50 protein-coding genes and 1 tRNA gene are annotated in these 51,651 nt (G+C 70.9%); 33 read left to right on the top strand and 18 right to left on the bottom strand.

The features are described 5' to 3' along the window. Positions 1-255: 255 nt before the first annotated feature. Together otsB and Vse01_RS26165 are read right to left on the bottom strand one after the other, a co-directional pair. Positions 256-2,817: a trehalose-phosphatase gene (gene otsB, locus Vse01_RS26170; RefSeq protein WP_093411309.1), complete on the bottom strand. Its 2,562-nt coding sequence runs from the start codon at positions 2,815-2,817 to the stop codon at positions 256-258. 41 nt (positions 2,818-2,858) lie between these two features. Further along, positions 2,859-4,259, bottom strand: coding sequence for an alpha,alpha-trehalose-phosphate synthase (UDP-forming) (locus Vse01_RS26165; protein WP_093411226.1), 1,401 nt, complete (start codon positions 4,257-4,259; stop codon positions 2,859-2,861). A gap of 342 nt (positions 4,260-4,601) precedes the next feature. On the opposite strand from Vse01_RS26165, the gene ettA reads away from it, so the two are divergent. From ettA to Vse01_RS26145, 4 genes are all read left to right on the top strand, one after another. Then, positions 4,602-6,278, top strand: coding sequence for an energy-dependent translational throttle protein EttA (gene ettA / locus Vse01_RS26160; RefSeq protein ID WP_093411228.1), 1,677 nt, complete (start codon positions 4,602-4,604; stop codon positions 6,276-6,278). A 14-nt stretch (positions 6,279-6,292) separates the two neighbouring features. After that, a complete protein-coding gene (locus Vse01_RS26155; RefSeq protein WP_093411230.1) occupies positions 6,293-6,736 on the top strand; it encodes an acyl-CoA thioesterase in 444 nt (147 codons plus the stop codon). Then, entirely contained in the window at positions 6,733-7,413 is a 681-nt protein-coding gene (locus tag Vse01_RS26150; protein WP_093411233.1) for a DUF8185 domain-containing protein, read from the top strand. Before Vse01_RS26155 ends, Vse01_RS26150 begins: the two co-directional genes overlap by 4 nt. A gap of 130 nt (positions 7,414-7,543) precedes the next feature. After that, positions 7,544-8,128 (top strand): type III secretion system chaperone family protein, encoded by a 585-nt coding sequence (locus tag Vse01_RS26145; protein ID WP_093411235.1) that lies wholly within the window; start codon positions 7,544-7,546, stop codon positions 8,126-8,128. A 42-nt stretch (positions 8,129-8,170) separates the two neighbouring features. Here Vse01_RS26145 and Vse01_RS26140 read toward each other — a convergent pair whose 3' ends face one another. The 3 genes from Vse01_RS26140 to Vse01_RS26130 form a co-directional block, all read right to left on the bottom strand. Next, entirely contained in the window at positions 8,171-8,599 is a 429-nt protein-coding gene (locus tag Vse01_RS26140; RefSeq protein WP_093411237.1) for a globin, read from the bottom strand. A 63-nt stretch (positions 8,600-8,662) separates the two neighbouring features. After that, positions 8,663-10,042, bottom strand: a complete 1,380-nt coding sequence (locus Vse01_RS26135) for an MFS transporter (RefSeq protein ID WP_093411311.1) — start codon at positions 10,040-10,042, stop codon at positions 8,663-8,665. Positions 10,043-10,265: 223 nt separating this feature from the next. Beyond that, positions 10,266-11,318: a mechanosensitive ion channel family protein gene (locus Vse01_RS26130; RefSeq protein ID WP_232511482.1), complete on the bottom strand. Its 1,053-nt coding sequence runs from the start codon at positions 11,316-11,318 to the stop codon at positions 10,266-10,268. A gap of 249 nt (positions 11,319-11,567) precedes the next feature. Here Vse01_RS26130 and Vse01_RS26125 point away from each other — a divergent pair, with 249 nt between their 5' ends. Then, positions 11,568-12,101, top strand: coding sequence for an HNH endonuclease (locus Vse01_RS26125; RefSeq protein WP_093411314.1), 534 nt, complete (start codon positions 11,568-11,570; stop codon positions 12,099-12,101). A 188-nt stretch (positions 12,102-12,289) separates the two neighbouring features. On the opposite strand, the gene Vse01_RS26120 is transcribed toward Vse01_RS26125, so the two are convergent. The 3 genes from Vse01_RS26120 to Vse01_RS26110 form a co-directional block, all read right to left on the bottom strand. Then, complete coding sequence (locus tag Vse01_RS26120) at positions 12,290-13,129, bottom strand: class F sortase (protein WP_093411241.1); 840 nt, start codon at positions 13,127-13,129, stop codon at positions 12,290-12,292. A 12-nt stretch (positions 13,130-13,141) separates the two neighbouring features. Continuing rightward, on the bottom strand, positions 13,142-13,630 hold the full coding sequence (locus Vse01_RS26115) for a hypothetical protein (RefSeq protein ID WP_093411317.1): 489 nt from the start codon (positions 13,628-13,630) through the stop codon (positions 13,142-13,144). A 131-nt stretch (positions 13,631-13,761) separates the two neighbouring features. Then, entirely contained in the window at positions 13,762-14,241 is a 480-nt protein-coding gene (locus tag Vse01_RS26110; RefSeq protein ID WP_093411243.1) for an Lrp/AsnC family transcriptional regulator, read from the bottom strand. 148 nt (positions 14,242-14,389) lie between these two features. On the opposite strand from Vse01_RS26110, the gene Vse01_RS26105 reads away from it, so the two are divergent. The 16 genes from Vse01_RS26105 to Vse01_RS26030 all read left to right on the top strand — a co-directional run bounded on the left by Vse01_RS26105 (position 14,390) and on the right by Vse01_RS26030 (position 28,124). Then, the gene (locus tag Vse01_RS26105; protein WP_093411245.1) at positions 14,390-15,283 is read left to right on the top strand and encodes a tryptophan 2,3-dioxygenase; all 894 of its coding nucleotides are present in this window, start codon (positions 14,390-14,392) and stop codon (positions 15,281-15,283) included. 16 nt (positions 15,284-15,299) lie between these two features. Further along, positions 15,300-16,583, top strand: a complete 1,284-nt coding sequence (kynU, locus tag Vse01_RS26100) for a kynureninase (protein ID WP_093411247.1) — start codon at positions 15,300-15,302, stop codon at positions 16,581-16,583. Further along, complete coding sequence (locus tag Vse01_RS26095) at positions 16,580-17,911, top strand: FAD-dependent oxidoreductase (RefSeq protein ID WP_093411249.1); 1,332 nt, start codon at positions 16,580-16,582, stop codon at positions 17,909-17,911. The genes kynU and Vse01_RS26095 overlap by 4 nt, the downstream gene beginning before the upstream one ends. A 20-nt stretch (positions 17,912-17,931) precedes the next feature. Further along, entirely contained in the window at positions 17,932-19,413 is a 1,482-nt protein-coding gene (locus Vse01_RS26090; RefSeq protein ID WP_093411319.1) for a 2-hydroxymuconic semialdehyde dehydrogenase, read from the top strand. A 76-nt stretch (positions 19,414-19,489) separates the two neighbouring features. Then, positions 19,490-20,287 carry a 2-keto-4-pentenoate hydratase gene (locus Vse01_RS26085; protein WP_093411251.1) on the top strand — a complete coding sequence of 266 codons (798 nt, stop codon included), beginning with the start codon at positions 19,490-19,492 and terminating at the stop codon, positions 20,285-20,287. After that, positions 20,284-21,213, top strand: coding sequence for an acetaldehyde dehydrogenase (acetylating) (locus tag Vse01_RS26080; RefSeq protein WP_093411253.1), 930 nt, complete (start codon positions 20,284-20,286; stop codon positions 21,211-21,213). The genes Vse01_RS26085 and Vse01_RS26080 overlap by 4 nt, the downstream gene beginning before the upstream one ends. Next, on the top strand, positions 21,210-22,265 hold the full coding sequence (dmpG, locus tag Vse01_RS26075; protein ID WP_093411255.1) for a 4-hydroxy-2-oxovalerate aldolase: 1,056 nt from the start codon (positions 21,210-21,212) through the stop codon (positions 22,263-22,265). The genes Vse01_RS26080 and dmpG overlap by 4 nt, the downstream gene beginning before the upstream one ends. Next, positions 22,262-23,035: a 2-keto-4-pentenoate hydratase gene (locus tag Vse01_RS26070; RefSeq protein ID WP_093411257.1), complete on the top strand. Its 774-nt coding sequence runs from the start codon at positions 22,262-22,264 to the stop codon at positions 23,033-23,035. The genes dmpG and Vse01_RS26070 overlap by 4 nt, the downstream gene beginning before the upstream one ends. 180 nt (positions 23,036-23,215) lie before the next feature. After that, on the top strand, positions 23,216-23,644 hold the full coding sequence (locus Vse01_RS26065; RefSeq protein ID WP_093411259.1) for a RidA family protein: 429 nt from the start codon (positions 23,216-23,218) through the stop codon (positions 23,642-23,644). After that, positions 23,641-24,165 (top strand): 3-hydroxyanthranilate 3,4-dioxygenase, encoded by a 525-nt coding sequence (locus Vse01_RS26060; protein WP_093411261.1) that lies wholly within the window; start codon positions 23,641-23,643, stop codon positions 24,163-24,165. Before Vse01_RS26065 ends, Vse01_RS26060 begins: the two co-directional genes overlap by 4 nt. After that, the gene (locus tag Vse01_RS26055) at positions 24,165-25,175 is read left to right on the top strand and encodes an amidohydrolase family protein (RefSeq protein WP_093411264.1); all 1,011 of its coding nucleotides are present in this window, start codon (positions 24,165-24,167) and stop codon (positions 25,173-25,175) included. The genes Vse01_RS26060 and Vse01_RS26055 overlap by 1 nt, the downstream gene beginning before the upstream one ends. Positions 25,176-25,203: 28 nt before the next feature. After that, positions 25,204-25,422 carry a type II toxin-antitoxin system VapB family antitoxin gene (locus tag Vse01_RS26050; RefSeq protein WP_093411321.1) on the top strand — a complete coding sequence of 73 codons (219 nt, stop codon included), beginning with the start codon at positions 25,204-25,206 and terminating at the stop codon, positions 25,420-25,422. Further along, a complete protein-coding gene (locus Vse01_RS26045) occupies positions 25,419-25,847 on the top strand; it encodes a PIN domain-containing protein (protein ID WP_093411265.1) in 429 nt (142 codons plus the stop codon). Before Vse01_RS26050 ends, Vse01_RS26045 begins: the two co-directional genes overlap by 4 nt. Positions 25,848-25,905: 58 nt before the next feature. Continuing rightward, a complete protein-coding gene (locus Vse01_RS26040) occupies positions 25,906-27,369 on the top strand; it encodes an amidase (protein WP_093411267.1) in 1,464 nt (487 codons plus the stop codon). A 52-nt stretch (positions 27,370-27,421) separates the two neighbouring features. Further along, entirely contained in the window at positions 27,422-27,724 is a 303-nt protein-coding gene (ctaJ, locus tag Vse01_RS26035; protein ID WP_444980324.1) for an aa3-type cytochrome oxidase subunit CtaJ, read from the top strand. After that, complete coding sequence (locus tag Vse01_RS26030; RefSeq protein WP_093411273.1) at positions 27,711-28,124, top strand: DUF5130 family protein; 414 nt, start codon at positions 27,711-27,713, stop codon at positions 28,122-28,124. The genes ctaJ and Vse01_RS26030 overlap by 14 nt, the downstream gene beginning before the upstream one ends. A 73-nt stretch (positions 28,125-28,197) precedes the next feature. Here Vse01_RS26030 and Vse01_RS26025 read toward each other — a convergent pair whose 3' ends face one another. Both Vse01_RS26025 and pepN read right to left on the bottom strand, forming a co-directional pair. After that, positions 28,198-28,761, bottom strand: coding sequence for a Uma2 family endonuclease (locus Vse01_RS26025; RefSeq protein ID WP_093411323.1), 564 nt, complete (start codon positions 28,759-28,761; stop codon positions 28,198-28,200). Between the two features lie 80 nt (positions 28,762-28,841). After that, positions 28,842-31,391, bottom strand: a complete 2,550-nt coding sequence (pepN, locus tag Vse01_RS26020) for an aminopeptidase N (protein ID WP_093411276.1) — start codon at positions 31,389-31,391, stop codon at positions 28,842-28,844. Between the two features lie 216 nt (positions 31,392-31,607). Between pepN and Vse01_RS26015 the strand changes: the two genes are divergently transcribed. The 4 genes from Vse01_RS26015 to Vse01_RS26000 all read left to right on the top strand — a co-directional run bounded on the left by Vse01_RS26015 (position 31,608) and on the right by Vse01_RS26000 (position 34,518). Continuing rightward, positions 31,608-32,231 (top strand): mycothiol-dependent nitroreductase Rv2466c family protein, encoded by a 624-nt coding sequence (locus Vse01_RS26015; protein WP_093411278.1) that lies wholly within the window; start codon positions 31,608-31,610, stop codon positions 32,229-32,231. Positions 32,232-32,378: 147 nt separating this feature from the next. After that, positions 32,379-32,702 (top strand): hypothetical protein, encoded by a 324-nt coding sequence (locus tag Vse01_RS26010; RefSeq protein ID WP_093411281.1) that lies wholly within the window; start codon positions 32,379-32,381, stop codon positions 32,700-32,702. Between the two features lie 82 nt (positions 32,703-32,784). Continuing rightward, entirely contained in the window at positions 32,785-33,981 is a 1,197-nt protein-coding gene (locus Vse01_RS26005; protein ID WP_093411283.1) for a DUF1015 family protein, read from the top strand. A gap of 69 nt (positions 33,982-34,050) precedes the next feature. Continuing rightward, the gene (locus Vse01_RS26000; protein WP_093411285.1) at positions 34,051-34,518 is read left to right on the top strand and encodes a ribose-5-phosphate isomerase; all 468 of its coding nucleotides are present in this window, start codon (positions 34,051-34,053) and stop codon (positions 34,516-34,518) included. A 69-nt stretch (positions 34,519-34,587) separates the two neighbouring features. Here Vse01_RS26000 and Vse01_RS25995 read toward each other — a convergent pair whose 3' ends face one another. Both Vse01_RS25995 and Vse01_RS25990 read right to left on the bottom strand, forming a co-directional pair. After that, on the bottom strand, positions 34,588-34,917 hold the full coding sequence (locus Vse01_RS25995) for a hypothetical protein (RefSeq protein ID WP_093411286.1): 330 nt from the start codon (positions 34,915-34,917) through the stop codon (positions 34,588-34,590). A 52-nt stretch (positions 34,918-34,969) separates the two neighbouring features. Next, on the bottom strand, positions 34,970-36,202 hold the full coding sequence (locus Vse01_RS25990; protein WP_093411288.1) for a GNAT family N-acetyltransferase: 1,233 nt from the start codon (positions 36,200-36,202) through the stop codon (positions 34,970-34,972). A gap of 112 nt (positions 36,203-36,314) precedes the next feature. Here Vse01_RS25990 and Vse01_RS25985 point away from each other — a divergent pair, with 112 nt between their 5' ends. After that, positions 36,315-36,854: a hypothetical protein gene (locus Vse01_RS25985; RefSeq protein ID WP_093411290.1), complete on the top strand. Its 540-nt coding sequence runs from the start codon at positions 36,315-36,317 to the stop codon at positions 36,852-36,854. 156 nt (positions 36,855-37,010) lie between these two features. On the opposite strand, the gene Vse01_RS25980 is transcribed toward Vse01_RS25985, so the two are convergent. Both Vse01_RS25980 and Vse01_RS25975 read right to left on the bottom strand, forming a co-directional pair. Continuing rightward, positions 37,011-37,322, bottom strand: a complete 312-nt coding sequence (locus tag Vse01_RS25980; RefSeq protein WP_093411292.1) for a DUF2610 domain-containing protein — start codon at positions 37,320-37,322, stop codon at positions 37,011-37,013. Further along, entirely contained in the window at positions 37,319-37,711 is a 393-nt protein-coding gene (locus tag Vse01_RS25975; RefSeq protein WP_093411294.1) for a hypothetical protein, read from the bottom strand. Before Vse01_RS25975 ends, Vse01_RS25980 begins: the two co-directional genes overlap by 4 nt. Positions 37,712-37,838: 127 nt before the next feature. Between Vse01_RS25975 and Vse01_RS25970 the strand changes: the two genes are divergently transcribed. Beyond that, positions 37,839-45,020 carry an NACHT domain-containing protein gene (locus Vse01_RS25970; RefSeq protein ID WP_139233257.1) on the top strand — a complete coding sequence of 2,394 codons (7,182 nt, stop codon included), beginning with the start codon at positions 37,839-37,841 and terminating at the stop codon, positions 45,018-45,020. Positions 45,021-45,046: 26 nt separating this feature from the next. On the opposite strand, the gene Vse01_RS25965 is transcribed toward Vse01_RS25970, so the two are convergent. After that, positions 45,047-45,682 (bottom strand): LuxR C-terminal-related transcriptional regulator, encoded by a 636-nt coding sequence (locus Vse01_RS25965; protein WP_093411297.1) that lies wholly within the window; start codon positions 45,680-45,682, stop codon positions 45,047-45,049. Further along, positions 45,634-46,941 (bottom strand): sensor histidine kinase, encoded by a 1,308-nt coding sequence (locus Vse01_RS25960; protein ID WP_232511485.1) that lies wholly within the window; start codon positions 46,939-46,941, stop codon positions 45,634-45,636. The genes Vse01_RS25965 and Vse01_RS25960 overlap by 49 nt, the downstream gene beginning before the upstream one ends. Positions 46,942-47,050: 109 nt before the next feature. Here Vse01_RS25960 and Vse01_RS25955 point away from each other — a divergent pair, with 109 nt between their 5' ends. After that, positions 47,051-48,064 (top strand): fatty acid desaturase family protein, encoded by a 1,014-nt coding sequence (locus Vse01_RS25955; protein WP_093411298.1) that lies wholly within the window; start codon positions 47,051-47,053, stop codon positions 48,062-48,064. Between the two features lie 73 nt (positions 48,065-48,137). Here the strand turns inward: Vse01_RS25955 and Vse01_RS25950 are convergent, their stop codons facing one another. After that, the gene (locus Vse01_RS25950) at positions 48,138-48,710 is read right to left on the bottom strand and encodes a hypothetical protein (protein WP_232511486.1); all 573 of its coding nucleotides are present in this window, start codon (positions 48,708-48,710) and stop codon (positions 48,138-48,140) included. A 254-nt stretch (positions 48,711-48,964) separates the two neighbouring features. Here Vse01_RS25950 and Vse01_RS25945 point away from each other — a divergent pair, with 254 nt between their 5' ends. The 5 genes from Vse01_RS25945 to Vse01_RS25925 all read left to right on the top strand — a co-directional run bounded on the left by Vse01_RS25945 (position 48,965) and on the right by Vse01_RS25925 (position 51,234). Then, on the top strand, positions 48,965-49,114 hold the full coding sequence (locus Vse01_RS25945; protein ID WP_170863644.1) for a hypothetical protein: 150 nt from the start codon (positions 48,965-48,967) through the stop codon (positions 49,112-49,114). A gap of 568 nt (positions 49,115-49,682) precedes the next feature. Continuing rightward, entirely contained in the window at positions 49,683-49,880 is a 198-nt protein-coding gene (locus tag Vse01_RS25940; RefSeq protein WP_093411300.1) for a hypothetical protein, read from the top strand. Next, on the top strand, positions 49,877-50,281 hold the full coding sequence (locus Vse01_RS25935; RefSeq protein WP_093411303.1) for a type II toxin-antitoxin system VapC family toxin: 405 nt from the start codon (positions 49,877-49,879) through the stop codon (positions 50,279-50,281). The genes Vse01_RS25940 and Vse01_RS25935 overlap by 4 nt, the downstream gene beginning before the upstream one ends. A 233-nt stretch (positions 50,282-50,514) precedes the next feature. Next, positions 50,515-50,718 carry a hypothetical protein gene (locus Vse01_RS25930; RefSeq protein WP_139233258.1) on the top strand — a complete coding sequence of 68 codons (204 nt, stop codon included), beginning with the start codon at positions 50,515-50,517 and terminating at the stop codon, positions 50,716-50,718. Between the two features lie 33 nt (positions 50,719-50,751). Beyond that, positions 50,752-51,234 (top strand): tyrosine-type recombinase/integrase, encoded by a 483-nt coding sequence (locus Vse01_RS25925; protein WP_093411307.1) that lies wholly within the window; start codon positions 50,752-50,754, stop codon positions 51,232-51,234. A 53-nt stretch (positions 51,235-51,287) separates the two neighbouring features. Here the strand turns inward: Vse01_RS25925 and Vse01_RS25920 are convergent. Further along, positions 51,288-51,361 (bottom strand) — tRNA-Gly (locus tag Vse01_RS25920). Between the last annotated feature and the right edge of the window lie 290 nt (positions 51,362-51,651).

Here is a 51,651-nt window from a genome sequence, read left to right as displayed (position 1 = left end):
AACAGGAACGGGCGAAACCGGACACACCCGGCACATTCGGACGGGGTCGCCCACGGGCGGGGTGTGGCCCGCCGTGTTCGGCGCAGGGATCAAGCCTGACCGCCCGGAGCCGGGCACGGCGGGCCACACCCCCAACCGCACGCACAGCGCAGCGCGACAGGCCACACCCCAACGACGCCTACAACGCGGACCCACGCCCAAAGCGGAACCGGCCGGAGATCAGATGATCTCCGGCCGCTCCGATCTGACCATTCGTTACTGCTTGAGCATGTTGTCCAGCAGCAGCGCGCAGCGGATCACCCCGAGGTGGCTGTACGCCTGCGGGTGGTTGCCCAGGCCGCGCTCGGCCAGCGGATCGTACTGCTCGGGCAACAAGCCGGTCGGACCCGCCGTGTCGATCATTTGCAGGAACAGTTCCTCGGCGTCGGTTCGCCGGCCGGTGCGCAGGTACGCCTCGATCAGCCATGCCGTGCAGATGTGGAAGCCGCCCTCGCGGCCGGGCAGGCCGTCGTCCCAGTGGTAGCGGTAGACGACCGGCCCGCTGCGCAGATCCGCCTCGATCTTCAACACGGTGGAGAGGAAGCGGGGGTCGTCGCCGGCCAGCAGCCCGGAGATCCCGATCCAGAGCGACGAGGCGTCCATGTCCTCGTCGCCGTAGGCGACGCTGTACGCCTCGGCGTGCTCGTGCCAGCCGTACTCCAGCACGTTGGCGCCGATCCGGTCGCGCAGCTCCACCCATTCCGGCCGATCCTCGCCGCCGTGCTGGCGTACCACGTGCAGCGCCCGGTCGACTGTCATCCAGCACATCACTTTGGAGAAGACGTGGTGCCGGGGTGGCAGGCGGGCCTCCCAGATGCCGTGATCCGGCTCGTGCCACCGGCGGCGGACCGCCTCGACCATGTTCTCCAGCACCCGCCACTCCTCGGCGCGTACCGAGCCGCGTACGTCGGCGGTGGCGGCGATCAGGTCGGCGATCGGGCCGAAGACGTCCAGTTGGAGCTGGTGGTTGGCGAGGTTGCCGACGCGTACCGGTCGGGATCCGGCGTAGCCGGGCAGGGTGTCGATGACCGCCTCGGCGCCCAGTTCGTAGCCGTCGACCGTGTAGAGGGGGTGCAGCCGCTCGGGGTGCCCGCCGGTGCGTTCCACGCAGCCGTCCACCCAGCGCAGGAATGCCTCGGCCTCGGTTATCGAGCCCAGGTCGACCAGGGCCCGGGCGGTCATCGCGGCATCACGCAGCCAGCAGTAGCGGTAGTCCCAGTTGCGGACTCCGCCCAGTTCCTCCGGCAGCGAGGTGGTGGCCGCCGCCAGGATCGAGCCGCTGGCCTCGTGGCAGAGGCCGCGCAGGGTCAGTGCGCTGCGGGCGACCAGGTCCCGGGCGGTGGTCGGCAGTCGCAGCGAGGCCACCCAGTCCTTCCAGGGTCGTTCGGCTGCGGCCTGCCGTTCGTGGATGGGCAGCCGGTGGTGTTCCAGGCTGTGCGTACCGAAACGCAGCTCCAGCACCACCTGACCACCGAGCGCGGCGAGGTCCACCACCGCCTTGGCGGTCTCGTACCCGCCGTCGTTGCCGACCTCCCACTGCACCCCGGGGGAGTAGAGCGCGACAGGTTCGTTGGAGCCGAGCACCAGCAGGCCGTCACCGAGCGGCTGAAGCTGCACGGCGACCTGGGCGAACTCCGGCCGGGGCGCGAACTCAAGGCGAACCCGACCGGTGCCGGTGAGTACCCGGACCAGGGTCGAGTCACCGGAGATGATGGCCGGGCCGTCCGGCGTGGCCTTGGGGTCCGGCTTGTCCAGCCAGTCGGTGACGGTGAGACCGGACCAGCGGGTCTCCACGGTCATCGTGCCGGAGCGGTAGCGCTGGCCCAGCGGAATGCCGCCGCGTTCGGGTGCGACGCTGAAGTGCCCGGCCGGGCTGCCGCCGACCAGGTCCGCGAAGATCGCCGCCGAGTCGGGCTTCGGGTTGCACAGCCAGCTCACCTTGGCGTCCGGCGTGAGCAGCGCGACCGTACGACCGTTGGCCAGCATCGAGTGCCGCTCGATCGGTACCGCCCGTTCACCGAACAGCCAGTGCCGTCGGGTCTCCAGCAGCAGCCCGAGTGCCCGGGCGGCCTCGATCGGCTCGGCCACCCGGTAACCGGCCTTGGTCTCGCCGGGGCCGATCTTGATGCCGACATCCGGACCGTGCAGGTTGCCGAAGGCGTTTTCGTCGGTCACGTCGTCGCCGATGAAGAGCACCGCACTGGCCGAGAGCTGGGTGCGCAGCTGGTCGACGGCGGTGCCCTTGTGGGTGGCCACGACGGAGAGCTCGATGACTTCCTTGCCCTGGGTGACGGTGACGTCCGGCCAGGTCGCGGGACCGCTGCGAACCGCGTCGATGGTGGCGGCGGCGATCTGGGGATCCACCCCACGGGTGTGCACGGCGACACTTGCCGGCTTGCGTTCCAGTCGGACGCCGGGGTGGGCCGCGGCGATGTCGCGCAGGGCGTCCCGCAGCCGGGTGCGTACGGCGATCAGCTCGGGGGAGAGCCGCTCGACGAAGCCGATGTCGAATTCGGAACCGTGGCTACCGACCAGGTGGACCTCGCTCGGCAGCCGGGAGAGGGCGGCCAGGTCGCGCAGCGCGCGGCCGGAGACGACCGCCACGGTGGTCTGTGGCAGCGCCGCCAGGGCCCGCACCGCGGCCACCGACTCCGGCAGCGGTACGGCCTTGCTGGGGTCCTCCACGATCGGTGCGAGCGTGCCGTCGTAGTCGCAGGCGACCAGGAGTTGGGGTACCCGGGCGATCCGCCCGATGGCGGCGCGTAGTTCCGGGTCCATCGGGCCCGCGACGGGCGTGACGTTCTCGGTGGACGCCGCGTTCACGCTGCCTCCATGTCGGGCACACCGAGTTCGGTGAGGAAGGACTTCGCCCAGTGCCCCACATCGTGGGTGCGCAGATGGCGTTGCATTGTCCGCATACGGCGACGAGCCTCCGGCTTCTCCACATGCACGGCCCGTAGCAGAGCGTCCTTGACCGCGTCGGGGTCGTGCGGGTTGCACAGGAACGCCTGACGCAGCTCGGTGGCGGCGCCGGCGAACTCACTGAGTACGAGTGCGCCCCCGTGGTCCGCCCTTGATGCGACGTACTCCTTGGCCACCAGGTTCATTCCGTCTCGGAGCGGAGTAACCATCATCACGTCGGCGGCGGCGTACATCGCAGCCAGTTCGGTCCGACTGTACGACTGATGCAGATAATGCACCGCCGGCACGCCAACCCGGCCGAATTCGCCATTAATCCGACCAACCTCGCGCTCAACCTTGACGCGAAGTGCCTGGTAGTGCTCCACCCGCTCGCGACTCGGTGTGGCGACCTGCACCATAACCGCGTCGGGGACTGTCAACTTTCCGTCAGCAAGCAACTCGCGGAAGGCCTTGAGGCGCAGTTCGATGCCCTTGGTGTAGTCGAGCCGGTCGACGCCGAGGATGATCGTCCGGGGGTTGCCCAGCTCCTCGCGGATCTCCTTGGCCCGCGCCTGGATCGCCGGGTCGGCGGCCAACCGCTCCATCTCCTGCGTGTCGATCGAGATGGGGAACGCGCCGGCCTTGACCTGACGGCCGTCCACCTGGATCATCTGGCCCTCGTACCGCAGCCCCAGCAGGTGCCGGGCGAGCCGGACGAAGTTCTGCGCGGCGAGCCGCTGCTGGAACCCGACCAGGTCGGCGCCGAGCAGGCCACGCAGGATCTCGGCGCGGAACGGCATCTGCATGAACAGCTCGATCGGCGGGAACGGGATGTGCAGGAAGAAGCCGATCCGCAGGTCGGGGCGCAGCTCCCGGAGCATCGCCGGTACCAGCTGTAGCTGGTAGTCCTGGACCCAGACCGTCGCCCCCTCGGCGGCGACCTCCGCAGCGGCCTCCGCGAACCGGGCGTTGACCAAGCGGTACGCCTCACGCCAGCGGCGCTTGTAGGCGGGCGTCTCGACGGCGTCGTGGTAGAGCGGCCAGATCGTCGCGTTCGACTGTCCCTCGTAGTAGCGCTCCAGTTCCTCCGCGCTCAGCGGCACCGGATGCAGCCGGATGCCCTCCAGGTCGAACGGTTCGGGGGCCGCGCCGGTGCCGCCTGCCCAGCCGACCCAGGTGCCCTGGTGTTCGGCGAGAACGGGATGCAGTGCGGTGACCAGCCCGCCAGGGCTGCGTCGCCACTGCCGTCCCTCGGGTGTGCTCACCTCGTCGACCGGCAGTCGGTTCGCCACTACGACAAAGGAGCTACGGACGGTCACGATCGGCCACCTCCGGGTGCTGACGGGTCCACCGCGATGAGCGTACTGAGCGTAGCTGCGGCGTCTGTTCCCCTGTGCCGGACTCACCTACCCGCCCCGAACTCGGCGAACCCTGGACGTGATCATGTTGACAGGTGAGCCGCCCCGACCGGCCCCCGGGGCGGTGACGGGCCCCGGTGGACCTGGTCTGGCGGGGCGATGTGGGCGCAGCCCGGCGTACCTGTCAGGATTGACAACGGCGTGCGCGCGGCCGGCTCCCGGCCGACGGCGACGGACGGCGGCCCTGGCCCGCGTCCGTGGCACGCGAAATCGGCGATCGAAAGCGACGGAGGAGCCCGCACCGTGGCCCAGTTCATCTACGTCCTGGACAAGGCGCGCAAGGCGCACGGCGACAAGGTCGTGCTCGACAACGTGACGCTGAACTTCCTGCCAGGCGCCAAGATCGGGGTGGTGGGTCCGAACGGCGCCGGCAAGTCCAGCCTGCTCAAGATCATGGCGGGTTGGGATCAGCCGAGCAACGGTGAGGCCCGTCTGATGCCCGGCTTCACCGTGGGAATGCTCGCGCAGGAGCCGCCACTCAACGACGCCAAGACCGTGCTCGGCAACGTCGAGGAGGCGGTCGCGGAGACGAAGGTCAAGCTGGAGCGGTTCAACAAGATCGCCGAGCAGATGGCCACCGACTACTCCGACGAGCTGATGGAGGAGATGGGCCGGCTCCAGGAGGAGCTGGACCACGCCGACGCGTGGGACATCGACTCCAAGCTCGAACTGGCCATGGACGCGCTGCGGTGCCCGCCGCCGGACGCCGACGTCACCCAGCTTTCCGGTGGTGAGCGCCGCCGGGTCGCGCTGTGCAAACTGCTGCTGGAGGCCCCCGACCTGCTGCTGCTCGACGAGCCCACGAACCACCTGGACGCCGAGAGCGTGCAGTGGCTGGAGCAGCACCTGGCCAAGTACGCCGGCACCGTCGTCGCCATCACCCACGACCGCTACTTCCTGGACAACGTGGCCAACTGGATCCTGGAGCTGGACCGCGGTCGCGCCTACCCGTACGAGGGCAACTACTCCACCTACCTGGAGAAGAAGGCGGCCCGGCTGGCGGTCGAGGGGCGCCGCGACGCGAAGATGAAGAAGCGCCTGGCCGACGAACTGGACTGGGTGCGCTCCAACGCCAAGGCTCGGCAGACCAAGTCCAAGGCTCGCCTCGACCGGTACGACGAGATGGCCGCCGAGGCGGAGAAGACCCGCAAGCTGGATTTCGAGGAGATCCAGATCCCGCCGGGTCCGCGTCTGGGCAACACCGTCATCGAGGCGAACAGCCTGACCAAGGGCTTCGGCGAGCGGGTGCTGATCGACAACCTCTCCTTCTCGCTGCCGCGCAACGGCATCGTCGGCATCATCGGCCCGAACGGCGTCGGCAAGACCACCCTGTTCAAGACCATCGTGGGGCTGGAGGAGCCGACCGGTGGCTCGGTCCGGGTCGGCGAGACCGTCTCGCTGTCCTACGTCGACCAGAACCGGCAGGGCCTCGACGGCGACAAGACCGTCTGGGAGGTCGTCTCCGACGGACTGGACCACCTCATGGTGGGCAAGGTCGAGATGCCCTCGCGGGCGTACATCGCGGCGTTCGGCTTCAAGGGCCCCGATCAGCAGAAGCCGACCAAGGTGCTCTCCGGCGGCGAGCGCAACCGGCTCAACCTGGCGCTGACGCTGAAGATCGGCGGAAACGTCATCCTGCTCGACGAGCCGACCAACGACCTGGACGTGGAAACCCTCTCCAGCCTGGAGAACGCGTTGCTGGAGTTCCCCGGCTGTGCGGTGGTGATCTCCCACGACCGGATGTTCCTGGACCGGGTCGCCACGCACATCCTGGCCTGGGAGGGCGACGACGAGGACCCGGCGAAGTGGTTCTGGTTCGAGGGCAACTTCGAGGCGTACGAGAAGAACAAGGTCGATCGCCTCGGCGCCGAGGCGGCCCGCCCGCACCGGGTGACGTACCGCAAGCTGACCCGCGACTGACCGGGCGGTCTGTCGTGGCTGACCGGTTCGTCTACCACTGCACCCTGCGCTGGTCGGACCTGGACGCGTACGGCCACGTCAACAACGCCCGCTTCCTCACCCTCTACGAGGAAGCCCGGGTGGCGTTGATGTTCGTCGGCGCCCGGGCGAACGGGGTGGGCTCGTTCGCCGAGGGCGTGGTGATCCGTCGGCACGAGGTCGACTACCTGCGCCCGGTGGACTACGCCCTCGATCGGGCCACCGTCGAGACCGCACCCACGGTGCGGATCGAGCTGTGGGTGGAACAGTTGCGCGCCGCGTCCTTCACCATCGGATACGAGATGTACGACGGCGAACTGCTCATCAGCCGGGCGCGTTCGGTGCTGGTGCCGTTCGACCTGGCCCGGCAGGTGCCCCGGCGGCTCAGCGAGCCGGAGCGGACGTTCCTGCTCGGCTACGCCCCGGGAGGTGCGTCGTGAGCGTCGGACACGGCATCGTCGACGTCGCCGACGCGGGGGCGTTCCTGGCCCGGCTCGTCCGGTTGGAGCGCGCCGCCCTGGTCCGACTGAGGCCGGCCGCTGTCGGCGCGCGTACCGCCCTCTGGGCGCGGCTGCCGTGGGAAGTGCTGGCCGTGCGTACGGTGGCCGGCGCGGGTCCTGGTGATGTGACGGTCGCCGCCGGGCAGTTGCTCGCCGAATTCGCGGCCGGCCGTGCGGACCTGCCGGCCCGCCGCGACGCGCAGTGGCGGTGGGCCTTGCCGCCGGCGGTGAGCCGGCGGGTAGAGACGATGCCGGGCGGGGAACTGCGCCGGCTGGCCGAGGCGGCGGCCGGTACCCTGCGCGAGGCGGCCGAGCACGGCGTCGGCGGCCGGGCGGTGGGGCAGCGGGTGCTCCGCGACGCCCTGCTGGACCACGTGGCGGTGGTGGTCACCCCCGACGACGAGCCTGACCGTCCGGTGGAGGTGACCCAGCGGATGGTGCAGGGTCTGGTTCGAATGGGTTTCCTCGGTGCCTCCGAGGATTCGGCAGCTGGTGACGGCGTGCAGGTACGTGCGGCTGGCCGATGGGTCGGATTGGTGGGACCGTACGGAGCCATCTGGTCGCAGAAGGCCACCGATCTTGTCGTGCGGCCATCCGTGACTCATCCGAACGGCTGACCGCTACCCATCCTTCCGGTTTGGTGCTGGCGTTGGGGGGGTGCTTCGTTCCGGCTGTCCGGGTACCGTCCATCCTCGGATCCACCCACTGTAGGCGACCGGATCCGCTGGGGAGTGAGGTGCGCGAGCGATGCCGTGGTGGTCATGGCGTCCAGGTCCCGCCAGTGGCGGTGACCCGGAAACTCGAAGCAGGATCATGGTGGAAGGTACGGTCCGGGTCGGCCCGCCGGCGCCCCGCCAACCGGGCGACGACTGCCCGGCTGCGGAGCGTCCGTTGATCGCCGACATGCCAGCCACCGTCGAACAGGTCACCCTGCGTCGGATCTGCGACGCGCTCGACCTGCTCGACGTGCGTTACCTGGCCGACGGCGACGGCAACCTGCTGGCCATGTGGGAGCGACACGCGGTGCTGGTCACCCTGGAGGGGCCGGAGGACGAGATCCTCGTTTTGCGTGTCCGGCCACACGCGACGGTGCCGCCGGACTGGGCGGACCGGGCCTACCGGGTGGTCAACGAGTGGAACCACACCCGACGTTTCTGCAAGGCGTACGTGGGTGATCCCACCGAGCGTGGCCAGTTGCCGATCTACGCCGAGTTGCAGGTCCCGCTGGCGGCCGGTGCCCACGACGCGCTCCTGGTCGAGCTGCTCGACTGTGGTGCCGCCGTGGCCACCAGCTTCGTCGACTGGCTGCACGACGAGGGCGCCCTGCTCTGAGCGGCGGCAGGCCGCCCCGCCGTGGTGGCGGGGCGGTGGAGGTCAGCCGTGGGCGGCCGGGTCCGCCATGTCGTTCACCATGAAGTACGCCGCCCGTTCGAGGTAGTTCCACAGCTCCGTGGCCAGGGCCGGAGGCAGGTCGAGGCTGTCGACCGCCCGGCGCATGTGTCGCAGCCAGGCGTCGCGTTCGGCCGCGCCGATCCGGAACGGGGCGTGGCGCATCCGCAGTCGGGGATGGCCCCGCTGCGCCGAGTAGGTGTTCGGGCCGCCCCAGTACTGCATGAGGAAGAGCTGCATCCGGTCGGCGGCCGGGCCCAGATCCTCCTCCGGATACATCGGGCGCAGCAGCGGATCGGCGGCGATGCCGGCGTAGAACTCCTCGACCAGCCTGCGGAACGTGGGCTCACCGCCGACGGCGTCGAAGAACGTGACCGCTTCGCCGTGGCCTTCGGACTCACCTGCGGGATTCACCGTTCCATCCTGCCAGGCCCGCCGGGGCGCTCGCCCGGTCGGCACCGGGTTAACGAGGGTGGCTCAGGTCACCGCGTGCCGAGGCCGGCCCGGACCCACGTGTCCGGGCCCGGGATCCTCGGCAGAGGTGTCCCCGGACGATCCGGCAGGGGCGGTGGCCTCGGCACTCGCGACGGAGGCGGCTCGGGCGGCGTCGACGGAGGCGGCCACGGTCTGCTGGTCGGGCCAGCGCAGGGCGACGATCGACATCAACAGCACCCCGGCGACGCTCCACACCCCCACCACGAGTGGAATGGGGAAGCGCTCGGCGAGCAGCCCGGTCACCAGCACGGCCGCACCCTGGATGACCTGCATGCCGGTCGCCATGACACCGAACGCCCGGGCCCGGAAGCCGTCCGGGAGGGCCTGGACGAAGAGCCCGTTGGCCGTCGGAATCAGCCCGGCGACGGCGAATCCGCAGATGGCGGCGAGCAGCGCCACCACCACCGGCGGCGGATCCAACAATGCGGGCACCAGCGCCAGCGGGGCGCCCACGGCCAACGGCCGTAACAGGCGCAGTCGGCGGGCGGGTGCGACGGTACGGCCGATGATCAGCCCGCCGAGGATGAAGCCGGCCGGGGTGGCTGCCATGATCACGGCCTGGGCCAGCCCGGGGTCCATGCTCTGGCCGGCGTGCTCGTTGGCCCAGGCGGCGGCCAGCCCCTCCGGCACGATGGAGAAGAGCATGGCGCTGAAGACCAGGACGGCGATAGCACGCAGCACCGGCGTCCTGAAGACGATCTGAAAGCCCGCGGCGGTCTCCCGCAGCAGGTGACTGCGGTGGGCGTTGGTCATCGCCGGTGGTCGGTCGTGCACCCCGAGCCGGACGATCACGGCGGACAGCGCGAAGGCGACCGCGTTCATCAACAGCGCGGCGGTGGGGTTGACAGTCGCGATGGCGGCGCCGAGCAGGTAACCGACCACCTGGGCGGCCTGCCCCACGCTGGCGTTGACGGACAGCCCGACGACGAGTCGGTCCCCGGGCAGGATCAGTGGCAGCAAGGCCGACCGGGCGGCCTGACTCGGTGGGTTCGCCAGCGTGGTGGCGAACAGCAGCACCAGGATCAACGGCACCGGCATCCCGGGGATGGCGACCAGCAGCATCAGCGACATCCGGATGAGGTCGCAGACCATCATCACCTGTCGGTACGAGTGCCGTTCGGCGATCGTGGCCAGCAACGGGCCGCCGACGAGCCACGGCAGATAGCTGACCGCGAAGGCGGCCGCCGACAGCGCCACGGACTCGGTTTCCCGGTAGACCAGGAGGGTGACGGCTGCCCTGGCGACGTAGTCACCGACCCAGGTCAGAGTGCTGGCCGCGAAGACGGCGCGGTACTCACGCTGGGCGAAAACCTCCCGGAAGGTGGCCGGCCCCTCCGGAGAAGGTCGCTCGTCGGACACCATCGCCTCCATCGTCCCGGTGTCTGGCCACTCGTGATGGCGGCCCGGGACCATCGTCAGGTCTGCGGATCAGCGAGGACGTGACACCGCTCGGTAAGCGCGTGCACCGGATTCTGCCCGATCGTCTGACAACTGGCTAGGGCGAACGGTTGGTTGGTCGCATCTCCGACTGAACGAACGGACGATACCCGAGGGGGCCGCTCAGTCGCGACCCCCGCCGGTCGGTTCAGGTGGCGCCGCCTTGACCGGTCTCGGAGTCCGGTCGAGTAGGTATGCCGGGGTAGAGGCGGCCCGCCGCGATCCTCGCCGTGATACCCGAGTTCTCCAGCGCCTCGGCCAGTCGGCGACGCAGCTCCCGGGCGACGGTGAACTGACCGTCGGCGGTCGTCTTCACCACCGTGCGCATCACCGTGCCCTCCACCGTGACCTGCTCGACGCCGAGGACCTCCGGCGGCTCGACGATCGAACTGGCCAGCTCCGGGTCCACCGCGATCGACGCGGCGGCGGTACGCAGCACGGCCGTCGCCTCCTCGGTGCCGGCGAAACCGATGGGCAGGTCAACCACCACCAGCGCCCACCCCTGGCTCTTGTTGCCTACCCGGATGATCTCGCCGTTGCGGATGTACCAGAGCACGCCCCGGGCGTCCCGGACGGTGGTGACCCGGAGCCCGACCGCCTCGACCACGCCGGTCGCCTCGCCGAGATCGACGTTGTCGCCCACCCCGTACTGATCCTCGATCAGCATGAACAGCCCCGCGATCAGGTCCTTGACCAGGCTCTGCGCGCCGAAGCCGAGGGCCACGCCGGCGATGCCCGCGCTGGCCAGCAGCGGTGCCAGGTCGAAGCTGAACTCCTTGAGCACCATCAGCAGGGCGATGCCGAAGATGAACGCGGTGCTCAGACTCCGTAGCACCGAACCGATGGCCTCGGCACGCTGCCGGCGACGCTCCGGAACGAACTCGCCAGGCTCGGTGGCGGCGGTCGGGATGCGCTCGCGCAGCGGGCGGAGCATGGTCGGCACACCGGCGTCGCTGGTGCTGCGGACGAGCCGACGGATCGTGCGGTGCACCAGCCATCGGGCAGCCAACGCCAGCAGCAGGATCAGGATGATCCGCAGTGGCTTGACGAGGATCCAGAAGCTGCCCTCGGCGAACCACACCGAGTCGGTCCAGTTCCAGACGATCTTGCACAGCGCCTCGTCCAGGCACTCCGGGCTCGGCGTTTCGGTCGGCTCCGGACTGGCCGGGGCGGGGGTGGGGCTGAGGCTGCTGACGGTCACCCTGTGTTCGTACCTCAACCGGTCGGCGGGTCCGCCGTCGACCCACCGGCCGGTGCCGCCCGGCCGGCCGAGCGCGGCCGGGGGAAGGCGCGGGCTACCCAGGATTAGTACGTGCATTCCCGGTTCCGATCAGGGACTATTGGCGCAGCGGACGTCGGTGATCCGGCCGGCGTCGACGTGGTGTGGGGCTGTGCCCGGCGCCGGTCGGCGGTGGCGAGTGGTAAGCCGCTTGACCGGGAGGGTGACGCGATGCCTGACATACGACCCACGGTGGGCTCCGGCGCGCTGGTCCTCAACGCCACCTACGAGCCGCTGTGTGTCGTGTCGGTACGTCGTGCCGCGATTCTCGTACTCTCCGCCAAAGCGGTATGTGTCGCCGACGGTGAGGGCATCCTGCACAGCGCGCGCAGCGCGCTGCCGGTGCCCTCGGTCGTCCGGCTCACCCGTTTCGTCCGGGTGCCGTACCGCACCCACGTGGGTCTGTCCCGCCGGGCGATCTTCGCCCGGGACGGCTGGCGGTGTGCCTACTGCCGGGGCCCGGCGGAGACCATCGACCACGTTTTCCCCCGCAGCCGGGGCGGCCGGCACGCCTGGGAGAACGTGGTCGCCGCCTGCGCCAGGTGCAACCACACCAAGGGCGACAAGACCCCGGCCGAGCTGGGTTGGCGGCTGCACGCGTTGCCCACCGCCCCGAAGGGGATCGCCTGGCGGGTGCTCGGCCACCGTGCCCCCGACCCGCGCTGGGCCGACTGGCTGGACCTCCGCGAACCCGAAGCCGCCTGACCTGTCAACGGCTCGCTTGTCCGCCCAGCTCAACCCCGCAAGATGCCCACCCGCGCTCGCGGACGACCCCGCGCCTCCCGCGCGGCGAGTACGCCGAACAGGTTTTCGGGGGAGCCCGACCCGCGCAGGGATCAAGCCTGACCGCCCGGAGCGGGTCGGGCTCCCCCGAAAACCCCCAACAGCAACACCTAACGAGCCTCGACCAGAGAAGCGAAGACCACCACGTTGTCCGCGTACCCGGTCTCCCCGCCGACCCAGCGCCCGCCGCAGGTGATCAGCCGCAGTTGGGGACGGCTGAAGTCACCGAAGACGTCGTCCGTCGGCAGTTGTTCCTTGTCGAACCGGTCGACCCGGTCGACCTCGAAGACCGCCACCGAGCCGTCCGAACGGGCAACCTCGACCCGGTCACCGGCCCGCAGCTGGGGCAGTTGATGGAAGACGGCCGGGCCCGTGGTGGTGTCGACGTGCCCCACGATGACGGCCGGTCCGTACTGACCGGGAGTGGGCCCCTGGTCGTACCAGCCGGCCTCCTGGGCCCGCTCGGCCGGCGGTGCGGCAATGCTGCCGTCGGGGGCGATGCCCACGTTGTGCACCGGTGCCGCCAGGTCGATCTTGTTGATCTCGATGCCGACCGGCTCACTCGCCGCCAGCAGCGGAAACTTCTTGGGTGGTTGCGCCAGCCCGGCGATGAAGCGGTCCGGTAGCAGGCTCAGCCCGGTCAGCCGTTCGACGCCGAGCATCGCGATGATCAGCAGCATCAGCGAACCGATCACCAGTACCGGTAGCCCCGGCCCGGAGCGACGACCGTGGTGTCCGGTCGCCACCGCCCAGGCCCGTGGCCGCCGGGGCGGTAGCGGCGCCGCCGCCGGATCGGGCGTGGCGACGCTTGCCGAACCCATCTGCGCCGCGACCCGGACCAGCCGGCCAGCCGCCGCGACCACCCTCCGCCGGACCCGCTGGCTCCGACGGGTGGTGGTTCGCCGTGGACCGGGGCCCGGTTCCGGCGCGGGTACGCGGAAGCCGGCCATGGCGACGGTGGGTCAGGAACCGGCTCGACGCCGGCTGCTCAGCAGTCCGAAGACCACCGCCGCGGCCACTGTGGCGACGCCGCCCAGCAGCAGCATCGAGCCGGTGCCCCGGTCGGCCGTACCGCCGCCACCGGTCGCCGGCCCCTTGGTGGGCTGTTCCATGTTCAGCACGGTCAGCGTGGTGCTGGCGGTCCGGTCGTTGTCACAGCGCAGGTGCACCGGATAGTCGCCGGCCGCCTTGTTGCCGGGCACGGTGACCGAACCGGTGAGGAAGCCGTTGTCCGGCCGGAGGAAGACCCGGTTGAAGGCGTCCGAGGTCACCTCGGCCTGGCGGTCGTTGGCGTTGTCGCAGCTGGCCCGGATGTGCACCCGGGAACCGGCCTGGACGCTGTTCGGCGTCACCTCGACGAAGGTGTTCTCATTCGCGCTGGCAGGTGCGGCACCGGGCAGGACCAGCCCGGCCAGAGCGAACGCCGCGATCAGGACGAACGCCCCGAACAGTCGGGCGATGGTCGACGGGGCGTGGTGGACGCCTCCGTACGGTTGCAGAGCTCGCATGATCCCCTCCCTCCCGGCACCGGCGTACCGGGCCTGTTGGGGCGACCCGGGTGGCTTTCCCCCTGCTCCGGCAGCTAACCCGCCTCCCGGCGACGGGGACGGCTGTCCGGAGGGGAACCTTCCCTCGGGGTGACGGGCTGCCAGGCGAGCGGGGTGGAGAGGACCATCGTGCTCGACGGCTGACCGTAGGGGGCCAGGCGGTCGATGACCGCCTCGAAATCGCCTATCGAACCGGCCGCGACCTTCAGCACGCTGCACGCGTCGCCGGTGATCCGGTGTATCTCCAGAATTTCCGGCCATCGCGCGACGTCGGGGTCGTGCAGGATGCAGCGGGCGCCGTAACAGGACATCCGGATCAGCGCGACCACGTTGCGGCCGGCCCGGGCCAGGTCGACGTGGGCGTGGTACCCACTGATCACGCCGGTTTCCTCCAGCCGGCGCACCCGCTCGGCGACCGCGGGTGGGGACAGGTGCACCCGCCGGGACAACTCGCTGAAGGACAACCGTGCGTCGGCCTGCAACTCGCGGAGCAGGGCCCAGTCCATCTCGTCCATGCCCGTGACCTTACGTCCGACAGGTCGAACCCGACGAGCGGCTTCCGTTTCATAGGTCGACCACGGAAAGCGCCGTTGAACAGGCATTCCGTCCGGCCAACCTCGCAGGAGATCATGACTGGACGGGCGAGCCGGAAGGAGCGGACGCATGGAGCAGACGGATCTGCGCCCCCGAACGGAGGTGCGTCCGGTCACCGCACGGCAGCGGGTGGCGCGCGCCGCCCGCAACGGCGGCGAGCCCACCCTGGAATTCGCCGAGCGGGTGCCGTACGACGCGTACGTGCAGGCCAGTACGCTGCATCGCCTGCAACAGCCGCTCAGCGCCGACCCGGGCGAGATGTCGTTCCTGATGGTCAGCCAGATCATGGAGTTGTACTTCGGCCTGACCTGTCACGAACTGCGGGAGACGTCCCGGCTGCTGCGCGCCGACCGGGTGTGGGAGGCGTTGGCCCCGCTGCGCCGCGCCGCGCTGCACCTGGAAGGGCTCAACGCGGCCTGGCGGGGACTGCGCTGGATGACCCCGGCCGACTTCAACCGCTTCCGCAACCTGCTCGGCGAGGGGTCGGGCTTCCAGTCGGCGATGTACCGCCACCTGGAGTTCCTGCTCGGGCTTCGCGACCCGGCACTGATCCGCCCGTTCCGGCGGCAGACCGAGGTGTACGCCGAGCTCACCGACGCTCTGGCCACCCCGAGCGTCTGGGACGAGGTGGTCGCCCTGCTCGCCCGGCACGGTCACGACCTGCCTGCTGACCTGCTGGAGCGGGACGTGGCCACCGAGCACGAGGCGCACCCCGCCGTCGAGGCGGCCTGGGTACGGATCTACGCCGACTCCGGCCCGGACAACCACCTGCGGCTGCTCGGCGAGGCGCTGACCGAGGTGGCCGAGCAGTTCGGTGACTGGCGGCACCACCACATCAAGGCGGTTCAGCGAACCATGGGCGCCAAGGTGGGCAGCGGCGGCTCCGCCGGGCTGGCGTGGCTGCAACGCAGCATGGCCCGGGTGGTCTTCCCGGAGCTGTGGTCGGCCCGGACGGCGATGTGAGGCGGTTGTGACGACGATGAGCAACGACACCGAGGCCGAGGCGCTCCGCCTCGACGCGGCCGAACCGGGGCATCGGCACCTGTTCCACGTGCCGCCGGCCGACGGTGGTCGCTATCCGGAGGCCGCCTACCTGGCGGGCAACTCGCTCGGCCTGCAACCGAGGGCCACCCGGGACGAACTCCTGGCCGATCTGGACGCCTGGAGCCGGCTCGGCGTGGAGGGGCATCTGGCGGCGGAACGGCCCTGGCTGCCGTACCACGAGCTGTTGACGGCGCCGGCCGCCCGACTGGTCGGCGCCCTGCCCACGGAGACCGTGGTGATGAACTCGCTGACGGTCAACCTGCACCTGCTGATGGTCAGTTTCTACCGACCGGCGGGCGAGCGGACCCGAATCGTCATCGAGGACGCCGCCTTCCCGTCGGACAGTTACGCGGTGCGCAGCCAGGCACGGTTCCACGGCCTCGACCCCGACAGCACGGTCGTCCGGCTCGCGCCGCGTCCCGGTGAGGACACCCTGCGCACCGAGGACATCACCGGCTACCTGGCGGCCGAGGGCCACACCGTGGCGCTGGTGCTGCTCGGCGGCGTCAACTACCTCACCGGCGAGCTGCTGGACATCCCGGCGATCACCGCGGCCGGCCGGGCCGCCGGCGCGGTCGTCGGGTGGGACCTGGCGCACGCGGCGGGCAACGTGCCGTTGTCGCTGCACGACTGGGACGTCGACTTCGCCGCCTGGTGCTCGTACAAGTACCTCAACTCGGGGCCCGGCGCGCTGGCCGGGGTCTTCGTGCACGAACGGCACCACGGCGACGACAGCCTGCCCCGCTTCGAGGGGTGGTGGAGCACGGCGGCGCAGACCCGGTTCGAGATGGCTCCGGTAAGCCGGCCACCGGCCACCGTCGAGGCGTGGCAGATCTCCAACCCACCGATCTTCGCGATGGGGCCGGTCCGCACCTCGCTGGAACTGTTCGACTCGGTTGGCATGCCGGCGCTGCGGGCGCGCAGCCTCCGGCTCACCGGCTACCTGGAGCGGCTGCTGGACGAGGTCACCGCCGGCCGGCCGCTCACCGTGATCACTCCGCGTGAGCCGCGCCGACGCGGTTGCCAGCTGTCGGTACGCATCGGCGCGGGCAGCGCCAACGAGCTGACCAAGCGACTGCGCCACGAGCACGGGGTGATCGCCGACGCCCGGGAACCGGATGTGGTCAGGTTCGCCCCGGTGCCGCTCTACTCGACGTTCCATGACTGCTGGCGAGTCGCGGACGCGCTGGCCGCGACGGTTTCGGAGGCGGCCCGGTGACCGGGGAACGCGACGAGATCGCGGTGGTCGGCGCCGGGCTGGCCGGTTGCCTGCTGGCCTGCTTCCTGGCGCGCCGGGGTCATCAGGTGGCGCTCTACGAGCGGCGCCCGGATCCGCGCAGCGGCACCCCCGAGCGGGGCCGGTCGATCAACCTGGCGCTCTCCGAGCGGGGGCTCGACGCGCTGCGTCGTATCGGGCTGGCCGAACAGGTGATGGCGGACGCGTTGCCGATGCGGGGCCGGATGATCCATCCGGTGGCCGGGGCACCGGGATTCCAGTCGTACAGCGTCTCCGGCGACCGGGCGATCAACTCGATCAGCCGGGGCGCGTTGAACAACGCCCTGCTGGAGGCCGCCGCCAAGCTGCCGGGGGTGCGCATCGCCTTCGAGCACCGGCTGGTCGGGCTCGACCCGGCCACCGCGACGATGACTTTCGAGACGCCGGGGGGCACGGTCACCGCGGGCGCGCGGGTGGTGCTCGGCACCGATGGCGCCGGTTCGGCGGTACGCGGGCAACTGCTCGCCCACGACCTGGTCACCGAGAGCGTCGACTTCCTCGACTACGGCTACAAGGAACTGACCATCCCGCCGCTGGGCGGCGACTTCGCCCTGGACCCGGGTGCGCTGCACATCTGGCCGCGTGGCACCTCGATGATGATCGCGTTGCCCAACCCGGACCGCTCCTTCACCTGCACCCTGTTCTGGCCCACCCACGGCACTGCCAGCTTCGCCTCGCTGGGCAGCGCGGCGGCGATCGAGCGGCATTTCGCGCAGCACTATCCGGACCTGCCGCCGATCGCTCCGAACCTGGTCGACGACTACCAGCACAACCCGGTCGGGGTGCTCGGCACGGTGCGGTGCGATCCGTGGCAGGTCGACGGGCGCGTCGCCCTGCTCGGCGACGCGGCGCACGCCATCGTGCCGTTCTACGGCCAGGGCGCGAACTGCGCCTTCGAGGACGTGGTGGAGCTGGACCGCTGCCTCGACGAGTGTGCCGGGGACTGGTCGGCGGCGCTGCCGCTGTTCCAGCGGCGCCGACAGGACAATGCCGAGGCGATCGCCCGGATGGCGCTTGCCAACTTCGTGGAGATGCGCGACAAGGTCGGTTCCCCGGTCTTCCGGACCCGGAAGCGCGTCGAGCACGCGTTGGAGCGTGCCCTGCCCGGCCGGTACGTCTCCCAGTACGAACTGGTGTCGTTCTCCACCGTTCCGTACGCGCAGGTGCGGCGTCGGGTCCGCCAGCAGTACCAGGTGGTCGGCCTGGCCGCGGCCGGCCTGGCGGCGGTGGTCGGCGCGGCGGTGGCGCTCGGGCTCAGGAGACGCGGATGACGCTCTGGGATCCCCGGCTGATGGCCGGACGGGCACCTGACGGTCCCGGTCTGCTGCGGAACTTCGTGGGCGGCGAGTTTGTCGCTGCCGGAACCCGGTTCACCAAGCGCAGCCCGGTGACCGGCGAGCCGGTGTTCGAGGTGGCCGAGGCTGACCGGTCCACGGTGGACGACGCGGTGACGGCGGCCCGGGCGGCATTGCGGGGCCCGTGGGGCCGGGCGGGGGAGCGGGAACGCGCCGAGGTGCTGCGCCGCGTCGCCGACGAGCTGGAGCGTCGCTTCGACGACCTGGTGGCCGCCGAGGTCGCCGACACCGGCAAGTCCATCTCGCAGGCCCGAACCCTGGACATCCCGCGGGGCGCGGCGAACTTCCGGGCCTTCGCGGAGATCGTGGCGACCGCGCCGACCGAGTCGTTCACCACTGTCACACCGACCGGTGGTCGGGCGCTCAACTACGCGGTGCGCAAGCCGGTCGGCGTGGTCGCGGTGATCGTGCCGTGGAACCTGCCGCTGCTGCTGCTCACCTGGAAGGTCGCCCCCGCTCTGGCCTGCGGCAACGCGGTGGTGGTCAAGCCGAGCGAGGAGACGCCCGCGTCGGCCACGCTGCTCGCCGAGGTGATGGCGGCGGCCGGGGTGCCGGACGGCGTGTTCAACCTGGTGCACGGCTTCGGGCCCGGATCGGCCGGCGAGTTCCTCACCCGCCACCCGGGCGTCGACGCGATCACCTTCACCGGTGAGTCGGCCACCGGCGGTGCCATCATGCGAGCCGCCGCCGACGGGGTGAAGGCGGTCAGCTTCGAGCTTGGCGGCAAGAACGCCGGGCTGGTATTCGCCGACGCAGACCTGGACGCGGCGGTGGCCGGCTCGGTCCGGTCGAGCTTCACCAACGGCGGTCAGGTGTGCCTCTGCACCGAACGGATCTACGTGCAGCGGCAGGTGTTCGAGGAGTTCACCGCGCGGCTGGCCGAGCGCGCCGGCGAGCTGGCGTACGGCTGGCCGGCCGACGAGGCGACGGTGAACATGCCGCTGATCTCCCACGGCCACCGGGACAAGGTGCTCGGGCACTACGACCTGGCGCGGGCCGAGGGCGCGCGGGTGCTCGCCGGCGGCGGCGTGCCCCGGTTCGACGACGCCCGCGACGGTGGCGCGTACGTGCAGCCGACGGTGCTGACCGGGCTCGGCCCGGACGCGCGGACCAACCGCGAGGAGATCTTCGGCCCGGTGGTGCACGTGGCGCCGTTCGACGACGAGGACGAGGCGTACGCCCTGGCCAATTCCACCGAGTACGGCCTGGCGGCGACGGTCTGGACCCGTGACGTGGGCCGGGCGCACCGGGCCGGTGCCTGGTTGGACGCCGGCATCGTCTGGGTCAACACCTGGTTCCTACGCGACCTGCGGACCCCGTTCGGCGGGGTGAAGGCCTCCGGCATCGGTCGCGAGGGTGGCGTGCACTCGCTGGATTTCTACTCCGAGCTGACGAACGTCTGCGTGGACCTGTCATGAGCGAACGGAGTGAGCGAATCATCGGGTTCAGCGCGGTGGTGCCTCATGACGGCACGCAGCGAAGCGGAGTGGCGTCATGAGCGATCTTGAATTGGCGGCCAGGGAACTGGCCGAGGCCCGCGACACGGGCAAGCCCTGCCCGCCGCTGCGCGGGCGACTTCTTCCACAGGGCGACGTCGGTGCCGCGTACCGGGTGCAGCAGCGCCAGGTGGGCGAGTGGCTGGCGTCCGGCCAGCGGCGGGTCGGCGCGAAGATCGGGCTGACCTCCCGGGCGGTCCAGGAGAGCCTCGGGGTGTACGAGCCGGACTTCGGGGTGCTCACCGACGCGATGGCGGTGCCCGACGGCATGGAGGTGACGATCGGCCGCCTGCTGCAACCCCGGGTGGAGGCGGAGGTCGCCTTCGTGCTCGGCGCTGACCTGCCCGACGACCGGGTCACCACCGCCGACCTGCTGCGCGCCGTCGACCATCTGCTCCCGGCCATCGAGATCGTCGACTCGCGGGTCGCCGGCTGGGACATCTCCATCGTGGACACGGTGGCCGACAACGCCTCCAGCGGCCTGTTCGTGCTCGGCACCACGCCCCGCCGGCCGGCCGAGGTCGACCTGCGGCTGTGCGGGATGGTCCTGGAACATGCCGGCGAGCCGGTGTCGGTGGGGGCCGGAGCGGCCTGCCTGGGCAATCCGTTGCACGCGCTGGCCTGGCTGGCCGGCACGATGGCCCGCGCCGGTGATCCGCTGCGCGCCGGTGACGTGGTGCTGTCCGGCGCGCTCGGCCCGATGGTGCCGGTGACGCCGGGTGCCGCGTACGAGGCCCGGATCTCCGGTCTCGGCTCGGTCCGGACCTGCTTCTCCTCCAGGGAGGTTGACGGATGACGGGTGTGGCGGTGATCGGGTCGGGCAACATCGGCACCGACCTGATGATCAAAGTTTTGCGGTTGTCGGAATCGCTGCGGATGGTGGCGATGGCGGGTATCGACCCGGCTTCCGACGGGCTGGCCCGGGCCCGCCGGCTCGGCGTGGCCACCACCGCGCAGGGTGTCGAGGGTCTGGTCGCGATGCCCGAGTTCGCCGACGTGGACCTGGTCTTCGACGCCACCTCGGCCGGTGCGCACCGGCACAACGACGCGGTGCTGCGCGCGCACGGGCGGACCGTGATCGACCTGACCCCGGCGGCGATCGGCCCGTACGTCGTACCGCCGGTGAACCTGGAGGAGCACCTGGGCGAAACCAACCTCAACATGGTCACCTGCGGTGGGCAGGCGACCGTGCCGATCGTCGCCGCGGTACGGCGGGTAACCCCGGTCGCGTACGGGGAGATCGTCGCGTCGATCGCCTCGCGGTCGGCCGGCCCGGGCACCCGGGCCAACATCGACGAGTTCACCGAGACCACGGCCCGGGCGATCGAGGTGGTCGGCGGCGCCGACCGAGGCAAGGCGATCATCGTGCTCAATCCCGCCGACCCGCCGCTGCTGATGCGCGACACCGTCTACTGCCTCTGCCCGGACCCCGACGCCGACCGCGCCGCCATCGCCGCCTCCGTCGGCGACATGGTGGCCACCGTGCAGGAGTACGTGCCCGGGTACCGACTCAAGCAGGACGTGCAGTTCGACCGCGTCGACAGCTACGTACCGTCGCTGGGACGGCAGCTCACCGGGTGGCAGGTATCGGTCTTCCTGGAGGTTTCCGGCGCCGGGCACTATCTGCCCGCGTACGCCGGGAACCTGGACATCATGACCTCGGCCGCGCTGCGCACCGCGCAGCGGCTGGTCGCCCTGCGGGCGGAGGTGCTGGCCAAGTGACAGAGTTGTACATTCAGGACGTCACGTTGCGCGACGGCATGCACGCCATCGCCCACCGTTACACCGTCGACCAGGTCCGCACCATCGCCGCCGCACTGGACGCCGCCGGGGTGGCCGCGATCGAGGTGGCCCACGGTGACGGTCTGGCCGGGTCCAGCGTCAACTACGGCCACGGCGCGGCAAGCGACGCCGACTGGATCGCGGCGGCGGCCGAGGTGATGACGAGGGCGAAGCTGACCACCCTGCTGCTACCTGGCATCGGCACCATCGCCGACCTGAAGGCCGCCCGCGCGCTCGGGGTGACGAGCGTCCGGATCGCCACCCACTGCACCGAGGCGGACATCTCCGCCCAGCACATCTCCTGGGCCCGGGAGAACGGCATGGACGTGGCCGGTTTCCTGATGATGTCGCACATGAACGACCCGGCCGGGCTGGCCGCCCAGGCGAAGCTGATGGAGTCGTACGGTGCGCACTGCGTCTACGTCACCGACTCCGGCGGCCGGCTGCTGATGTCCGACGTGGCGCAGCGCGTCGACGCGTACCGGCAGGTGCTTGAGCCGACCACGCAGATCGGCATCCACGCGCACCACAACCTTTCCCTCGGGGTGGCCAACAGCGTGATCGCCGTCGAACACGGCCGGATCGCCGGCGACGGCCCGTCCGGGTCGCCGGCCGGCCGGACGGTCCGGGTGGACGCCTCCCTCGCCGGCATGGGTGCCGGCGCCGGCAACGCACCGCTGGAGGTCTTCGTCGCGGTCGCCGAGCTGTACGGCTGGCAGCATGGCTGCGACGTCTTCGCATTGATGGACGCCGCCGACGACATCGTCCGCCCGTTGCAGGACCGGCCCGTCCAGGTCGATCGGGAAACCCTCTCCCTGGGGTACGCGGGGGTCTACTCCAGCTTCCTGCGCCATGCCGAACGGGCCTCGGCGCGCTACGGCGTGGACGTCCGATCGATTCTGGTGGAACTGGGCCGACGCCGGATGGTCGGCGGGCAGGAAGACATGATCGTCGACGTGGCGCTGGACCTGGCCGGCAAGGAGAAATCATGATCGGGCCGGACATCGCGGGGATAGCCGAGACGCTCGGTACGGCTGCCGACACGGCCACCGCCACCGCTCAACTCGCCGTCGAGACCGGGCTGGACGTCGACGCGGCGTACGCGGTGCAGACCGCCCTGGTGCAGCGCCGACTGGACCGGGGAGAACGGCTCGTCGGGTTGAAGATGGGGCTGACCAGCAAGGCGAAGATGGCCCAGGTCGGCGTGGACGAGGTGATCTGGGGCCGGCTCACCGATGCGATGCGGGTCCCCGACGGCGGCACTGTCGACGTGGCCGAGTTCATCCATCCCCGGGTCGAGCCGGAGGTGGCGTTCCTGCTGGACCGGCTTCCCGAGCCCGGTGAACCAATCGGTGACTTCACCGACGCGGTGCGGGCGGTCGCTCCGGCGATCGAGTTGATCGACTCCCGGTACGCGAACTTCACCTTCTCCCTGCCGGACGTCATCGCCGACAACACGTCGGCCGGCGCGTTCGTGATCGGCCCCTGGTCGCCGGTGCCGGACGGGCTGGACAACCTGGGCGTGTTGCTGGAGATCGATGGGCGGGTGGCACAGGTCGGCTCGACGGCGGCCATCCTCGGTGACCCGCGTCGGGCGCTCGACGAGGGCATCCGACTGGCGGGCCGACACGGCGTACGGCTGCGCTCGGGCTGGGTCTTTCTGGCCGGCGCGGCGACTGCTGCGGTGCCGTTGCGTGCTGGTGCTCATGTCCGGGCTGTTGTCGAGAAGCTCGGTACGGCTTCGTTGCGGGCCTCGTTGTGATCGCTGTGGGGGTTCCGGGCAGCCCGACCGGCTCCGGGCGGTCAGGCTTGATCCCTGCGCCGGTCGGGCTGCCCGGAAACCCGACGTGGTCGGGCTTCGCGCGCCGGTGCCAGGTGGGTGGTGGTCTGAGGTGGTCGGCGCCGGTGCTGGCTGTCCGTCCGGTCGTCGGGGGAGTCTGTCGTGAGTGGTGATGCTCGGGTTGTCGTGGGCAAGGCGGTTCCTCGGGGGGCGTTTCCGCATGTGAAGGTGGCGGGCGGGTTCGTTTTCGTGTCGGGGACGTCGTCCCGGCGGCCGGACAACACGTTCGCGGGTGTGTCGGTGGACGAGTTCGGCACGACCGACCTGGACATCCGGGCACAGACCCGGGCGGTGATCGAGAACATCGCGGACCTGCTGCGGTCGGTCGGTGCCGAGCTGACCGACCTGGTCCAGGTGACCAGCTATCTGGTCAACATGAATGACTTCGGGGGATACAACGAGGTGTGGGCGGAGTTCTTCGACGCGACCGGGCCGACCCGGACGACTGTCGCCGTGCACCAGTTGCCGCATCCGCACCTGCTGATCGAGATGCAGGCCGTCGCCCTGCTCCCAGAAGGAGGCCAGCCATGAGTGAGATCGCCGAGCCGTTCAGCTTCCCCGGCTGGATCGCCGAGAACCAGCACCTGCTGAAGCCGCCGGTGGGCAACAAGGAAATGCTGCCCGGCTCCGAGGACTTCATCGTGATGGTGGTCGGCGGCCCCAACCAGCGCACCGACTTTCACGTCGACCCGTACGAGGAGTTCTTCTACCAGGTCAAGGGCAACATGCACATCAACCTCATGCTGCCCGAGGGCCCGCGTACGGTGCACGTGCGCGAGGGCCAGATGTGGATGCTGCCCCGGAACACGCCGCACTCGCCGCAGCGACCGGAGGCCGGCTCGATCGGGATGGTGATCGAGCGGGTACGCGAGGAGGGGACGCTGGAGAAGTTCCAGTGGTACTGCCCCGAGTGCTCGCACAAGGTGCACGAGGTCGAATTGCAGGTGCGGGACATCGCCGCCGACCTGCCACCGGTCTTCGCCGCGTTCTACGGCGACGAGTCGGCGCGTACCTGCGACAACTGCGGCGCCCTGCACCCGGGCAAGGGCTGATGGTGTCTCCGGTGGTGGACGTGCACACGCACGTCGTACCGAAGGGCTGGCCGGACCTGGCCGCCGCGTGCGGCGGGTCCGGCTGGCCCTGGCTGCGGGTCGACTCGGAGCGCGCCGCCATGATCATGGTCGGCGAGACGCCGTTCCGCCCGGTCGGCGCGGAGTGCTGGGACGCCGACACCCGGCTGGCCGACATGAGCACCGACGGGGTCGACGTGCAGGTGGTCTCGCCCACCCCGGTCTTCTTCTGCTACGACCGGCCGGCCGACCAGGCGGTGAAGGTGGCCCGCATCTTCAACGACCTGACCCTGGAGGTCACCGCCGCGGGCGGGGATCGGCTGCTGCCGTTCTGCCAGGTGCCCTTGCAGGACCCGGACGCGGCCTGCGCCGAGGTGGACCGCTGCCTGGCGGCCGGCCACGTCGGCGTGGAGATCGGCAACCACGTCGGCGACCGGGACCTGGACGACGCCGGCATCGTGACCTTCCTGACCCACTGCGCCGAGGTCGGTGCGCCGGTCTTCGTCCACCCGTGGGACATGGCCGGCAGTCCCCGGCTGGACCGCTGGATGGCCCGGTGGCTCACCGGCATGCCCGCCGAGACCCACCTGTCGGTGCTGGCGATGATCCTCGGCGGGGTGTTCGACCGGGTGCCGGACACGTTGCGGATCTGCTTCGCCCACGGTGGCGGCAGTTTCCCGTTCTGGCTGGGGCGCGCCGACAACGCCTGGCATCGCCGCGGTGACCTGGTACGCGGCGCGTCCGCAGCGCCGCCCAGCTCCTACGTCGACAGGTTCTACGTCGACTCGGTGGTCTTCTCGACTCCCGCCCTGCGGCTCCTCGTGGACACCATGGGCGCGGAGCGGGTGCTGGTGGGCAGCGACTACCCGTACCCCCTGGGTGAACGCCCGGCCGGCGCGGTGGTCCGCCAGGCCGACTTCCTCACCGACGCCCAGCGCGTCGACCTGCTCTCCACAAACGCCCTCTGCTTCCTCGGGCGAGGCGATATATAAGGGTGGAATGCTCGTATATACTGGGACCATGAAGACTGTTATTGATCTTGATGATGAGCTGCTCGAACGGGCCCGTCGTGAGCTGGGCACCAAGAGCAAGAAGGACACCATTCACGCCGCGCTCCGGATGGTCGCCGAGCGCAGCGAGCGGATGGATGGGATCCGGGAGTTGCTCTCCATTGATCGGGACTGGACCGGCTTGCTGGAGGATGACAAGACACCCGGCGGCAGGCGGGACGCAGCGTGACCCCTCCGCCCGGCCTATACCTGATCGACACCTCGGCCTGGGGCCGCCTCCGCCAGCCGATCGTCGGAAAGCGGATCCTGGCGCTGCTCGAGGAGAGGCTGGCCGCGACCTGCCTACCGTTGGACCTGGAGGACGGGCGTAGCGCCCGCGACTTCAGGAATGCGATGACGATCCGCGCCCGGCGCGCCGAGCTGATGATCGACCTTCCGATCACCCCGGCCGTGGCGACGAGAGCGCGGGACCTGCAACTCGCGTTGACCGCCCGGGGACACCACCGGGCCGCGAGTCCGGTGGATCTCATGGTCGCCGCCTCTGCCGCCGAGTACGCGGCCACCGTTCTCCACTACGACCGGGATTTCGACCTGTTGGCGGAAGTCGGTGGACCACGGTCCGAGTGGGTGTCGCCACCCGGCACCCTTGCCTGACGGCCGTGACGCTCGTGTCGAGGCGGCAACGAGTGGCCTGAGCGGGCAGGATGGCGGCATGGCCGAGCCGCACGACCTGACCGCGCTGGAACAGGCCGCCGCGCTCGCCCGTGGCGAACTGTCCAGCCTGGACCTCGTCGAGCATCATCTGCGGCGGGTCGACGCGCTCGGCGACACGGTGGGCGCCTTCGTCACCGTCACCCCCGAGCTGGCACGCGAAGCCGCCCGCACCGCCGACGCGACGCCGGCCGCTCGGCGTGGGCCACTGCACGGGGTGCCGACCGCGATAAAGGATCTGACCCTGACGGCGGGCGTCCGCACCACGTTCGGTTCGGCCGCCTTCGCGGACTTCGTACCGCCCGTCGACGCCGACGTGGTGCGCTTCATGCAGGCTGCGGGCCTGGTCAGTCTCGGCAAGACCACCACCTCCGAGCTGGGCTGCTCGCTGTACTCCGAGACCCTGGTGGCGCCGCCGGCCCGCAATCCGTGGGCGTTGGCGTACACCGCCGGCGGCTCCAGCGGTGGCGCGGCGGCGGCCGTGGCGGCGGGCCTGGTGCCGGTGGCGCAGGGCTCCGACGGTGGAGGCTCCCTGCGGATTCCCGCCTCGCTGTGCGGGCTGATCGGCTACAAGCCCAGCCGCGGCGTGGTCTCCGGCGGTCCGCTCGGATTCGGCGCCTTCGGCCTGCCGACCAGCGGTCCGCTGGGCCGGACCGTCACCGACGTGGCCGCGCTGCTGGACGTGCTGGCCGAGCCGGTGCCCGGCGAGCCGTACCTGCCGCCGCCACCGCCGCCGGGCGGCTATCTCGCCGCGGCCCGGGCCGCCGAGCCCGGCCCGCTACGGGTCGGTCGGTTCACCGCCCCGATGCTCGCCGACGAGCCGGTCCACCCGGACTGCGTCGCCGCGGTGGACCGGGCCGCGGAGTTGCTCGTCGCCGCCGGGCACGAGGTCGTCGAGGTGCCGGCACCGCTCGGCCCGCAGGTCTGGCCGCTGTTCGAGATCGTCTGGTACGTCCTCGCGCTCGCCCCGGTGCCGCCCCAGCGGGAGTCCGAGCTGCTGCCGCTTACCCGTTTCCTGCGGACCCAGGCCGCCGGGATCTCCGCCGGCACGCTCACCGCGACCCTCGGCGAGATCCAGGCGCAGGTACGCCTCGGCGTCCGTCGTACCGCCGGCTGTGACCTGCTGCTCTGTCCCACCCTGGCGGCCCCGCAGGCGCCGGTTGGCTGGTTCACCCAGGGGCGTACCCCGGCGGAGGATTTCGACCGCCAACGCCGCTTCTCCCCGTACTGCGCGGTCTTCAACGTCACCGGTCAACCGTCGGTTTCGCTGCCGGTCGGCGTGACCGCCGAGGGGCTGCCGGTCGGCGTGCTGCTCACCGGCCGCTACGGCGACGACGCGAGGCTGATCGCGACCGCTGCGCAACTGGAAGCCTCCAGTGGCGGATGGGATCGGCACCCCGCAGTCTGGCGGAGCGTCGGCTCCGCTAACGTGAATGACAGCGGAGTCGGGAGGTCACCGCGGTGATCCGCCACCCGACCCGATCGAAGATCTCTCTTTCCGCCTGGGGGCGTTGGGATTGTCTGTAACCGACACGTTGCTGGTCTTCGTCGGCATCCCGGCAGTCATCGTGCTGGTGATCGCCGGCCTCGTCTACGCGGGCAGCCAGGGCGGTGGTGGCGGTGCCAAGCGTTACCGGCCGGGCCGGCCGTTCACCTTCACGCCGGTGTGGTTCCTCGGCCGCCCCGAGGAACTGGCCGACTCCGCGGGTACCGCGCTGTCGGTGGGGGCACAGGCGCCCGCGCTGACCAGCCGCACGCAGGAACAGGCCGGCGTCGAGGCGCCGACCGGTGGAACCGGAGGCGCAAGTGACCGTTGGTGAGAAGCAGCACGCGGCCGGGACGGAGAACCCGCCGGACGTGCTCGACGGGCCGTTCTCGACTCGCCAGCTGCTGCGCATCGACGAGGCGCTGCGGGTCGCCGACCGGACGACCGGCCTGGTCTTCTCCGTCTTCGTCGGCGGCCTCGACGAGCCGATCCGGGAGCACGCCGAGCGGTTGCACCGGCAGCTGGCCGAGCCCGACCGGTCGGTGCTGATCGCGATCTCACCCAACCAGCGTCAGCTGGAGATCGTCACCGGCCGGTACGCCCGCAAGCGCGTCCCGGACACGTACGCCAAGATCGCCGCGTTGTCGATGGTGGCCTCGTTCGGTGGCGGTGATCTCGCCGGCGGCATCATCCAGGGCCTCGACCAGCTCTCCCGCTACGCCGGCAAGGGCTGAGCCCGACCGGTACGACAAAAGCCCGGCCCGCGTCGCGCGCGGCCGGGCTTTTGCATGGCCAGGATTCCCAGCTTCACCTGGGCCAGGCGGACGGATCCAGCCGCATCGGCCACGGCTCGGTCACCTCGACCGGATCGTCGGGCCCGACCGTGCCGAGCAGGTTGTAGTGGACCTCTTTGACCAACTCGTAGCGGTACACCACCGGGCCGAAATCACCGCGCTCGACCCGCCAGTAGAACGGGATGCCGGCCTCGGCGTAGAGCGCGGGCTTGGCGAACCGGTCGTGTCGGCGGCTGTTGGGCGACTCGACCTCGACGACGAGCGCGACGTACGCCGGTTCCGCCCACATCCGGTCCTGCGGGGCTCCAACCTTGAGCACCGTGATATCTGGAATCAGGTTGCCGGCCGGCACCTGCACCCCGATCTCCCGGATAACCCGCCACCCCTCCGGGGCCGCCTGCCGCATCGCCATCCGAATGTCATCGGCCAACTCGTGATGATATGGACCGGCGGGTGGGGTCACGTGGAGGCTCCCGTCGATGATCTCGTAGCGGCTTCCATCCTCTGGCAGGTCGGAGAGATCCTGCTCCCGCCAGCTTCGCTCGGGTGGGCGCCGCTCGTGAATCGGCTGTGCCATCACGTCCACCTCCTTCCATCACCATAACCGGCGAAGCCGGCGCGGGCGCACACCCACGCCGGCTCCAGGCTCCCGCCTTGTCAGGCCGTCCGGGCGTCCCGGGCCTGCGCGGCGAGCGCGCGAACCACGCCGTCGCGGCCCTCGGCGACCAGCCGCCGCAACGGCCCGGGGTGGCCCTCCTGCGCCAGCCAGGCGTCGGTGGCCTCGACGGTGTCGTCCTGCACCAGGTACGCCGGGTACAGGAGCATGGCGAACTCCTGCGCCGGCTCGCTGTCCCGGGTCGCCCAGACCTGCCCGACCGCGGCGAAGAACCGGTCCCGGTACGGCGTGATCAGCTCCACCTGGGTGGGGTGGCTGAAGCCCTGCAACAGCGCCCGGTGCCGCCAGTTCGGCAGCGCCTCGGGGCCGGTCAACTGCGCCCAGACGGCGGCCTTGTTCGCCTCGGTCGGCACCAGCGCGTGCGCGTACGCGGCCTCCCGCTCACCGCTTGAGGTCTTGTCCCGGGCCAGCTCCGTCTCGATCTCCGACGCCCCGGCCACGCCGTTGGCCACCAGCGCCTGCAACACGCTCCACCGCAGCTCGGTGTCGATGGTCAACCCCGGGGTCACCTGGGTGCCCTCCAACCAGCCGCGCAGCACGGCCAGGTCCTCGCCGGAGCGGGCTGCGGAGACGTACGCCCGGGCCCAGGCCAGCTGGAAGCCGCTGCCCGGCTCGGCAGCGGCGAGCGCGGTCTTCGCGGTACGGGCCAGGTCGGCCCAGCCGGTCGGCGCCCAGGCCGGGTCGGCGTAGAAGGTGAGCGCGCTGCTGACCTGGCGCAGCGTCGCGGTGACCAGGTTGATGTCCGTCTCCGCCGGCAGCCCGGCCAGCACCAGGGCGACGTAGTCGCGGGTGGCCAACTCGGCATCGCGGGTCATGTCCCAGGCGGCGGTCCAGCACAGCGCCCGGGCCAGCGACGACTCGAGGCCGGCGATGTGCTGGACCACCGTCGCCATGGACCGCTCGTCCAGCCGCAGCTTGGTGTAGCTGAGGTCGTCGTCGTTGAGCAGCAGCACGTCGGCCGCGGGCACGCCGGTGAGTGCGCCGAGCTCGGTCAGCTCGCCGTCGACGTCGACCTCGTACCGCTCGCGGCGGACCAGCCGGCCGTCGGCCAGGTCGTAGAGCCCCACCCCGATCCGGTGGGTACGCAGGGTGGGGTAACCCTCCGGCGCCTCCTGACGGACCGCCACCCGCTGGTAGGTGCCGTCCGCGCCGATGGTCAGCTCCGGGCGCAGCGTGTTGACCTGGGCGGTTTCCAGCCACTGTGAGGCGAAGGTGGTCAACTTGCGACCGGAGGCGGTCTCCAACTCGGACAGCAGGTCGTCGAAGGTGGCGTTGCCCCAGGCATGCCGAGCGAAGTAGGCGCGCAGGCCGGCCAGGAACGGCCCCTCGCCCACGTAGGCGACCAACTGCTTGAGCACGCTGGCGCCCTTGGCGTACGTGATGCCGTCGAAGTTGACCTCGACGGCCTCCAGGTCGGGCATCTCGCAGTAGACCGGGTGGGTGGAGGAGAGCTGGTCCTGCCGGTAGCCCCAGTTCTTCCGGATGGACAGGAAGGTCGTCCACGCCTCGGTGAACCGGGTGGCGTGCGTGTTGCACCAGTGGCTGGCCCACTCGGCGAACGACTCGTTCAGCCACAGGTCGTTCCACCAGCGCATGGTGACCAGGTTGCCGAACCACATGTGCGCCAGCTCGTGCAGGACGGTGTTGGCCCGCTGCTCGTACTCGAAGTCGGTGACCTGCGAGCGGAACAGGTAGTGCGACTCGGCGTGGGTCACACAACCGAAGTTCTCCATCGCGCCGGCGTTGAAGTCCGGCACCCACAGCTGGTCGTACTTGGGCAGCGGGTACCGCACCCCGAACTGCTGGTGGAAGAAGTCGAAGCCCTGCGTGGTGACCAGGTTCAGCTCGTCGGAGTCCAGATACTGCGCCATGCTCGCCCGGCAGAAGTAGCCCAGGTCGATGCCGTCGTGGGTGTACCGGACCTCGTGGTACGGCCCGGCACACAGCGCGGTGATGTAGGTGCTCATCCGGGCGGAGGTGGCGAAGTGGACGGTCTTGTGGCCCTCGCCGGCCGCCTCCTCCCGCTCCACCGGCATGTTGGAGACCACCTTCCAGTGCTCCGGAACGGTGGCGTGCCAGGTGTAGACGCTCTTCAGGTCGGGCTGGTCGAAGCAGGCGAAGACCCGCTGCGCGTCGGCCGTCTCGAACTGGCTGTAGAGGTAGGTCTCACCGTCGACCGGGTCCACGCTGCGATGCAGCCCCTGACCGGAGTTGGAGAACGCGAAGTCCGCGTCGACGACCAACGTGTTCTCGCTGGCCAGCCCGGTCAGCGTGAGCCCTTTCTCGGCCGAGAAGTCGGCCAGGTCCACCGGGGCGCCGTTGAGCGTCGCCGAGCGTACCGAGTCGGCCGCCACCTCGATGAACGTGCTCGCCCCCGGTTCGGCGCAGCCGAACCGCACCTCGGTGGTCGACCGGAAGGTACGACCGTCAGCGGCGTGAACAGCACTGGACAGGTCCAGACTGATGTCGTACCCGGTCACGTCGAGCAGGCGGGCCCGCTCGGTCGCCTCGACCTGTGTCAGGTTGCGCACTCCCGGCACTGTTCGTCTCCATCCCACTCTCGCCGTCGTCACGGTCGCACGTTCCGTCGACCGCTCGTGACGGCCGGTCCGGGCCTGAGTCTTCCATGTACGGGTAGGCGGTGGTGGGCGAGGTCACGGCTCGATCCTCGGGCAGGTGGCAGGGGGCGGAGCAAAGATCGGAGGTACGCCGGTGCGCCGGCGAAATCATTGCGAAAGGAACTCGTCGTGAACGAGCGCGTCACCGTTGACATGTGGTTCGACCCTATTTGTCCCTGGGCGTGGCTCACGTCCAGATGGTTGCTGGAGGTGGAGCGGGTTCGTCCGGTCGACGTCCGCTTCCAGGTGATGAGCCTGTCGGTGCTCAACGAGGGTAGGGAGCTGTCCGACGACTACCGGGAGCTGATGCGGAACGGGTGGGGGCCGGTGCGGGTTTGCGTCGCCGTGCAGCAGCGGCACGGCGCTGACGCTGTGCGGGCGCTCTACACGGCCCTGGGTACGCGGATCCACCTCGGCAAGGAGCCACTCGGTCCGGAGCTGTACGTCGCCGCCCTGACCGAGGCCGGACTGGACCCGGCGCTGGCCGAGGCGGCCGGGGACAGCGACCTCGACGCGCCGCTGCGGGCCAGTCACGAGGCTGGTATGCGGCCGGTCGGCACCGACGTCGGCACCCCGGTCATCCACGCTCCCGGCCCCGGCGGCCGGCAGGTCGCCTTCTTCGGGCCGGTGGTCACTCCGGCGCCCAAGGGCGAGGCCGCGGGTCGTCTCTGGGACGGCGTCCTGCTGGTCGCCGGCACCCCCGGCTTCTTCGAACTCAAGCGCAGCCGCGACCTCGACCCCATCTTCGACTGAGGTGCGAGCAAGGCACCTTGGCGACGCTTGGTGACCCGCCGGCCCCGACGCCCGGCAGCGCCGCTGCCGTTGGGGCCCGGCGTCACCGGTGCGGTCACGGACTCGTTTGTCCCGATGTCCGCAGCCCACCGCTCGTGGAGGTGCCTGGTGGCCAAGCATCGTGCCCCGGTCGACGATCGCTGGAGTCGGGAGGAGGGCGTCGGCGGGGGAGTGCCACGGCCGGCGCCGATCCCGGGGAACGGTCGGGCGGGCGCCTGGTCCGCGCCCCGGCAGGATCGCAGCCCGAACGCGGCCGGCCGGTTCGGGCGCAACGGCGCGGTGGGCATCGCCTCGGTCCCCGCCACCTCGCGGTTGACCCCTCCCGGCCGCGAGATCCGGAACCAGGGGCCCCGGCCGGCGCTGCCGCGCCGTCCCATCGTGGTGCCAGCGCTCGCCGGCCGGCATCGACGGGCGGCCGAGGCGGAGCGTTGAGCTGGTGCCCCGGCTTTCATCTGGTGGGCTCGGGGCGGGTCCGGCGGCGGCACCCGACGCGTCGCCGGTAGCGTCAACTGTCATGACGGTCGTGCACCCGATCACCCGCGCCTGGATCACCACTGGTGGTACCGGTGCCCAGAACTACGACGAGTTCGCCGACGACGCGGAGATCACCGCGATCATCGAGGCGAATCCGCACAGCGCCCTCGGCATCGAGATGCCGCACAAGGCCCCGGAGAGCCTCGGCCGGTCGTTCGCCGACGCACTGCCGGACGCGGTGAGCCGGCTCGCGGAGGCGAAGGCCGACGGCAGCTACACACCGGCAGAACAGGTGGTGGTGCTGTACCGGATCAGCGCGCCGGGCGAGGAGCCGGCCTATGGGCTGTTCGCCATGGTCGACACCGACCAGATCTCCACCCGGGCCGACGAACCCGGCCTGGTCATCCGCAACGAGGACGTCTTCATCGCGAAGGTGCGCGAACGGGTCGCGTTGGCCGAGGCGTTGGGGCACCTGCTCTCACCCGTACTGCTGCTGCAGACCGGGCGCGGCGACGAGCTGCATGTGGCGCTCGCGGCGGCCACCGACGCGGCCGGGGTGCCCGCCGCCACCGACACCGACCAGGCCGGACGTACCCACGCCATTTGGCTGGTCGGCCCCGGCCCGCAGCAGGACGAGCTGACCGCCCTGGCCGGCGGGGGTGAGTTGGTCGTCGCCGATGGCAACCACCGCAGCCTGGCCGCGCAGACCGGCGGGATGTCCCGGTTCCTGGCGGTCGTCACCACTCCGGCCTCGGTGGCCATTCAGCCGTACAACCGCCTGGTGAGCGAGCTGACCACCACCCCCGGGGAGCTGCTGGAGCGGCTGGCCGCCGCCGGGGCGCGGATCGCCGAGCTGGATGGCCCGGCCGAGGTCCCGGCGACCGGCGGCAGCGTCGTGCTCCAGCTTCCCGATCAGGCGTACGCGGTGACGCTGCCGCACACCGGCGCGGGTCGCCTGGAGAATCTCGACCACGCCCTGGTCGAGCGGCTGCTGTTGCGCGACGCCCTCGGCCTGGATCCGGGTGACAAGCGGATCACCTACGTGGGCGGTGACTACCCGTCCACCTGGCTCACCGGCGAGGTCCGGGCCGGTCGGGCCGAGTTGGCCGTCCTCATCGCGCCGGTGACCGTCGACGATTTCGTCGCGGTGAACCTGGCCCGGGAGAAGATGCCCCGCAAGAGCACCTGGTTCACCCCGAAGGCACGCGGCGGCCTGGTGGTCGCCGAACTGCCCTGATCCGTTGCCCGTCCCACCGGGCGCCGCCCCGGCGGTGCCCGGTGGGACGGGCCTGACAGACTGCGCGTTATGCGCGTCTACCTGGGATCCGATCACGCCGGTTTCGAGTTGAAGGTGCACCTGGCCAACCACCTCGCCAAGCAGGGGTACGAGGTGGTCGACATCGGTCCGCACGCCTACGACCCGGAGGACGACTACCCGGCCTTCTGCCTGCACGCCGGCACCCGCGTGGTGGCCGACCCGGGCAGCCTGGGTGTGGTCATCGGTGGCTCCGGCAACGGCGAGCAGATCGCCTCGAACAAGGTGGCGGGGGTGCGGGCGGCGCTGGCGTGGAACGTCGAGACCGCCCAACTGGGCCGACAGCACAACGATGCAAACGTGGTCGCCGTCGGCGCCCGTCAGCACACTCTCGACGAGGCCACCGCCATCGTCGAGGCGTTCCTGACCACCTCGTTCTCGGGCAGTGACCGGCACGCTCGTCGGATCGCCCAGGTCGCCGAGTACGAGCGCACCCGGCAGCTGCCCGACCTGCCCTGATCCGCGACTCTGGGACGATCACGCCTGATCCGGGGTGGGGCAGACCACTCGACCCCGGATCAGGACGGGTCAGCGGCGGGGCAGTTCGTCGCGAGGGGTCCAGTTACGGCGGACGATGACGACCCGCTCCGCCGCCGCGGCGAGATCCTCGTCGGTGGGTCGGGCGGCGTCCCGCGCCCGCATCGCGGCGGTCACACTGACCTGCGACGACCCGGACCCGACCAGCCCGCGTAGCCCCCGTTCGCCTTCTTCGGGGGCACCGTTGCGTCGCCCGCGCGGGGCCTCACCGCCGTCGTGCACCCCGGCCGTGGTGGCCGCCGCCGCACCACCGTCGATCCCGCCTCCCGGGGCGCCGTGGTGCCGATGCCGTCGTCGTCGCCGTTCCCCGCCATCCGCCACCCCCCGACCGTACCCCCACCGCCGTCACCCGACCGCCTCGCTGATCAGGCCGTCAGAAGATCTCCATGGCGGAGGGGGCTCGGTGCCAGGTGAAGGCGGGGCCGGTGGCGGTGAGCGCGCCGGGGCGTAGCTCGCGCAGCCGGCCGGTCTCCGCCAGTGCGGCCGGGGTCACGCCGCCGAGGAACAGCTCGCCGAGGCAGCGTACGTCGCAGGCCAGGTCGGCCGGCCCGCTCGCCGGTGTGCAGGTGGCCTCGGTCGGACCGCCCCGCAGCCGCCACCGGCCGGTGTTCTCCGGCAGCAGGTGGTCGGTCACCTCGATGACCACGTCGATGTCGGTGGCGTAGCGCCGGGCGGCGAGCGCGGCCGGCACGTCCACCACCCGTACCCACAGCGCGTCGACCAGCCGGCAGTTGAGCCGGCGCGGTTCGTCGAGCAGCCGCAGCAGCGGCTCGTCCACCGCCGCCCGCATCCACGCCAGCCGTCGGGTCAGGTCGAGTGAGAGCAGCATCCGCCAGATCGCCAGATACCCCGCCGGGGTGCTCGCCACCACCTCGTCGACCGTGGTGAGACTGTTCGGGCCGCCGTCGTCCCACTCGGCCTTGGTGCGGAACAGCCCGTAGCCGTCGACACCGTCCGGTCCCTCGTGCAGCACCACCCGCCGCTCGGTGGCGCCACCACGGTGCGCCTGCGGGTCGACGAGCACGTACCGCCACCACCTGTCGTCGCGCGCCGACCAGCCGGGGCGATCGGCGCGTACGCGCTCGTACACCCGGGCCAGGTCGGCCTGTCGGTCGGTCGGGCGGTCCAGGCGCAGCCGGCCCTCGCCCGGCGTCGGTGCCGGTAGCCGCAGTTCGGTGGTCTCGCCGGAGACGTGGTACCGCTGGGAGGCCAGGCCGTAGCCGAAGCGCGGATAGATCCGGCCCTCGCTGGCCCAGAGCACCGCGACCGGCTCCCGGCGACTGTCGTAGATCTGACGCAGTTGGTGGTGCATCATCGCGGTGAGCAGGCCCCGCCGACGGTGGGTGGGCGCGACCCCGACCATGCTGACGTGTGCGGCGGCCAGGTCACCACCGGGCACGCCGAGCGTCCGGGTGAACGCGATGGCGGTGGCGACCAGGTCGGACCCGTCGCGGATCTGCAGGGCGCGTTCCGGTTCGAAGATCGGACGTTCGACTTCCTGGGCTTCGGTATCGAGCGTCTGATGGAACAGGGAACCGAGGAACCCGTTCATCTCGTCGAAGTCGTCGGCGGTGGCGGTCTCGATCGCCAGGGCGGAGGTGGTCACCGCTCGTGTCTAGCCGATCGGTGTGGGTGGGGCGACCGATTTGCGGGCTGGCTACCCTCGAAGTCTCCAGCAGCGTCCGGGGGCGCCGCCGGTGAAAGGGGGAGGGAACGACATGGCCGAGCAGACGCAGCCGTGGGCGGAGCGGACCGTCGAGGTGCCGCCGCAGCCCGATGGCGGGGTGCCGCCGCAGCGCGACCCGTACCGTCGGGGTGTGGCCCAGGTCGGTGCCCGGGCGCCGCGTACCGAGCCGTTCCCGACGGTGGAGCACGAGCAGACCGGCACCGGCTGGCCCGGCGAACCGGTGCCGCGTCAGCCGTTGAGTTGGCACGTGGCCCGGCTGAAGCGCGGCGGCGAGTGGAGCTTCGCGGGAGCGCTGTTCGCCTTCGTCTGCTGGGGGATCTGGGCGATCTCCGGCGGCGGCGACCTCGTCGGACCGGTGGTGATCTTCGTGCTGAGCCTGCTGGTCGCGGCCGGGTTGTTCACTCTGGCCCGGCTGCTCGGCCGAGTGGTGCTGGAACGGCAGTTGGGCCGGGTCCGGCGCACCGCCCGGGGAGCGCACCTGGTGACGGCGGTGTTCCTGACCGGCCTCGGTGTCGCGTTCCTGCAACAGACGCAGTGGATCATGGACGCCTGGACCTGGCTGACGACCTGAGTGGCCGTCACCGGGCGGGCCGGCTCGGCGGCCGACCCGCCCGGTTCGTGGTCGCGTCGCACCGCGACCGAGGTCGTCACTCCACCAGGACGGCCGCCTGCTTACCCCGCCCGACGCGATTCATCCCCGCCCGCCAGGCGGTGCGGGCGACACGCCCTAGGAATCCTCGGGCCGGTTGTCTGCCGCGGCCGGGTGGCCGTCGTCTCCGTCCGGCGTCGCCTCGTTGCTCGCCGCCTGCTCCATCGCGTACGCGCACAGTTCCTCGAAGGAGACGTTGTTCTCGAGCGCGATCGCGAACAGCTTCTCGAACGAGTCCATCACCTCCACCGGGACCGAGCCGCCGCGCACCCGGTGCAACCAGGCGGACTGCTGTTCCAGCGGGTGGGTGCCGACCGCCGGTTCACCGACGTACAGGGGAAACGGCACGCGCGCCGTGCCGAACCGGCACGGGATCATGAAGTACCTCACCGGACCGTCCCTCCATCGGCACGGATGTCCACCGCACCGATGCTGCCGGTATTGGCGATGTTGATGCCGCCGAGATTGTGTTGTTCGACCGCGCCGGTGCGCGGCGCCGGCTCGTGGCGCGGATGATCGTCGCCGTCGTTCACCTCGGCCGCGGGCGGTGTACCCCGCTCGGTGGACAGAGACGCAGCATCTGCCCGGGTCTGCCGTCGGGTACGGCTGGCGGCGACCACGGCGCTGACCACGGTGACCAGGAAAGCGCCCAGCCCGGCCCACCAGCTCGCGCGTTCGAGACCCTCGCTGGCCAGGAAGATCACGCCGATGACCAGCAACATGGCGCCGGCCAGCGCGTAGACCACGACCCAGCTGACGGCCCGCCAGTTACCCCACATGTCTCCATCGTGGCCCTTCACTTCCCGTGCCCCGTGGGCCGTTCGGTCAGTAATGGCCGCGCCACGTATGGTTGTGCGTCTTACCTGCGCCGGGTTTTCTGGTTCGGTGACACCGCCGCAGGATGACGTGCCATCCGTCAGTCGACCGCCACAGTCACCCGCTGATGCGCTTGCCGGGTTGCTCCGTGACCTGCCCGGCGGTGCGACCGGCGCCGCCGGGCAGGCCAACACGGGCGGTACGAACATCGCCAACAGCGGCGTCATCGAACGCCTCACGGTGGCGTTGTCGGCCGCACATCCACAACCATCGACCACCGCCTTCGTCAGCTACCCGGAGAGCGACCGGGACTGGGTGGAACAGTCGCTGCTGGCGGCCCTCGATCCGCTGCCCATGCAGCTCTTCTACTCCGGTGGCCAGCTGCACCAACCCGACGACTGGGAAATGGTGTACGCCGTCATGGACAAGGCGTCACTGCTCATCGTGGTGGGTCGGGACAGCTCGGTGGTGCGTGATCGGCGGGTCCGTGACCAGGTGGCCTATTGGCTCGACAACCATCCGGACCGCAGTGGTGTGGTGCTGGTCGGCCAGCCGGACAGCCGGCCCGAGGCGATCGATCGACGGCTCGCCGGCCTGCCCATGGTCGCGGTACCGGGCGGCGACGTGGCTGCGGTGGCCCGGGCCGCCGCGAACGACCGGCTGGTCCGGGTCATCCGCTTGACGCCGCGCGCCGAACCGGTCGCGACCCGGGACCGGGCGGCCGACGAGGACGCGCTCGCCCCGGTACGCGAGGCGTACCTGCGCTGGGTGTACCGGACGCACAGCGGTATCGACAGCGTGATCGCCGGGGTGTCGGTGACGATGCCGCTGGCCGAGTGCCCGCCACCGGGGCCGCTGGTTCGCGACGGTTCGACCGGCCGAGCGCGGACCACCGAACTCGATCATCTGCGTAGCCGGGCCCGTCAGGCGGCCGGGGGCGGCACAGTGCCGGCCAGCGAGGCCGAGTTTGCGGTGCTCGCCGATCGGCCGCTGCCGACGTACCTGTCTCCGGCACGATCGATCGACCGGCTCGACCTTTCCGGGTTGCCGAACCTGTCCCCCGGCCGACTGGCCGGCACCGTCTGGCGGGCGATCGTGCTCGGCGAGCCCGGCAGCGGAAAGAGCAGCATGGTGCGCCGGCTCGCACACGACACCGCCGCGCGGCAACTCGCCGACGACGGGGAGCATGATGAGGTGCGGCGGCTGCCGGTGCTCTGTCGGGCCGCCGATCTCGCTGTCGGGCTGGCCGGCACCGAGGAGTCGGCGGAAGGGCTGGCCGCCCTCGCCATCCAGCTCGGGTGGGCCGGTGCAGCCCCCACCGACCCGGCCAGCGGCGACCCGTTGCCGCCCGACGAACTGGCCAGGCTCGCCCGGGTGGCGCTGCGTAGCCGGCGGCTGGTGCTGATTGTCGACGGTCTCGACGAGGTGCCCTCGCTGACCGATCGCCGCTCCGTCGCCGCCGCACTGGATGTCTTCGCCGCCTCCGGCGGTGTCCGGCTGGACCATCCCGCGCGGGCCCGCGGAAACCAGACGATCATCACCAGCCGGATCGCGGGCTACTACGGGGCGGCGCTCAGCGACCGGTTCGAGCAGTTGCTGATCGGGCCACTCGACGGCGACGGGGTCGCAGCGGTAATCGATTACTGGCTCGGCGGTTACTTCGCCACCGTTCACGTCCCCGAGGCAAACCAGGCACAACGTCGTACCGAGATCGATCAGGTGATCACCGGTGGTGGCTCCGCCGTGTGGCAGCTCGCCGCCAACCCGTACCTGCTGGTGTCGCTGATCTCGGTGGTCCTCTCCGGACTCTCCGGTCGTCCCGGTAGCCGCGGTGACCGGTGGCTCCGGGCGGACCTCTACACCGCGATGGTCGAGCACGCGGTGCGACGAGGGGGGCTGCGTTTCCCCGACGCGTCGGTCGACACCCTGATCCGGCTTCAGGCCGCGGTCGCGTACCAGATACACGACGTGTCACGAAGCGGGCTCGTCGAACGCACCACGCTCACCACCCTGTGTCACCGGGCGCTGGACCTGCTCGGCGAGCCGGTGCCGCCAGTCGTCGCCGAGCAGGCGGAACTGGTGATCGCCAGCATCGACCTGCTCACCGATCGTGGGCAGGGTTTGTACGGGTTCCGGCACCTGACGGTGCAGGAGTACTTCGCGGGCCGGTGGCTCATCGACGCCGGCACCGTGGACGCGATCGTCACCGGGATCAGCGACCGGCTCGGCGACCCACGTTGGCTGGAGGCGGTCCGGCTCGCCCTCGGTCAGCTCAGTCGGGTCTCGGAGAACGTCTTCTCGTCGGTACTCGACGAGTTGCTCACCGGGCCCACCAGACGACTGGCCGCCGAGATGCTCAGCCACAGCCTGGCCGACATCGCCGGGCTGCGCCGGCAACACCTGCGTGCCCTGGTCCGGGTGGCGGTGGAGACCGAGGCCGAGCTGACCGGCGCCGTCGTCACGCTGTACCCGGACGGCGCCCGGATGCTGGAGCCGCTGCTGCGCTGGGGCGTCAGCGTGCAGGGCGACACCGCACCTCGACTGATCTGCGAAGCGCTCTGCGAGCACCTGCGCGATCCGTTCCCGGCGAGCATGGTCGCCGCTGCCCGGCTGATCGACGCACTACGCCTCGACGACCGATCGGTCGTGCAGGCGCTGCTGGAGGCCCAGCACCGGGACGGCGCGGACCACGGCTGGCAGGCCACCCGCGCGCTGCTCTCCGTGCTGCACCGACGGATGGCCGCGACCGGTGGCGGTGACCCCGAGGAGGTCAGGTCCAGGCTGGACGCCGAGCAGCAGGCGCTGCTGGCGGCGATGGCGAGTGCCGTACCGCCGACCGTCGGCGCGGGCAGCGGCCGACGTCGTGCCGGCATCCGCGGCACCACCACGATTGGCGTACGCAACCAGATGCGCATCGCCCTGACGACCGAAGCGGCGCTGCGTGACCGGGTCCGCGGCGACCTCGGGTGGCTCCGGGTGATCCTCTGCCTCTACGGTGGCATCCCCTTCCTCGACATGATCCACTGGCTGCGGCGGCGGGACGAGGCCATGTCGGTGTTCGCCGCGCCGACCAGCGGGCCGGCGGAACGCTACCGGGCCGCGGTCCTGCTCGACACCCTCATCCAACCGGCGATCGCAGCGCGTGGTCCGCACCCGGTGGCGCTTCGCCCGGAACAGATCGCGGTCGACAGCCCACTGACTGATCGACTGCTGACCTGGTTGCGTACCGCCGTGCCCGGTAGCGACCTGCCGGGCCTGCTCACCGACGTGCTCGCCGACCGGCGCCTCGATACCGACACACGCGGCGACGCCCTGGCGGCCTGGCTGGTGCTGGACACCGGTGAGCAGCAGCCGTCCGCGACAGCGCCGTTCGTCGGGCCGGCGGCCGAGCCGGACGACGACAGCGCGGCCGTGGAAGCGGTCCGGCAGCGGGCCCGGTGGCGGCTGGGCCGCACCGACATGCTGCTCGGCGACGCGCTCGCCGGCCTCAGCCCGCTGGCGGCCGGAGCCGGGCTCGCCGGGGACGCCTCCGCCGACCAGTCCCGGGACGTTTTCGCCGATGTCGTACGCGCACTCTGGGTCGTCGGGCATCCCCGACGGGGCGGCGACTCGTCGACCGACCGGCCGTTGTCCGAGGATCTGGCGCTCGCGGTCTGCGGGGCGAACGAGGACAAGGAGTACGACGTCGCCGTCATGCTCGACGTCAGCGGCCGGGACATGGTCAACGTCGCGGGCGGCCTGGCCACAGCGCTCGCCGGGGTAGCGCGGACCGAGTCCGTCGCCGCCGCCGGCACCGACGACTGGCTACTCGACCCGCTCTCGCCGCCCACCGACGACCTGGCGGAGGCACTCACCGTGCTCGCGGGTCTGCATGCCCGGTGGGGGTTCCTGCGGTGCTGGTTCCTGGATCGGCTGGCCGAGCAGATCATCGCTGCGGGATTCCGTACCGAGGCGGCCTGCCTCGCCTTGGAGGTGCTGATCACCGATCCGACCAGCGCCCGGCGTACCCTCGAACGACTCGGCACGGCTGGCGGTGCCCGGCCGTCCGGCGATGCTCCTGCCGAGGACTCCGACCAGCACGATGAGGCTGGTGACGTCGAGCAGGCGGCGGGCGATCCACCGCTCGTCGGGAGCGGGCTGCCAGGCGATCCGATGGCGCTGGCCGCCCTCGACCGGTCGGGTGGGCAGCCCCGGCCGACGTACGCTGATCTCCGTGGGCGGATCCGGCTCGCGGCGCTGCTCGGTGACCGCTGGACGCTGCCCGCTCTCGACCGGGCGCTCAGCGGCCTCACCGACGGACACCAGCGCCTGCGGGCGATCGAACTCGCCGTGCAGGAGCGCCTGATCGCACCGGGCCCCGACCTGCTGGAGCGGGCGGTGTCGGCGACCCGGCAGATCGACGACCCTGCGGCACGTGCCAGTGCGTTCGCCCGGGTGGCCCGGTGGGCTGACCCGGACACCGAGGAGGCCCTGCTGTGCGAAGCGCTCGTCGCGCTGCGGGGCGCACCGCCCGACGAGGTCGCCCGCGTGCTGTCGGTCCTGCCACCGCCGGCAAGCGACGAGACACGGGCCCGGCACGGACGGTGCGAGACGGTGCTGACCACACGCCGCCAGCGCAGCATCGCCCGGGGCGACGCGGCAGGTGCGCTGCTCAGCCATGACAGGGTCGGCCGGGACGCGGACACGACGCAAGCCTGGGCCGCGCTCACCACGGCCGTGCTCTGCCGTCGCGGCCTCGACCTGCTCCGGGATGCTGCCGGTCGGTTCACATCGGAACGCGCCGCCTGGTCCGCCCTGTCCGACGGCGAGCGACGCCCCGCCGCACTCGCTGCTCTGCGCGCGCGGGCGGCAGCCGGTGTGACCCCGCTTCGGCTGGAGAACCAGGCCGTGGCTGGCCTTGACGCGCTGCTCGCCGCAGAGCAGGTCGACGACGCCGTCGACCTGCTGGCATCCAGCCGGGCGACCGCACGGGTGCCGAGCCTGCCCCGGTGGCGTGCGCATCCCCGGGCGGAGTTTTCGGCCGTCGCGACGCTGCTGGCGATCGAGTCCGGGGAACTGGATCCAGCCGCCGTGGCTCGCCTTCCGGAACTGCTCCGCAGCGGTGACGACCGGATCCGGCTGCGGACGCGGACCGCCATCGCCACGGTGTCCCGAGGCGGGCAGGGTCCACCGAAACTGCGGGCCAGCGCACTCGGCGCGGCAACGATTGTCGAACTCGTACGGCTGGTCGGTGACGCCCACGAGCGTCATCCGCACCTCCACGGCGACCTGTCGTGGGCGCTGGCCGACGTCGTGCACGACGCACCCGGTGTCCTGCGAACGGCGCTGGAGACGCTCTCCCCGGAGCCGGGTACCCGGCAGCGACTGCTCGCCGGGCTCCATCACCTGCGCCTGCCGGTTCTCGACATGTTGCTCGCGGAACTGCCCCGCCTCTGCGACGAGGAGCAGGCGAAGGTGCTCTGGGCGCTGCGGAGGGTGGCCTGGTCGCCGAGCCGCTTCGGCATGGAGACCACCCGGCTGCGTCGGGCGGCCGGCGCAGCCCGACGATGTGTAAACGAAAGCGGCGACGGACCTGCGGCGCACGCATTGCGCCTGCTCGGACAGATCCTGCCCGTGACCGGCCTCTCCATCGAATCGCTGCTCGGCGAGGCGCTTTCCGGGGACGGGCTCGCCGTGGCTGCCTGCGACGGCGTCGGGTTCCTGCTGAACCGGGTGCGATGGGAGGCGCCGGATCTGGACACCACGGAGGCGATTGCCGAGTTGTGGCTGCTGGCTCGCGATCCGTACGAGCCGATCGCCGTCGCCGCGTTGACCGCGTTGACCCGTGCGGGAGCGACGATCGAGGACGACGCCTCCATCGCACCCGACCTCGTGCTGCGTGGCCTCGTCGGGGCGGTGGACCCGTTCCTGGCCGGCGACGAGTGGCTGGCCGGCCTACGGCGGGCCGCACGTTTCGTCCTGCACGGCGCCCCGGCCGGGCACAGCGCTGCGCCGAACCCGCTGCTCGCGCTACTGCTGGACGAGGTTGTCGAGGAGATCGTGGACCGCGACGAGGCAGCTGACCGGGTGCGGTGGGATGCCGAGACCGACTATCTGTCCGTGCTGTGGGCGGTGGCGACGAGGCAACCGGCCGCCCTGCGGGAGGCAGTGGCCGATCAACCACACGACCTGCCCGCCCTGCTGCTGACGCTGCTCGGACGAGAGCCGGCGTGGGCGATCCGCAGTGTCGCCGGTGCGTTGCTGGTCATCCTGAGCGACGGTGACGCGCCGTCGCTGCGAACTCTGCTGGACATGGCGTGGGACACCGACGCGGTCGGAGAACGGGTCCTGAGCTCCTTCCGGTGGCTCGACCGGGTCACGGCTGCGGGCCTGGCAGAACTAGTCCGGGCCACCGCCGACCCGTTCGTCGCCCGGGCCTACTTCGCCGTGCAGATGCTCGCCGCGCTCGCGAAGCAGGGGGTACTCGGGCCCGAGGAGCAACGGACCGCGCTGGCTGCGGTGGCCGGAGCGGTTCGTCGCCCGGACGCCACCCGACACGTCCTGCTCGAACGGGACGGTCGGATCAGCAGCCTGGGCACCCTGGCGGACGCCTGTCGGCAGGCCGTCGGCTGGCTCGAATCGGATCGGCGGTCGCGCGATTCGCAGGCCGCCCATGCCGGTGTGGTGCTTGCCGCCTCGGGCGTCGGTGGCGAGCCGGTTACCTTGCGGCTCACCGGCGACGTGCCGACCAACGAGCCGATCCGCTACCAGATCGAATATCTCCAGCAGACGGAGAACATCGAACTGCCGGGCGTCCTGACCCAGCAACTCGGCGCGGTCACCGCAGCCGCCGCCGGGGCTGCCGTACCGCTGCGTGCCCTGCTGCCGGCCACCGGCGGGCAGGTGTCGCCCGCAGTGGCCCGAGAATGGGTGCCGAGCCGACCGGCCGAGCCGGAAGCCGCGCCGAAGGTCGCGCGGGACGAGTCGTCGACGCACCCGCTGCTGCTGGTCCTCGGCGCGAACATGGTCGGTGAGGAGATCTACAGCTACCTACGGGTGCCGAAGCAGCAGATCGAGGACATTCGCTCGGCGCTCGCCTCCGGCGCCCCGTTCACTCCGGCCGACTTCGGAACGGTGATCTTCAGCGGTCGGGGCAAACCCAGCCCTGAGGTCACCGAACTCGTCGGCGTACCCGACTACCTGATCCAGTTCAACGCACCGCCTGCGGCGGCGCCCGTGAACAGCGAACCGTCCGACGAGGTGTCACCCACTGACGTACCCGGGGCCGGGTAGCGCAGGTCCGTACCGGGACGTCCAGGTCAGGCGTTCAGGTACGCCAGCACGGCCAGCACCCGGCGGTTGTGGTCGTCGGAGGGCGGCATGTCCAGCTTGGTGAGGATGTTGTTTATGTGTTTGCTCACCGCCTTCTCGGTGATCCGGAGCTTGCCGGCGATCGCGGCGTTGGAACGGCCCTCGGCCATCTCGCCGAGCACCTCCCGTTCCCGGACGGTGAGGGCTGCCAGCGGCTCCCGGCGGGCGAGGAGCTGTGTGATGACCTCGGGATCCATGGCACTGCCGCCCGCAGCGACGCGGCGCACCGCGTCGATGAACTCGCCGACGTTGGCGACCCGGTCCTTGAGCAGGTAACCGACGCCACCCTGCGGAGTGCTGAGCAGTTCCCGGGCGTACAACGGCTCGACGTGCTGGGAGAGCACCAGGATCGGCAGTCCGGGGATCCGGTTCCGGGCCGCGATCGCGGCCTGCAGGCCCTCGTCGGTGAACGTCGGTGGGAGCCGGACGTCGACCACCGCCACCTCGGGCTGGTGGGTGACCAGGGCGGGTAGCAGAGCCGGGCCGTTGTCGACGGACGCGACCACGTCGAATTCGAAGGCCTGCAAGATGCGGGTCAGTCCGTCACGAAGGAGTGCGTGGTCCTCGGCGATGACAACGCGCACGGCAGCTCCATGGTGACGACGGTGGGCCCACCGGGCGGGCTCGACAGCGCCATCGTGCCATCGAAGGCGGCGAGGCGACGCTCGATACCACGCAGACCGGTGCCGGCGGCGGAGTCGGCACCGCCGGCACCGTCGTCGGTCACCACCATCGTCAACAGTCCCTCGACGTGGCGCAGCGACACCCACGCGTGGTGCGCGCGACTGTGCCGGACCACGTTGGTCAGGGTCTCGGCCACGGCGAAGTACGCCGCCGACTCGACCGGCGTGTCGAGCCGGCCGGGAAGATCGGCGTCGACCGCGATCGGCACGGGCAGGCTGAGCGCCAGTGCCCGCACCGCGCCCTCCAGACCACGTTCCGCCAGTACGGGCGGATGGATGCCGCGGACCAGATGCCGCAGTTCGACAAGCGCCGTACCGCTCGACTCACGTGCCTCAGCGAGCATCTCGTGAGCCGCGGCCGGATTGCGGTCGATCAGTTCGTCGGCGAGCCCGATCATCATGCCCAGCGAGACGAGCCGCGCCTGGATGCCGTCGTGCAGGTCGCGTTCGATGCGGCGCAACTCGGCGGCCTGAGCGTCCACCGTGCCGGCCCGGGTCACGGTCAGCTGGGTGACGCGCAGCCGGAGCTCGGCGGCCCTGGTCGGCGCGAGGAGCAGCCGGTCGAACAAGGCGTCCACGCGACGCAGCCACGGTGCCGCCCACAGGCCGAGGGCCAGGATGGCAGCACCCTGCGGAACGCAGAGCAGGGCCTCACCCACCGAGTCGACGGACCAGACCGTGCCGTAGCCGTACCAGTCGGTGCCGAGCCAGATCCACACCGGCGTCAGCGTCAACCCCACCAGCCCGTACAGCGGTATGGCCAGCGCGACCACGCCGAGGACGACCCCGACCAGGGCACCCGGCACCAGCCAGGCGAGATCCCGCCAGGTTGCCGGGTCGGTGACGACCCACCGGAAGCGGCGCCACCCGCCGGGTACGGCCCGCTCCGGAGGCGGATGGTACGGACGGGCCACCAGGACACCGGACCGGGCGGCGACCCGCCGCTCAAGATCGGTGCGTTTCCTGACCAGCTTCGTCGTCCAGGGCACCAGCGCCATGCCGAGGAAGGGCACCGGCACCAGCGCCAACGCGACGATCGACAGGACGACCAGCGGGAAGTTCGTGAGCGCCAGGCCGATCGCGGCCACCCCGGCCAGCACCGAACGCACGCCCCGGCGGACCCACGGGGCAATCCGTTCACCAGCTCCGGCCACGTCCACAGGTCACATTCTGCCCACGGCGGCTGCCGATTGTCGGTGGTGCCAGCACCCCCTCCGCAGAGGAGGTAGAACTCCTGACGCGCAGATCGTGACGCGGTTTGCTGGTTCCATGACGACCACGACGACCGGCAGCGATTTCGCCGTACTCGCCCGCCGGATCACCGGAGCGGGCCTGATGCGGCGGCGGCCCGCGTACTACCTCGTCCGCCTCAGCGCCGTCGCGCTCATGTACGTCGGCGGTTGGACGGCCTTCTTCGTCATCGGTTCCTCCTGGTGGCAGATGATCACGGCCGTCTTTCTCGCCGTCACGTTCGCCCAGGTGGCACTGGTGGCGCACGACCTGGCGCACCGTCAGGTGTTCCGTACCAGACGACCCAGTGAACTCGCCGGACTGCTCGCCGGGAACCTCGGCGTCGGGATGAGCTACGGCTGGTGGATGGACAAGCACACCCGCCACCACAACAACCCCAACCACGACGACCTCGATCCGGACGTGGCACCCGAGGTGCTCATCTGGGCGGCCGAGGCAGCCGCCGGCCGGCGCGGGCTGAAGGGCTTCATCACCCGGCACCAGGCCGTACTCTTCTTTCCGCTCCTGACGCTGCTCTCCGTCAGCCTCAAGGTGTCAAGCGTCAAGGCCCTGCGCGACGGCACGGTGCGGCGTCGCGGTGCGGAGAGCGCCCTGCTGGTGCTGCACGCCGTCGGCTACCTCACGGCGCTCCTCGTGGTCCTCACGCCACTCCAGGCGGTCGCCTTCCTGCTGCTGCACCAGGCCCTGTTCGGCGTCTACCTCGGCATGACGTTCGCACCGAACCACAAGGGCATGCCACATCCGACCGGCGACGAGGACTTCCTGCGCAAGCAGGTGTTGACCTCCCGCAACGTCCGTGGCAACTGGCTCACCGACGTGGCGCTCGGCGGCCTGAACTATCAGATCGAACACCACCTGTTCCCCGGCATGCCGACGCCGAACCTGCGCAAGGCGCAACCGATCGTGCAGGCGTACTGCGCCGAGATCGGCGTGGCGTACGAACAGACCGGCCTCATCGACTCCTACCGCCAGGCCCTAAGACACCTGCACGAGGTCGGCGCCCCCGCCCGCGCCGAACACGCGGCCCGCTGAGCCAGTCGACGCCGTACGTGCCGGGTGCCAAGGTTCACTAGACATGGCCGCTCCAAGTCGTGGACGGTGGGAATCAGCGACCGCGCGCCAACTCCTCGACCTCGGCGAAGCTCACGACGCGGTCACACTCATCATCGGTCAGCTTGTTGATCAGAGCCTTGCCGGCCTGAGCCTGCCTGGTGCTGGGCAGGTCACCGGCAACAAGGTCCGGCAGCGCCAGTTCGTAGCCCACCCGAGCATTGGCCGAATACCGATGACGGGTACGCGCCACCGCACTCGCCACCCGCACGGCATGCTCATTGCCCGGCGGAACATGCCGACGGTCGACCTCACGGGCACCGAACCGCATCCGATGATGGAACTCGCACGTCTCGCACGCGGCCGGCCCCTGGGTCAGCCGTGACCCGCACGCCGGACAGCTCAACCGATCGATCGCCCCGTCGACGGTCCGCCAGTCGTACGCCGCCGGATCATCGGCCACCAGCCAGGCCAACTCGACCGCCTCGGAAGAATCAGGCTCGACATCGAGGCCGACGGCAAACCGCTCCCACGCCTGACGAATCTCCGACTCGATCTCCGCGATCACACGAGCCAGCAGCGCGCTACGCCAGGCGCGGGAATCACCGGTCACGGTGTCGCCAGTCACGGTGGCAATCGTGGCAGCACCACACGCACCGCGGCCACCACTCCTCGGTGCGACGGTCAGCCGCCTGCCAGACCCGAACAACCCGGGGTAGTCAGCGACGCGGCAGTCGATGATCCCGCCTCGTCGGTGTGCCCGAGTCCGCAATCGTCCCCTGGCCCTCTCGTCGGCAGCCACGATGCCAAGCGGTGCAGTGGGCTCCGATCGACTCAGCATGGGGACGGCGGCCACAGCTTCCCCGAACTATCGTGCCGCCCATGCTGTTCGACGCGTCCATCTCGCAGATGTTCTTTGCCTCGGTCTTATGGCTCGCTGGTCAGGTCGTCCTGTACGTCGTGATCCGGACAGCCGTGCGCCACGCCATCGAGGACGCGGATCGTCGCCGAGCCGCAGAGCAACGTGGGTGAGCCGTAGAGTCTCGCTTCGCCAGCAGGCCGAGTGACACGGACCGCACCGCGCGCTCGCGCCGTGCCTAGACGCCCGGACACCACCGAATCACAGGCGGTGCCGGCAGCCGCGCTGCTACGAGCGAATAGACCGCTCCGCAGGGGAGAGCTGCTGCGGCAGAACCGCAACCCGGGCCCGAGCCACGGCTACTGCCATGATCGGGAACGGCACCTGGCCGCGTCTTGGCTGGAAGTTGCTGGAGCGGGCGACGGGAATCGAACCCGCACCGTCAGTTTGGAAGATCGTTTCCGGCTGTCATGATCTGCCCGGATCGCCTGGTCAGTCGGGGTGTGGTCGGGCCCGATCATGACCCCTGCTGACCGTCTGGGACACCGGCTACTGGCACGTGGCTGGCACGGCTGCGCAGAGGCGCGCGGCTGTCCGGCGGTGTGCGGCTTACCGCCCCCGGCCTGTCGGGCCGGGGGCGGCTTTCCGTGCCGCCGGCTCTCCGCGCGGCCGAGTGACGCTGGTGTCGGTGGTGACCGTGCGACAATGGGCGGCGGTGTGTGATGGAGGAGGTGGGTCGTGATGTCGAGCAACGCCGAGCGGATGCCCGAGTGGCCGACCGCTGAGCACGTGCCGGCCGAGGAGTTGGCCCGCCGGCAGGGTGTGCGGCCGGTCGCCTCCGTTGACGACCTGGCCCGCCCGGATCTGTTCGAGTCCGACGAAGAGCTGGACGACTTCCTCGCCGACCTGTACGCCTCTCGGCGGGCCAGTGCCGCGTGAGCCTGGTCGTCCTGGACACCGACGTCGCGTCGGCGATCCTGCGGGGCCGCCTGCCTGACCGGCTTCGTGCCCGGCTGGCCGGTAAGACCCTGTGCATCACGTTCGTCACGCTCGGCGAGTTGACCAAGTGGACCGTGCTGCGGAGCTGGGGGCCGCGCAAGCTGGCTGACCTCGCGCAGTGGCGATCCGGGGTCGTGCTGCTGCCCTTCGACGAGGCGGTGGCGACCACCTGGGGCCAGCTCCAGGCGCGGGCGCAGCATCGGGGACGTCCCCGGCCGACGAACGACTCCTGGATCGCGGCCTGCTGCCTGGTTGACCGGCTTCCGCTGGCGACCTTCAACGGCAAGGACTACGCCGATTTCGCCGAGTACGACGGCCTACGCCTGTTCGACGTCTCGTAGCTTCACCTCCCGCCCGCCGCGACCGGACGGCGGCGATTAGTCCTGCCGGTCAGCGGCCAGCCGAACCCACACGCCCGGTGGCAAGCCGCGCAGCGGCGCGGCAGCCGATCGCCCCGACCTCGACGGTGGCCAACCGTCGTCGCGAATCGCCACGGCACCAGCCTCGGCCTGAGCCACCTCGTCGACGCGTAAATCGCTGTGAGAAGACGATGGCAGCCTCCTACCCTGGGGCTATGCGGCGTCGCCAGGATCGGATTCGACGTGAAATCGGGTCGTTCATGAAGGCGTACGGACGTGCGGCGGCCGGCAACGGCAGCGACCCCAACGACCGCCACTACAGCCGCAAGCTCGAAGCCGAGATCAAGCGGATGAGACCGGAAGACCTCGATCGCCTGCTACGCGACGAAGACGGTGACGACGACACCGAAGATGCCTGACCATCGCGGACCTCTCGCCCGCCGCGCCGGCCGATGCCTGCCGGAGGCCGCCAGCAGGCCGAGTGCGGCGGGCGGGCCGCGCTTGCGCGGCCCCTTGTTTTCACCGGGGACAAGGGGGCGGTGTTGCGTTCCGGCAACTTCCGGCGCGCGCTCGGCTGGGCGGCGGCGCTGCGGGCGGCTGGCATGCCAGACGGGTTCCACTTCCACGATCTGCGGCACACCGGCAACAACCTGGCGGCGGCGACCGGGGCCAGTACCCGTGACCTGATGCACCGGATGGGTCACGCCAGTATACGGGCGGCGCTGATCTATCAGCACGCCAACAGCGAGCGGGACCGGGAGATCGCCGACGCCATGGACCGCCGCATCACCAAGCAGACGAAGCGCGCGACGGCCAAGGCCAAGCAGAAGCCGACCAAGGGCAAGAAAGCCACGCGGCCGGCACGTAAGACCGCCTCCGACGGCACGGCCGGCGCTACTGGCACGCCAATGGCACGCAAGATCAAAGAGAGCTGAGACGAGAACGGCCCAGGTTCGGCGATCATGCCGTTCACCTGGGCCGGAGTTCGTGGAGCGGGCGACGGGAATCGAACCCGCACCGTCAGTTTGGAAGACTGAAGCTCTGCCATTGAGCTACGCCCGCGTACACCCGGAGGACCGGGTGCGCCCGACAGCCTACCCAATACCCGCGGCAGCCGCGCGGCCGTATCCCCGTGCCGCGCCTGCGCGTCGATCCTCGCAACATGCGGCATGTTGCGGTCTCACGAGGCCGAGAAACCGCAACATGCCGCAAACTGCGCCCGCCGACCCGCCGACCCGCCGACCCGCCGACCCGCCGACCCGCCGACCCGCCGACCCGCCGACCCGCCGACCCGCGCCGACCCGCGCCGACCCGCGCCGACCCGCGCCGACCCGCGCCGACCCGCGCCGACC

It is taken from the genome of Micromonospora sediminimaris (assembly GCF_016863575.1).
Lineage (GTDB): Bacteria > Actinomycetota > Actinomycetes > Mycobacteriales > Micromonosporaceae > Micromonospora > Micromonospora sediminimaris.
Note: the sequence above shows the minus strand (reverse complement) of the source record. Positions and strands in the feature narration are given on the sequence as shown.

What these genes read in the sequence shown, in the direction of transcription:
- otsB (WP_093411309.1), bottom strand. Translation starts at nt 2,817, where the DNA reads ATGGACCCGGAACTACGCGCCGCCATCGGGCGGATCGCCCGGGTACCC.
- Vse01_RS26145 (WP_093411235.1), top strand. Translation starts at nt 7,544, where the DNA reads ATGCCGTGGTGGTCATGGCGTCCAGGTCCCGCCAGTGGCGGTGACCCG.
- Vse01_RS26135 (WP_093411311.1), bottom strand. Translation starts at nt 10,042, where the DNA reads ATGGTGTCCGACGAGCGACCTTCTCCGGAGGGGCCGGCCACCTTCCGG.
- Vse01_RS26125 (WP_093411314.1), top strand. Translation starts at nt 11,568, where the DNA reads ATGCCTGACATACGACCCACGGTGGGCTCCGGCGCGCTGGTCCTCAAC.
- Vse01_RS26120 (WP_093411241.1), bottom strand. Translation starts at nt 13,129, where the DNA reads ATGGCCGGCTTCCGCGTACCCGCGCCGGAACCGGGCCCCGGTCCACGG.
- Vse01_RS26110 (WP_093411243.1), bottom strand. Translation starts at nt 14,241, where the DNA reads ATGGACGAGATGGACTGGGCCCTGCTCCGCGAGTTGCAGGCCGACGCA.
- Vse01_RS26105 (WP_093411245.1), top strand. Translation starts at nt 14,390, where the DNA reads ATGGAGCAGACGGATCTGCGCCCCCGAACGGAGGTGCGTCCGGTCACC.
- kynU (WP_093411247.1), top strand. Translation starts at nt 15,300, where the DNA reads ATGAGCAACGACACCGAGGCCGAGGCGCTCCGCCTCGACGCGGCCGAA.
- Vse01_RS26090 (WP_093411319.1), top strand. Translation starts at nt 17,932, where the DNA reads ATGGCCGGACGGGCACCTGACGGTCCCGGTCTGCTGCGGAACTTCGTG.
- Vse01_RS26085 (WP_093411251.1), top strand. Translation starts at nt 19,490, where the DNA reads ATGAGCGATCTTGAATTGGCGGCCAGGGAACTGGCCGAGGCCCGCGAC.
- Vse01_RS26080 (WP_093411253.1), top strand. Translation starts at nt 20,284, where the DNA reads ATGACGGGTGTGGCGGTGATCGGGTCGGGCAACATCGGCACCGACCTG.
- Vse01_RS26070 (WP_093411257.1), top strand. Translation starts at nt 22,262, where the DNA reads ATGATCGGGCCGGACATCGCGGGGATAGCCGAGACGCTCGGTACGGCT.
- Vse01_RS26060 (WP_093411261.1), top strand. Translation starts at nt 23,641, where the DNA reads ATGAGTGAGATCGCCGAGCCGTTCAGCTTCCCCGGCTGGATCGCCGAG.
- Vse01_RS26055 (WP_093411264.1), top strand. Translation starts at nt 24,165, where the DNA reads ATGGTGTCTCCGGTGGTGGACGTGCACACGCACGTCGTACCGAAGGGC.
- Vse01_RS26050 (WP_093411321.1), top strand. Translation starts at nt 25,204, where the DNA reads ATGAAGACTGTTATTGATCTTGATGATGAGCTGCTCGAACGGGCCCGT.
- Vse01_RS26040 (WP_093411267.1), top strand. Translation starts at nt 25,906, where the DNA reads ATGGCCGAGCCGCACGACCTGACCGCGCTGGAACAGGCCGCCGCGCTC.
- Vse01_RS26025 (WP_093411323.1), bottom strand. Translation starts at nt 28,761, where the DNA reads ATGGCACAGCCGATTCACGAGCGGCGCCCACCCGAGCGAAGCTGGCGG.
- Vse01_RS26005 (WP_093411283.1), top strand. Translation starts at nt 32,785, where the DNA reads ATGACGGTCGTGCACCCGATCACCCGCGCCTGGATCACCACTGGTGGT.
- Vse01_RS26000 (WP_093411285.1), top strand. Translation starts at nt 34,051, where the DNA reads ATGCGCGTCTACCTGGGATCCGATCACGCCGGTTTCGAGTTGAAGGTG.
- Vse01_RS25985 (WP_093411290.1), top strand. Translation starts at nt 36,315, where the DNA reads ATGGCCGAGCAGACGCAGCCGTGGGCGGAGCGGACCGTCGAGGTGCCG.
- Vse01_RS25975 (WP_093411294.1), bottom strand. Translation starts at nt 37,711, where the DNA reads ATGTGGGGTAACTGGCGGGCCGTCAGCTGGGTCGTGGTCTACGCGCTG.
- Vse01_RS25955 (WP_093411298.1), top strand. Translation starts at nt 47,051, where the DNA reads ATGACGACCACGACGACCGGCAGCGATTTCGCCGTACTCGCCCGCCGG.
- Vse01_RS25945 (WP_170863644.1), top strand. Translation starts at nt 48,965, where the DNA reads ATGCTGTTCGACGCGTCCATCTCGCAGATGTTCTTTGCCTCGGTCTTA.
- Vse01_RS25940 (WP_093411300.1), top strand. Translation starts at nt 49,683, where the DNA reads ATGTCGAGCAACGCCGAGCGGATGCCCGAGTGGCCGACCGCTGAGCAC.
- Vse01_RS25930 (WP_139233258.1), top strand. Translation starts at nt 50,515, where the DNA reads ATGCGGCGTCGCCAGGATCGGATTCGACGTGAAATCGGGTCGTTCATG.
- Vse01_RS25925 (WP_093411307.1), top strand. Translation starts at nt 50,752, where the DNA reads ATGCCTGCCGGAGGCCGCCAGCAGGCCGAGTGCGGCGGGCGGGCCGCG.